Here is a 53,565-nt window from a genome sequence, read left to right as displayed (position 1 = left end):
GCAGCCGCCGGTCGCGGGAGACCAATTACTGGCCGGGCTTCGTCGATGCCCTGTCGTCGCTGCTGCTGGTCATCATCTTCCTGTTGTCGCTGTTCATGCTGACGCAGTTCTTCCTGGGCCAGGAAATCCAGGGCAAGGACACGGCGATGAGCAAGCTCAACTCGCAGATCGCCGAGCTGACCGAGATGCTGCAGATGGAGCGCACCAGCAACACCGACCTCACGGGCAACCTGGCGGCGCTGCAGGCGACGCTGGCGACAACCACGGCGCAGCGCGACAAGCTGCAGACGCAGGTCAGCGGCTTCGGCGCCGGGCTCGACGACAAGGACGCCAAGATCGCCGGGCTCAGCAGCGACCTCGCCAAGCAGAAGGATCTGAGCGACGAGGCGGCGGCGCAGGTGGCGCTGCTCAACCAGCAATTGGCCGCGCTCAGGACGCAGATCGGCGCGCTGGAGCAGGCGCTCAACGCCTCCGAGGCCACCGCCGCCGAGAGCAAGACGCAGGTGGCCGATCTCGGGCGCCGGCTCAACGTGGCGCTGGCGCAGCGCGTGCAGGATCTGTCGCAATACCGCTCGGATTTCTTCGGCCGGCTGCGCAAGATCCTCGAGGGACGCGCCGACGTGCAGGTGGTGGGCGACCGCTTCGTGTTCCAGTCGGAAGTGCTGTTCCCACCCGGCGACGCCTCGGTGTCGGAGGCCGGCAAGCCGACGCTCGACAAGCTCGCCGACGCCATCAAGCAGTTGCAGAGCGAGATCCCGAGCGACATCAACTGGGTGCTGCGCATCGACGGGCACACCGACAAGCGGCCGATCAATACGCCGGAATTCCCCTCGAACTGGGAGCTGAGCGCCGCCCGCGCCATCGCCGTGCTCAAATATCTCGCGGCCGACGGCGTGCAGGCGCAGCACCTCGTCGCCGCCGGCTTCGGCGACAGCCGCCCGATCGACCCGGCCGACACCGACGAAGCCTATGCCAGGAACCGCCGCATCGAGTTCAAGCTGACGGACGGATAGGTGAGCATGACGAAGCTGCCGCCAATTCCTCCCGGCGAGATCCTGCTCGAGGAATTCCTCGTGCCGATGGGGATCAGCCAGACGCGGCTTGCAGGCGATATCGACGTGCCGGTGAGCCGCATCGCCGACATCGTCAACGGGCGGCGGGCCATCACTGCCGATACGGCCCTTCGCTTTGGCGCATATTTCGGAACCGAACCCCAGATGTGGCTCAATCTGCAGGCCAGCTATGATTTGCGCATCGCCGAGCAGAGCTATTGGCCGGAGGCGCGGGAGCGTATCCGCGCCCGCGCCTGATCATTCCGCCGCCTTCGGGTCCTCGAGGCGGAACTGCAGTTTGGCGAGCTCGGCGTAGCGGCCGCCCTTCAGCACCAGCTCGTCATGCGTGCCCTGGTCGATCAGGCGGCCGTGGTCGAGCACGAGGATGCGGTCGGCGTCGCGGATGGTGGCGAGGCGGTGGGCGATGACCAGCGTGGTGCGGCCCCGCATCAGGTGCTCGAGCGCGAGCTGCACCAGCCGTTCGCTCTCGGCATCGAGGGCGGAGGTCGCTTCGTCGAGCAGCAGGATCGGCGCGTCCTTGAGCAGCGCGCGGGCGATGGCGAGCCGCTGCTTCTGGCCGCCCGACAGCATGACGCCGCGCTCGCCGACGATCGAATCGTAGCCGTTCTCGAGCTGGATGACGAAGTCATGCACGAGCGCGGCGCGGGCGGCCGCCTCGACTTCCGCGTCGGTGGCATCGGGCTTGCCGAAGCGGATGTTCTCGGTGACGGTGCCGGCAAAGATCGTCGGCTCCTGCTCGACATAGGCGAAGCGGCGGCGCAGCTCGGCTGGAGCGGCGTTCCGGACGTCGACGCCGTCGACCAGGATGCGTCCGGCGGTGACGTCGTAGAAGCGCTGCGCCAGGGCGAACACGGTGCTCTTGCCGGCGCCCGAGGCGCCCACCAGCGCCACGGTCTCGCCGCGGCCGACGGCAAAGCTCAGATCGCTCAGCACCTGCTCGTTGTCGCGCGTCTCGTAGGCGAAGCTCACATGCTCGAAGGCGATGGTGCCGAGCGGCGGCACGGGCAGGGCGACCGGGTGCGCGGGCGCGACGATGCCGGGCTTGGTGTCGAGGATTTCGATCAGCCGCTCGGTCGCGCCCGAGACGGTCTGCAGCGAGCCCATGACCTCGGAGATCGAGCTCAGCGCATTGGTCGCCATCAGCGCGTAGATCATGAACTGGGTGAGCTGGCCGGTGGTGACGGCGCCGTCGAACACCGATTTGGCGCCCCACCAGACGAGCAGCACCAGCCCGACCACGACGCCGAACATGATGCCGCCGATCATGGCGGCGCGGCCGCCCAGCCGGGTCACCTCGGCGTGGTAGGATTCCTCGGCGCGGCGGGCGTAGTCCTCGGACTGGTACGGCTCCTGCACGAAGCTCTTGATGGTCTTGCTGGCGCCCAGCGCCTCGGTGGCCATCGCCGACATCTCGGCCAGCGCGTCCTGGGTGCGGCGCGACATGCGGCGCAGGCGCCGGGCGAGGATGATCACCGGAATGATCACCGCCGGGGCGATGACGACCACGGCGAGCGCCAGCCACCAGCTCGTCAGGAACATCAGCGCCACGGCGCCGATGATGGTGACGGCGCCGCGCAGCGTCATCGACAGGCTGGAGCCGATGGCGCCGCGGATGGTGGCCACGTCGCCATTGAGGCGCGACGTCAGCTCGCCGACGCGGTGCAGGTCGTAGAAGGTCGCGTCGAGCGTCAGCAGATGGTCGAACACAGCGCGGCGCAGGTCGGTGAGCACGCGCTCGCCCAGCACCGAGACGAAATAGAAGCGCGCGGCGCTGGCGGCGGCGACGATGGCGGCGACGCCGACGATCAGCCAGCCATAGCGCGTCATCATGTCGAGGTTCTTCTCGACGAAGCCGAGGTCGACGATCTTGCCGGCCAGCGCCGGGATCACCAGGGTCGAGACGGCGGCGATCACCAGGAACACCAGCGTCAGCAGCACGCGGGTCTTGTAGCGCAGGATGAAGGGGACCAGCCGGCGCAGCGGCCGCAGCGATTTGGGGTCGACGCGCTGCTGCGCCTCGCCCTTGCGGCCAAGCCGCGGCGTGACGGAGGCGGGCATGGTGCGCGTGTCGGTGGCCAAAGTGCCCCCGATATAGGCGGCGGCCCCCGATGCCGCAACCCGGGGGTTTGGGGGCGGGCAAGTGCGGCCTCTTGCCGGGGGCGGGTTTTTTCTGTAGAGACGCGCCAAATTCCCGTTCAGTTCGCCGGGCGCAGCGTTTGCGCCCGTTTGATTTGAGGCACCGCCATGAAAAAAGACATCCACCCCGACTATCACATGATCACCGTGGCGATGACCGACGGGACGACCTACCAGACGCGTTCGACCTACGGCAAAGAGGGCGACACGCTGCAGCTCGACATCGATCCCAAGACGCATCCGGCCTGGACCGGCGTGCAGGGCAATCTGCTCGACCGCGGCGGCCGCGTCACCCGCTTCAAGGAGCGGTTCAAGGGCCTGGGGATCTAAGCGTCCCCGCCTTCGACGGTTTCGGAAAGCCCCGCTTCGGCGGGGTTTTTTGTTGATTGAGGGTCAGCCCTGCAATTTGCCGAAGGCGGCGCGCAGCCGGGACAACTGGTCGCCGATCGAGCCCTCGGCCGCGGCCGGCGCGGTTTCGGCGACTGTGCCGCGCTCCAGCCGGTCGAATTGCTGCACCCGCTCGAACAGCCGGTCGCCCTGGGCGATGTAATCGCGCAGCCGCTCTGGCAGATCGGCGAAGCCGGGGCCGCCGCGCTCGGTCGGCGTCGCCGAGAATTTCACCTTTTCCTTTTCCAGCCGGGCGTTTTCGGGGGTGAGCTCGCCCTCGTTGACGGCCCGCTGCAGCAGCAGCCACGAGGCGAGCTGCATCAGCCGGGTGGTCAGGCGCATGGATTCGGTGGCGTAGACGAAGGAGGCCTCGCGCGCGAGGCCGCGGCTCTGCGCCCGGCCGTCGCCGTCGAGATAGGCGGCCACGTCCTCGATCAGGGCCATGCCCTCGCGGTAAAGCGTGGTGAACCCGCCGGAGGCGACGATGCGCGGCCCCAGGGCTACCGCCGATTTGTCGTTGCTGTCCGTCATCCCCAAAGCCACCGGCAGCGCTGCGCGCGCTCCCTAGGTGCCATGCTCGTCCTTGAGGGAGGCTTAATGTTGGCGCCCCGGAAAAAGAAAAGAGCCGTCGGATGGGCGGCTCTCGGGAGTTAACAGGGAGGCGTCAAACAGAGGGAGAACCGCTCTGCAAAGTCCAGAAACTGGACAAGGCCGAAATTAACCGGGAGAAGTTAATTGCACGTTAATGCATAGCGATTTCGTAACCTTGCCGATTGGTGACCGGCGGGCCGCCCCGGTCCGGCGCCGCACAGCTTTCCGGGAGGCGCCCCGCACTTCGGCTTCACAAGCCGGGCGCGCCTCTCTATATAGCGCCACCGCATTTTCAAAAAATCCGTCGAGGGAAGTCGTCTGATGGCCGGCCATTCGCATGCCAAGAATATCATGCATCGCAAGGGCAAGAGCGATGCGGCGCGAAGCAAGGTGTTCTCCAAGCTTGCCCGCGAAATCACCGTTGCCGCCAAGCTCGGGGCGCCCGATCCGGCCTTCAATGCCCGCCTGCGCCTCGCGGTCGCCACCGCCCGCGGCCAGTCGATGCCGAAGGACAACATCGACCGCGCCATCAAGAAGGCGATGGGCAATGACGGCGAGAGCTACGAGGAAATCCGCTACGAGGGATACGGCCCGGGCGGCGTCGCCATCATCGTCGAGGCGCTGACCGACAACCGCAACCGCACCGCCTCCAACGTGCGCTCGACCTTCTCCAAGAACGGCGGGGCGCTGGGCGAAACCAACTCCGTCGGCTTCATGTTCGACCGCGTCGGCGAGATCTACTACCCGGCTTCGATCGGCGACGCCGACAAGGTGATGGAAGCGGCGATCGAGGCGGGAGCCGAGGACGTCGAGTCCGACGAGGAAGGGCATTCGATCACCACCACCTTCGAAAGCATGTCGGAGGTGGCGGCGGCGCTCGAAAAGAGCCTCGGCGAGCCGGAATCGGCGAAGTTCGTGTTCAAGCCGCAGAACTACGTGCCGGTCGACGCCGAAAAGGGCGCGACGCTGCTCAAGCTGATCGGCATCCTCGAAGACGATGACGACGTGCAGAACGTCTATTCGAACTTCGACATGAGCGACGAGGATCTGGCCAAGGCGCAAGGTTGAGCCGATGGACAAGGGGCGGCTCGAGGCGTTCAGCGACGGGGTGATGGCGGTGGCCATCACCATAATGGTGCTCGAACTGCATGCGCCGCACGAGGCGAGCCTTGCGGCGCTGCTCGAGCTCGTCCATCCGTTCTTCGCTTATGTGCTGAGCTTCGTCTACGTCGCCATCTACTGGAACAATCACCACCACATGTTCCAGACGGTCGAGCACGTGAACGGCCGTGTGCTGTGGGCCAACAATTTCCTGTTGTTCTGCCTGTCGCTGGTGCCGTTCTCCACCAACTGGATGGGCGAGACCGATTTCGCCCTGGTGCCGACCATCGTCTACGGCATCTCGCTGGTGCTGCCGGCGGTCGCGTACCTGCTGCTGGCCAACACGCTGGTCGCGGTCAACGGGCAGCATTCGACATTGGCGCGGGCCATGGGGCGCGGCATCAAGGAGTGGGCGTCGCCGCTGATCTACGCGCTCGGCATCGCCGGCGCCTTCATCCACCCCTACATCGCCTTCGGGCTCTACATGGTGGTTGCGGTGATCTGGTTCGTGCCCGACCGCCGCATGGAAGCGCAATTGCAGCGGCGCGGCGACTGAGTCTCAGTCGCTGGCCGGCGCGATACGCCGCAGCCGGCGGATCAGCTCCGGCGCCATGTGGCGGATTTCCTCGATATGGGCCCGGCTCAGCCGGGCGAGCAGGGTGTCGGCCCGCCGCGTCAGCTTCAGGCTCTGGCGCCGCCGGTCGCGCGTGTCGGCGAGGCGCTCCACCAGGCCGCTGTCGACCAGCCGCCCAACCATCTCGGCGGCGCTGTGCGGGGCGACGAGCAGATGGCCGGCCAGCGCGCCGATGGTCAGCGGCTCGCCCTCCGGCCAGCCGCGGATGGCGAGCAGCGCCTGGTGCTGCTGCGGCGGCAGGCCCTGCGCCCGGGCGGCGCTGGCGCTGAACGCCGCAAAGCGCCGCAGCGTATGGCGGAAGCTCGCCAGCGCTTCGTACTCCGCCTGCGTGAGCGGCGCGACGTCGTCCTGCGTGTGGGTCATGGCTCTCATCTCAGCGGGATAGCTGCCTTGAATTATGTCGTATTGCGATATATTGCCAGCGTCGCCGCAACCGCCCGCGGCGTTCCCGGGATTTGCGAACCAGTACATGACTTCTCCGTCTTCGTCGTCTCCCGCCGCCCCGGCTGCGACACCCGCTGCCGCAGCCGGCGCGCTGGGCGATTTCACCACCGACCGGCGCGTGCTGGTGCTGCTGGCGATGGCCATCGTCGTCGGCCTCGGCGGGCTCTGCAGCGCCTGGGTGCTGGTCAAGCTCATCGCGCTCATCACCAATGCGCTGTGGTTTGGCCGCATCGATGTGACGACGATCCCGATGGCCGAGGCGGTGCGCGGGCCGCTGATGGTGGCGATCCCGGCGCTGGGCGGGCTGGCGATCGGGCTGATGGCGCGGTTCGGCTCGGAGAAGATCCGCGGCCACGGCATCCCGGAGGCGATTGAGGCGATCCTGATCGGCGGCAGCCGCATGTCGCCCAAGGTGGCGATCCTGAAGCCGATCTCGTCGGCGATCTCGATCGGCAGCGGCGGACCGTTCGGCGCCGAAGGGCCGATCATCATGACCGGCGGGGCGCTGGGCTCGCTGTTCGCGCAGTTCTTCCATCTGAGCGCGGCGGAGCGCAAGACGCTGCTGGTCGCGGGCGCCTCGGCCGGCATGACGGCGATCTTCGGCACGCCGCTGGCGGCGGTGATGCTGGCGATCGAACTGCTGCTGTTCGAGTGGAAACCGCGCAGCTTCATTCCGGTGGCCGCGGCGGCGACGGTGTCGATGGCGCTCCGGCCGTTCCTGTTCGGCAGCGTGCCGCTGTTTCCGGCCGCGCTGCAGTTCGACCTGCCGTGGTGGGGGCTGCTGCTCTGCGCCGGCATGGGGGCGGTCTCGGGCCTGCAGTCGGGCCTGTTCACGCTGGTGCTCTATGCGCTGGAGGACGGCTTCGAGCGCCTGCGCATCCACTGGATGTGGTGGCCGGCGATCGGCGGGCTGGTGGTCGGCCTCGGCGGACTGGTCGAGCCGCGGGCGCTGGGTGTCGGTTACGACATGATCGCCGACCTGATCAGCGGGCACCTGGTGGTGACGACGGTGCTGGTGTTCCTCGCGGTCAAGGCGGTGATCTGGCTGGTGGCGCTGTCGTCGGGGACGTCGGGCGGCGTGCTGGCGCCGCTGCTGCTGCTCGGCGGCGCGCTGGGCTGGATCGTCGGGCTGGTGCTGCCGGGCGGCTCGAGCCTCTGGGCGCTGATCGGCATGGCCGGCATGATGGGCGGCACCATGCGCGCGCCGCTCACCGGCTGCCTGTTCGCCGCCGAGCTGACCGGCGATTTCAACCTGCTGCTGCCGCTGTTCGTGGCGGCGGTCAGCGCCTATGCGGTCACCGTGCTGCTGTTGCGCCGCTCGATCCTCACCGAGAAGGTGGCGCGGCGCGGCCAGCACGTGACGCGCGAATACGGCATCGATCCGTTCGAGCTGATGCGTGCGTCCGAGATCATGGTGCGCGACGTCGCGACGCTGCCCGCCGAAATGCCGATCGCGGCGGCGACGGCGTTCTTCGCCGATCCGGCGCACAGTCACCGCGCCTATCCGGTGGTCGACCGGAACGGCATTCTCGTCGGGCTGGTGGAGCGTGCCGACGCGCTGACCTGGCGCGGCTCGGCCGACCTCGCCGACCAGACGCTGTTCGACATCGTGTCGGACGCCTCGGTGCCGGTGGCGCAGCCGGGGAGCACCGCCGGGCAGGTGATCGACCTGATGATCGCGCACGACACCGGCCGCGTGCCGGTGGTCGACAGCTCGGGCCGGCTGGTCGGGCTGATCGCCCGCAAGGACCTGCTGCGCCTGCGCGCCGCGGGCACCACCAGCGAGCGGCAGCGGCAGGTGTTCTTCCCGCGGCCGCGGCGGTCGTAGCGGCCCCGGCGTCAGGCGGCCTCGAGCAGGCCGTCGGGCAGCGCCGGGCCGATCGAGACGCGGTCGCGGCCGGCTTCCTTGGCGCGGTAGAGCTGGCGGTCGGCGATGCGCAGGATGTCGCGCAGCGGCAGCGGCCGGTCGAACACCGCGCCGCCGACGCTGACCGACAGGCGATGCTCCGCGCCGGCCGGCCGGAATTCCAGCTCGCGGATGGTCTTGCGGATGCGCTCGGCGACGTGCTCGGCCTGGCCTGGGTCGACGCCGGGCAGGAACACGCCGAACTCTTCCCCGCCGAGCCGGCCGACGAGATCGGGCGAGCGCAGCACCGATTTGATGGCCTGGGCGATGCGGACCAGGGCTTCGTCGCCACGCTCGTGGCCGTAGCGGTCGTTGACGCTCTTGAAGTGGTCGGCGTCGATGATCAGCAGGGCGCCGCGCACCTGCCGCGCCTCGATCTCGCCGAGATAGGCATCGACCAGCGTCGAGAAGGCGCCGCGGTTCATCACCTGCGTCAGGCTGTCGGTCGAAGCGTAGACGGTGAGCTTTTCATGGGCGATGGCGAGCTCGCGCAGCTTGCCCGAAAAGAACAGCAGGAACGGCACCGCCAGCACCGTGGGCAGCAGCACGTCGGCGAGCAGGGCACGCAGGCGTGTTGGCCCGTCGAAACTGGCGAAATTGAACGAGTCCACATAAATCGCCGCGGCGACGCAGATCGCGGTGCCGACGACGGTGGTGAAAATGACGCGGCCCCAGCTCACGGGCGACAGGTCGAGCTTCATCGCTGCTGCGAATCCTTCAGCTTTCGACGCTCGCGGCACCTTGCCGCGGAAGGATTGAAGGACCCTCTAGTGCGAACTTCGCAGTTTTATCTATCGGCGCCGCTAGCAGGAAGCGGGGATTGTTGCCGGTTTGTTCACATTCCGCTTGGTAGCCTCCGGGGAAGCGCCTAAGCACGGAGACATGGGCAGCATGGTGCGAATCATCGGCATCGATCCGGGCCTCAGGCGTTGCGGCTGGGGCGTCATCGAGAGCGAGGGCAACCGCCTGCGCTTTGTCGCCTGCGGCACCATCATGCCGGCGGTCGACGCCGGGCTGGCCGACCGACTGGCGGAATTGCACCGCGGCCTGCGCGCGCTGATCGAGCTGCATCGGCCCGACGAGGCGGCGGTGGAGGAGACGTTCGTCAATGCCGGGGCCCGCTCGGCGCTGCAACTCGGGCAGGCGCGCGGCGTGGCGCTGATGACGCCGGCGGCGATGGGGCTGAGCGTCGGCGAATACGCCGCCAATCTGGTGAAAAAATCCGTGGTCGGCACCGGCCACGCCGAAAAGACCCAGGTCCAGCTCATGGTGAAAACGCTGCTGCCGGCCGCCGATTTCAAGGGCGCCGACGCCGCCGACGCGCTGGCCATCGCCATCTGCCATGCGCATCACCGCGGCATCATGGCGCTCAGGGCCAGCGCATGATCGGCAAGCTCAAGGGGCTGATCGACGGGTTCGGCGACGACTACGTGCATATCGACGTGGGCGGGGTGGTGTACGAGGCGTTCTGCTCGTCCAAGACCATGCAGGCGCTGCCCGCCGTCGGCCATGCGGCGGTGGTGCATGTCGAAATGATCGTGCGCGAAGACATGATCCGCCTCTACGGCTTCGCGACGCCCGAGGAGAAGGCGTGGTTCACCACGCTGATGACGGTGCAGGGGGTCGGCGCGCGCGTCGCCCTGTCGATCCTGTCGACGCTGAGCACGGGCGAGCTGCAAAGCGCCATCGCGCTGCAGGACAAGGCGATGATCGGGCGCGCCAACGGGGTGGGTCCCAAGCTCGCGGTGCGCGTGGTCACCGAGCTCAAGGGCAAGGTGCCCACCGGCCTCGGCATCGATGCGGGCACGCTTGGCCTGCAGCAGGCGCTGGGCGAGGGCGTGGCGCGCTCCAACGTCGCCGACGCGGTATCGGCGCTCAGCAACCTCGGCTACTCCAGCGCCCAGGCCAGCGCGGCGCTGGCCAAGGTGGTGGCGCGCGAGGGCGAGGACATCGCGACGGAAAAGCTGATCCGGCTGGGGCTCAGGGAGCTGAGCAGCTGATCCTTGCGGGCGCGAGGATTTCTTACTATTTTTGCTTGTAAGGATATCGCGCTGGGGTAGGAAATGAACAAGCATGTAAAGCTTTCCGGCACGAGTACGGCGACCAGCAAGGGCCAGGTGACGATCCCCAAGCCGATCCGCGATGCGCTGGGAATCAAGGACGGAACGCCGGTCGATTGGGAACTCGATGGCGATCAGCTTCGGGTGCGGGCGCGGACAAGACGGCTCGTCGACTTTGCCGGCATCTTCGGCAATCCCCTGGGACGCGCGGTGACAGTGGAGGAAATGCACGACGCGGTGCTCGACGAAGCCGACGAGCGGCAGCGGCGTATCAGCCGGTGATCGGGGTCGACACAAATGTGCTGGTTCGATTGTTTGTCGATGACGATCATCGGCAGCACAAGCTCGCCGTGCGCTTCTTCGATGAGCGGAGCGCGGACGATGCGGTGTTCATCAGTGTCGTAACCGTTGTCGAGTTCTTCTGGGTGATGAAGCGAACGTACAAGCGTAAGCCCGCCGCGATCCTCGACCTCCTGACTGGCATGCTCGAAAGCGAAGACGCGATCTTCGAGAAAGCAGACGAAATCCGGCAGGTGATTGCGCTGGCCCGGCAGACGGGGGCCGACCTCGCCGATCTGCTGATCGCGCGTAGCGGGCAGATGGCAGGCTGCAGGACCAGCGTGACCTTCGACCAGCCTGCCGCAAAACTCGCCTCTGGCATGGAGCTGCTGAAGTGACCGCGCTCACCTCCGCCGCCGCGGGGCGCGACGATTCGCTCGATGTGTCGCTGCGTCCCAGCGGCTTTGCCGAGTTCGTCGGGCAGGCGCAGGCGCGGGAAAATCTCGAAGTGTTCATCGCCGCGGCGAAGGCGCGCAAGGCGGCGCTGGACCACGTGCTGTTCGTCGGCCCGCCCGGGCTCGGCAAGACCACGCTGGCGCAGATCGTGGCGCGCGAGCTGGGCGTCGGCTTTCGCGCCACCTCGGGGCCGGTGATCGCCAAGGCGGGCGACCTCGCGGCGCTGCTCACCAACCTCGAGGACCGTGACGTCCTGTTCATCGACGAGATTCACCGGCTCAATCCGGCGGTCGAGGAAATCCTCTATCCGGCGATGGAGGACTACCAGCTCGATCTGATCATCGGCGAGGGGCCGGCGGCGCGCTCGGTGCGAATCGATCTCGCCAAATTCACGCTGGTGGGGGCGACCACCCGAGCCGGGCTGCTGACGACGCCGCTGCGCGATCGTTTCGGCATCCCGGTGCGGCTCAATTTCTATACGCCCGAGGAGCTGGTGCAGATCGTCGAGCGTGGGGCGCGGCTGCTCGGCGTCGGCATGAGTTCGGATGGCGCCATGGAGATCGCGCGGCGCTCGCGCGGCACGCCGCGCATCGCCGGGCGGCTGTTGCGCCGTGTCACCGATTTCGCGCTGGTCGATGGCGCCAAGGCGATCACCCGCCAGATTGCCGACAAGGCGCTGCTGCGGCTCGACGTCGACGCGCGCGGGCTCGACCAGCTCGATCGCCGCTATCTCACCGTCATAGCGGAGTTCTACAATGGCGGCCCCGTCGGCATCGAAACCATCGCGGCGGCGCTGAGCGAGCCGCGCGACGCGCTGGAAGAGATCGTCGAGCCGTACCTGATCCAGCAGGGCTTCATCCAGCGCACGCCGCGCGGCCGCATGCTCACGGCGCTGGCGTTCCAGCATCTGAACAAGGCCGTGCCGCAGGGCTTCGTCGGCGTGCAGGCGAGCCTGTTCGAGGGAACGGAGGAAGAGTGACGAAACGCATCCCCTGGCTGACGCTTTCGGTATTCGTCGCGACCCTGGCGGTGACGGCGGCGATGTGGCGCTGGCCCGAGATCGGCACGACGCTCGAGCGCGATCCGAAGATGCTGGCCGGCGAGTGGTGGCGGTTCGTCACCACCTGGTTCGTCCTGGTCGACGGCTGGACGCAAATTCTCGTCAACAGCATCGGCCTTCTCGTCTATGGCGTGCTGGTTGAGCGGATGATCGGGCGGCGCTGGTGGATCGTGGCCTATGTCGTCGCGGGGCTCACCGGCGAGGTGGCCGGCATCTTCTGGCAGCCGGTGGGCGGCGGCAATTCGGTGGCTATCTGCGGGCTGATCGGGCTGTTCTCGGTGTGGCAGGCGGTGCGGCCGCCGCGCGGCGGTCCGCCGCCGGTGCTGGGTGCCGTGATCTGGGGCGGGCTCGGGCTGTGGCTGGTCACGCACTCCGACATCCACGGCGCGGCGCTGGTGGCGGGCTTTCTCGTGGGGCTTGCCGCGGTGCTGCTCGATCGCCGACACTCGCCGGCATGAGCGCGTCGCATCGCTTCGAGGTTCGCGTCTATTACGAGGACACCGATTTTTCGGGGGCGGTGTATCACGCCGCTTATCTGCATTTTTTCGAGCGCGGCCGGACCGAGTTCCTGCGCGCCGAGGGCATCCATCATTCCGAGTTGGCGGTGCAGGGCATCGCCTTTGCGGTGCGCTCGATGGAGATCGAGTTTCTGCGCGCTGCCCATATCGACGATCTGCTGGTGGTCGATACGGCGGTGGCCGAGATCAGCGGCGTCCGGCTGACGCTCGACCAGAGCATCGAACGCGGCGACGAGCTGATCGCCCGGGCGCGGGTGGTGGTGGTCGCGGTGCGCGACGGCAAGGCGACGCGGTTGCCGCGGGCCGTGGTTGCGGCGTTCGGCCGCTCGCCGGTGCCGCCAGACTCGGATTGTTAACCTTTGGTTGACCATAAGTAAGGCAGCGGCGCACACGACCCGCAAAGCGCCGGATTTCCGGGGTTTCTCTTAAATTTGACAAATTCTGACCGCATCGGGACCCGCGTATCGTCGCGCCGTGTTTCCTCCCATGGCGTAACGGGGGCCGGTCCGGCGGGGACCGAGACGAAGGGACCTTTCATGACATCTACGGACACTCTCCCGGAAGGGCCACGCCGGGCGATTTGGCAGGGCGCCGCCGTGCTCGCCGCGTTCGTTGTGGTCGCGCTCGGCCTGTCGGCGCCGTCGCTGGCGCAGGATGTGGCCTCGAGCGCGGTGGCGGTCACGCCGGTGCCGGCCGAGCCGGCGGCGAATTTCTCGCTGCTCGGGCTGTTCCTCAGCGCCGACTGGATCGTCAAGATCGTGATGATCGGGCTGCTCGCCGCCTCCATCTGGTGCTGGGCCATCATCATCGACAAGTCGATGCTGTACGGCCGCGCCAACCGGCAGATGAACCAGTTCGAGCGGGTGTTCTGGTCCGGCCAGTCGCTGGAGGACCTCTACCAGCAGATGCAGGAGCGGCCGTCGATGGGGCTGGGCGCGATCTTCGTCGCCGCCATGAAGGAATGGAAGCGCAGCCACGAGCAGAACGCGGCGAGCTTCATCGGCATGCAGGCGCGGCTCGACAAGGTGCTGGACGTCGCCATCGCGCGCGAAAGCGACGGGCTCGAGAAGCGGCTGCAGTTTCTGGCCACGGTGGCGGCGGCTTCGCCCTTCATCGGCCTTTTTGGCACGGTATGGGGCATCATGAACTCGTTCACGTCCATTGCCGCCAGCAAATCGACCAATCTCGCCGTGGTGGCGCCCGGCATCGCCGAGGCGCTGTTCGCGACGGCGCTCGGCCTGCTCGCCGCCATCCCGGCGACGATCGCCTACAACAAGCTCAGCGCCGATTCCAACAAGCTCATCGGCCGGCTCGAATCGTTCGCCGACGAGTTCGCGACGATCCTGTCGCGGCAGCTCGAAGCGCGGGGCCACTGAGCCATGGCGATGGCAGTCGCACAGGGCGGGAGCGGGCGGCGGCGCGGGCGGCGGCGCGGCGGCAAGCGCCCGATGGCCGACATCAACGTCACCCCGATGGTCGACGTGATGCTGGTGCTGCTCATCGTGTTCATGGTGGCGGCGCCGCTGCTCACCGTGGGCGTGCCGATCGACCTGCCGCAGACCAAGGCCAAGGAGCTCAACACCGACAGCAAGCCGATCACCGTGTCGATCACGCCGGCCGGCGACATCTATCTGGGCGACAAGGCGAGCTCGATCGATACGCTGGTGGCCGATATCACGGCGCAGGCGCCGAACGGCACTGACGAGCGTATCTATGTGCGCGGCGACCAGACCGCCAATTACGGCGCGGTGATGAAGGTGATGGGCGTGCTCAGCGCCGGCGGCTTCTCCAAGATCGGCCTGATCACAGCCCAGGATCAGGTGAAATAGGCCATGAAGGCCGGTGTCACCACTTCGGCCCTCGCCCACGCTGCCCTGCTGATCATCGCGATCGTCGGGCTGGGGTCGGCCAAGCCGCTCGAGCCCGAAGTGGTGGAATCGATCGCCGTCGACCTGGTGCCGATTTCCGACATCACCAACATCCGGCAGGGGTCGCTCGACAGCAAGGTGGTGGAGACCGAGACGCCGGCGGTCACGCAGAGCGACAAGCCGGCCGAGGTGGCGCAGAAGACCGGCAACACCGACCAGGACCAGCCGACGCCCGAGGAAACGGCCAAGGCCACGCCGGCGCCGGTGACCAACACCGCGCCCAAGCCGGTCGAGGCGCCGCAGCCCAAGCCCGAGCCGGAGCCCGATCCGACGCCCACGCCGGTACCGCAGCCGGTCGCCGCGCCGACGCCCGAGCCGGCGCCGCAGGAGGCGCAGCCGCAGCAGGAGGTGGCCGCCGCCACCGCGTCCGCGGCGCCGGCGACGCAGGTGGCGCCGATGCCGGCGCTGCGCCCGGCGCAGTTGCAGAAGGCGCCGGAGAAGCCGCAGCCGGTGCAGAAGACGGCCGAGGTGACGCCCAAGAAGGCCGACACCCCCAAGAAGCAGACCGAGCAGGCCAAGACGCAGCCCAAGGAGAGCGCCAAGATCGCCGACCAGGTCGCCGAGCTGATCAACAACGAGAAATCGCGCGGCGCCACCACCGGCTCCGGCGGCGCACCGACGCTGGGCAAGACCACCGGCCGCTCGGCCACGTTGACGCAGAGCCAGCTCGACGGGCTGGTGGCGCAGATCAAAGGCTGCATGAACGTGCCGGCGGGCGCCGCCGAGGCGGGCATCACGGCGCAACTGCATTTCAGCCTCGATGCCGCCGGCAACGTGATCGGCACGCCCGACATCGTCGGCGGCGGCGGGACGACGCTCGAGCGGGCGCTGGCCTCGGCGGCGCAGCGCGCGGTCATGCGCTGCGGGCCCTATGCCATGGCCCCGAGCCAGGAAGTTCAGGCTACATTCGACCCGCGCGAGCTGACGTGACGCGTGGACGGACCAACAAGGAGACGACGATGCATCCCATCACCCGGCGCCATCTGCTGAAGCTCGGCCTTGCTTCGGGCGCCCTGCTCGCCGCCGCGAATTCGCCGGCCGAGGCACTGGTCAACATCGTGGTGTCGGGCGGCAATTTCACGCCGCTGCCGATCGCCATCCCCGATTTCGGCGGCTCCGATCCGAGCTTCGGCCAGCAGATCGCGCAGATCGTGCGCGACAATCTCTCGCGCTCGGGGCTGTTCGCGCCGCTGTCGCCCGACCAGATGGCGGGAATTGTCGGCGATGTGAACACCACGCCGGCCTTTGCCGACTGGCGCGGCAAGAATGTCGACGCCCTGGTGATGGGCACGGTGGAACGCGGCGGCCAGATCCAGTCGAGCGTGCGCGTCTGGGACACCGCGGCGGCGCAGCAGGTGGTCGGCAATTCCTATAACGCCGATCCACAAAGCGAGCGACGCATCGCCCATATCGTCTCGGACGCGATCTACGCGTCGCTCGCCGGCGACAGCGGCTATTTCGACTCGCAGGTGGTGTTCATCGCCGAGAGCGGCCCCAAGGCCAATCGTCGCAAGCAATTGGCGATCATGGACCAGGACGGCGCCAACGTGCAGATCCTGAGCTCGGGCAGCTCGCTGACCATCGGGCCGGCGGTGACCCGCAACTATTCGATGGTCGCCTATACCAGCTACGACGCCGACAATCCGCAGGTCTTCGTGGCGCAGGTGGGCGGCAAGGCCAAAAAGCTCATCAACAACGCGCCGATGTCGTTCGCGCCGGAGTTCTCGCCGGATGGCGGGACGGTTGCGTTCTCGGTGAGCAACGGCGGCGTCACCAACATCTATGCTGCCGGCGTCAACGGCAGCAAGCCGGTGCAGCTCACCTCGGGGGCGGAGATCGACACGGCTCCGTCGTATTCGCCCGACGGGTCCAGAATCGTGTTCGAATCCGACCGGGGCGGACAGCCGCAGCTCTACGTGATGAGCGCCAGCGGCGGCGGTGCGCAGCGCATCTCGTACGGGCAGGGCATCTACTCGACGCCGGTGTGGTCGCCCAAGGGCGACCTCATCGCCTATACGCGGCAGTCGGGCGGCAATTTCCAGATCGGCACGATGAAGCCCGACGGCTCGGGCGAGCGCATCCTGGTCGACAGCTTCCATGCCGAGGGGCCGAGCTTCTGCCCGAACGGCCGCGTCATCATGTTCTTCCGCGATCCGGGCGGCGATTCCGGCCCGGGCCTGTGGACCGTGGACATCTGGGGCCGTAACGAGCAGCAGATCAAGATGAACACCTACGCCTCCGATCCCAATTGGGGGGCGCTCCGGACCTCCTGATGCCGTTCGCCAGCCGGCGGCCGGGCGTCGCCGACCTTCTCTATGTGATGGCGACCGAGCTCGAATACGGGCCGGAGCTGCGCGGCCGCATCGATCCCTTGATCACCGGTGTCGGCCCCGTCGAGGCGGCCGTGGCGCTGACCGAACATCTGACGCGGCTGGCGGTGGACGACCGGCTGCCGCTGCTGGTGGTGTCGCTTGGCTCCGCCGGCTCGGCGCAGCTTGAGCAATGCGGGCTCTACCAGGCGAGCGAGGTGAGCTGGCGCGACATGGACGCCAGCGCCATCGGCTTTGCGCCGGGCGTGGTGCCGTTCCTCGACCTGCCGGCGACGCTGCCGCTCGGCCCGTTCGTGCCGGGCGTGCCGATGGCGACGCTGTCGACCGGCGCGAACGTCGTTTCAGGGCACGGCTACGACGCCATCGTCGAGCATATGGTCGACATGGAGACCTATGCCGTGCTGCGCGCCTGCCAGCGCTTCGGGCTGCCGCTGATCGCGCTGCGCGGCATCTCCGACGGCGACAAGGAGCTGGGCGAGCTCGCCGACTGGACGCAGTATCTGGGCATCATCGACGTCAAGCTCGCCGACGCCGTCGACCGCCTGGAAGCCGCCGTGAACGACGGCACGCTGGACTGGAACGTCGCTTGACTATTCTGCCGCCTGCTTGGGCGGCTTGTCCCCGGAGCGCGGCTCGACGGAGAGCTTGAGGCTCAGCACCTTGGCGACGTTGAGGAGAACGGCAAGGTCGGGATCGGTGTCGTCGCTAAGGGCCTCGTAGAGTGCCTGGCGTGTGATCCCCGCCTCTTCGGCGATGGATGTCATGCCACGCGCCCGGGCAATGACGCTAAGCGCATGAGCGATATATTTGGCATCGCCGGTCTCGAGCGCATCGACCATGAGCTCGGCCTGTGACTCTGCGTCGTCGAGGAATTCCGAACCATCGAAGGGAATTGTCTTCAGCGGCATTCTAGTCCTCCGTCGCTAGCATTGTCGCCCGCGCAATGTCGGCATCCTGAGATGACTTGTCGCCACCGCACAGCAGCACCACCAGGACGTCGCCCTTGCGGGCAAAATACAGCCGATATCCGGGGCCGTAGTTGATCCGCAGTTCGCCAATCTTACCGAAATATTTGGCATCGCCGAAATTCCCCGCTTCCAGGCGAAGGATGCGCTGGTTGACCTTCTTGGCGGCACGACGATCCTTGAGGTCGATCAGCCAACGCCTGAATTCGATCGTTTGTTCGACCTTCATCGTCCGTAAACTCTAATGGGCAGCTTCCTGTGCTGCAACGGACTGCATGTTGTCGCATTGCAACACGGCGAAAAAGGCCGGAATTCCGCCACATTTGGGCCGCGTTGAGCGACAATTAACCATCCCCGCCAACCCGGCCTTAAGATAACGCCGAGTAAAAAGCGGCTTCCAATTTTCCGTGCAGGAGACCAACCCGGATGCGTTCTATGACGCCCATTCAAGGACTTTGGCGCGCAGCGGCGCTGGTCATTCTCGTCGTCGCCCTGGCCGCGTGCGGCCGCAACGGCACCGGCGTCGGCAATCTCGGGCCGGGCGGCGGCGCCCCCGGCAGCCAGCAGGAATTCCTCGTCACCGTCGGCGACCGCGTGTTCTTCGACACCGATTCGTCCTCGCTGACGCCGACGGCCACTGCCACGCTCGACAAGCAGGCGCAGTGGCTCAACCACTACAGCAACTACAAGATCCTCATCGAGGGCCACGCCGACGAGCGCGGCACGCGCGAGTACAACATCGCGCTCGGCGCCCGCCGCGCCTCGGTGGTGGTCAACTACCTGGTGAGCAAGGGCGTCAACGCCGGCCGCATCACCTCCAAATCGTTCGGCAAGGAACGGCCGGTGGCGATTTGCGACGACATTTCGTGCTGGTCACAAAACCGCCGTGCTGTGACGGTCATTCAGTAGCTGTGAGGGCGCGTCAGCGCCATCACGGAGGCATAAGCGCCGGGCGCCCGCGTAACTGGGTCCCGGCGCTTTCTTTTTGTCGAATTTGGCCGCTATTGAGACGGGCCTGGTTTCTGGCTCGTGTCGTTCGAAAACCATCCACGGAGATGATCGTGCGTCTATCCCTACAACGGGGAGCAAGGCGGGGGCTGATGGCCTTCGCGCTTGTTCTCGCAACGGGCGTGTTCGCCCCCGAATTCGTGTTCGCGCAAAGCACGCAGGAAGCGCAGCTCGCGGTGCGCGTGCAGCAGCTCGAGGACCAGGTGCGCACGCTCAACGGGCAGATCGACGGCCTGCAGTTCACGCTGACGCAGATGCAGACGCAGCTGCAGAAGATGCAGGACGACAACGAATACCGCTTCCAGCAGCTGGAAGGCGGGAAGGCGGGTGCCGGAAAAAAAACTGATGCGGCAACCCCCTCCGGCGGCGCGACGCCGTCCGGTGCGTTGCCGCAGGCCCCCACGGGCGAGCAGACCAATACCGCCCCGCAGCAGCAGACGAGCGGCGACGCCGGTGCGGCTGCGGCGCCGTCCAGCAGCGGGGATGCGGCCGCGGCCGACCCCAATGCGGCGATGGACAGCGACGGGCTGGGCGAATCGGGCGATCCGCTGGTCGGCAAGGGCGGCGGCGAGGCCGATCTCGGCACGCTGCCCGAAGGCAGTGTCAGCCAGCCGCTGAACCTCAGCCTCGACGGCAACCAGGATCTGTCGAACGGCGACGCCGAGGCGCAGTACAAGGCCGGGTACGACGCCATCATGCGCGGCGACTACGCCTTCGCCGAAGAGCAGTTCCGGCAGTTCATCGCGCTCTATCCCAAGGATCCGCAGGCGCCCGACGCCACCAACTGGCTGGGCGAGGCGCTGCTGCAGCGCCAGGCCTATGACGATGCGGCCGACGTGCTGCTCACCGGCTTCCAGAACTACGAGACCTCGCCGCGGGCCCCGGATCTGCTGATGAAGCTCGGCGTGGCGCTGGCCGGGGCAGGCGAGGGCGACACCGCGTGCCGGACCTTCGCCGAAGTGGTGAAGCGCTATCCCAAGCAGCCGGCCGCGTTCATGCAGCGGCTGAAGCAGGAGGAAAGCAAGGCGCGATGCCCGGCGTAAGCGAAGCCGAGATCGAGCTGCTCCTTGCGCCCGTGGCGCGGGCCGGCAAGCTGGCGCTCGCCGTCAGCGGCGGGCCGGACTCGCTGGCGCTGCTGCTGCTGGCGGCGCAATGGGCGCGCAGTCCCGGGCGGCCGGCGCTGGTGGTCTATTCCGTCGACCATGGCCTCCGGCCCGAGGCGGCGGAGGAAGTGGCGATGGTGCGGCGCGAGGCGGCAGCCCTCGGCCTGGAGTCGCGGGCCTTGCGCTGGGACGGCGACAAGCCGGAAACCGGGGTGCAGGCGGCGGCGCGCAAGGCGCGCTACGGCCTGATGGCCGCGGCGATGCAGCACGATCATGCCGAATACCTGCTGACGGCGCACCATCTGGGGGACCAGGCCGAGACGGTGCTGATGCGGCTCGCCCATGGCAGCGGCATCGAGGGGCTGCGCGGCATGGACCGCTTCGCCACGATCGAAGGCTGTCAGGTGTTCCGGCCGCTGCTCGCGGTCGAGCCGGCGCTGCTGGCGGACATCGTCGCCGCGGCCGGGCTGACGCCGGCGCACGATCCGAGCAACGGCAACCGGCATTACGAGCGGGTGCGCTGGCGGCAGCTGATGCCGGTGCTCGAGGAGCTGGGCCTCGATCTGAGGCGGGTGGGTGATTTTGCCGCGCGCATGGCCGATGCCGACGCGCTGCTCGCCGGCGAGGCCGGGCGCGCCTTCGCCGTGCTGGTGCATCTGGGGCCCGATGGCGACGCGCAGCTGCCGCATGCGGGGGTGGCCGCGCTCAACCGGGCGGTGGCGGTGCGGCTGCTCGGGCGCGTGCTGCGCACGGTCGGCGGCGAGCGCAAGCCCCACGCGCTCGGGGCGCTCGAAACGCTGCACGGCAAGCTGATGGGGCGGGTGCCGCTCAAGCCGACGACGCTGCATGGCTGCGTGGTCGCGAGCGACGGGGTGACTATCTCGGTCGTGCCCGAGGCGGCCCGGCGGACGCCGGCGCTCATGACGGCCGGTTAACTTCACCCTGCCACAATGTTGGACTTAATGGACCGGCTGGCGCACCCTGGCGCACTTGTAACGCTGTAGCGCGGGGCCTACATTTGCCCGAAATCCCGGCCCTCTCCCCCTTGGCCGGTCATCCAGGACAGGATTGATGAACGTCAATTTCCGCAACTTTGCCATCTGGCTCGTCATACTCTTCATGTTGATGGGCCTGTTCCAGGTGTTCCAGTCCACCACCCGGAACGTTTCGGTCTCCGACAAGAGCTACAGCCAGTTCATCACCGACGTGGATGCCGGGTCGGTCACTTCGGTGACCATCGTCGACAACATCGTGCAGGGCTCGCTGAAGGACGGCACCCGTTTCGAGACGGTGATCCCGCCCAATACCGACATCGTTTCGCGCCTCGAGGACCGCGGCGTGAACATCACCGCCAAGGAGCCGGATTCGTCGCCGTTCTGGTCGATCCTGCTGAGCTCGTGGCTGCCGTTCCTCGTGATCATCGGCGTGTGGTTCTTCTTCATCCGGCAGATGCAGGGAGGCGGCCGCGGCGGCGCGATGGGCTTCGGCAAGTCGCGCGCCAAGCTGCTCACCGAAACGCATGGCAAGGTGACGTTCGAGGACGTCGCCGGCGTCGACGAGGCCAAGCAGGATCTCGAGGAGATCGTCGAGTTCCTCAAGGACCCCGGCAAGTTCCAGCGCCTCGGCGGCCGCATTCCGCGCGGCGTGCTGCTGGTCGGCCCGCCGGGCACCGGCAAGACGCTGATCGCGCGCGCCGTCGCCGGCGAGGCCAACGTGCCGTTCTTCACCATCTCGGGCTCCGATTTCGTCGAAATGTTCGTGGGCGTCGGCGCCAGCCGCGTGCGCGACATGTTCGAGCAGGCCAAGAAGAACGCGCCGTGCATCATCTTCATCGACGAGATCGACGCGGTCGGCCGCCATCGCGGCGCCGGCCTCGGCGGTGGCAATGACGAGCGCGAGCAGACCCTCAACCAGCTGCTGGTCGAGATGGACGGCTTCGAGGCGAACGAGGGCATCATCCTCATCGCCGCCACCAACCGTCCCGACGTGCTCGATCCGGCGCTGCTGCGTCCCGGCCGCTTCGACCGGCAGGTCGTGGTGCCGAACCCGGACGTGCAGGGCCGCGAGAAGATCCTCAAGGTGCACGTGCGCAAGGTGCCGCTGGCGCCGGACGTCGACCTCAAGGTGCTGGCGCGCGGCACGCCCGGCTTTTCGGGCGCCGATCTCATGAACCTCGTCAACGAGGGCGCGCTGCTGGCGGCGCGGCGCAACAAGCGCTTCGTCACCATGGCCGAGTTCGAGGACGCCAAGGACAAGCTGATGATGGGCGCCGAGCGCCGCACCCTCAGTCTGACCGAGGAAGACAAGAAGCTCACCGCCTATCACGAGGCCGGGCACGCGCTGCTCGCCATCAAGATGGACGCGTCCGACCCGATCCATAAGGCGACGATCATCCCGCGCGGCCGGGCGCTGGGCATGGTGATGCGCCTGCCCGAGCGCGACCAGGTGTCGCTGACCCGCCGCAAGGCCTATGCCGACCTCGCCGTCGCCATGGGTGGCCGCGTCGCCGAGGAGGAAATCTTCGGCTACGAGAAGGTGACCTCGGGCGCCTCCGCCGACATCAAGATGGCCACGGGCCTCGCCCGCGCCATGGCGACGGAATGGGGCATGTCCGACAAGCTCGGGCCGCTGCTCTACGGCGACAACCAGGACGAGGTGTTCCTCGGCCGGTCGATGATGCAGCGTTCGACGCATATGTCGGACGAGACGCAGCAGATGGTCGACGCCGAGGTGAAGCGCTTCGTCGAGGAAGGCTACCAGACGGCGCAGACGGTGATCCGCGAGAACATCGACCAGCTCCACGCCATCGCGCAGGCGCTGATCGAGTACGAGACGCTCACCGGCGACGAAATCCGCAATCTGCTCAACGGCCAGCCGCCGGTGCGCGACGACGGTGCGGAGCTGGCGCCCAAGACCACGGGCGTGCCCACGGCCGGCCGGCCGGTGCGCAAGCGCCCCGACGCCGAGCCTGGCGACGCCGCGCCCGAGCCCAGCCCGGGCGGCTGAGTCTTGCTGCAACTCATGCCGAAAGGCCGCCGCGAGGCGGCCTTTTGCATGACTGCGGGCACCGGCGCACCCGCCGCAATCCTGCCGGACTGTCGGGGGATGTGCCGTGCCGCGATCAATTAACCGCGCGGCGGCTGGGGATTCCGTCTCTTGGGCAAATCGCGCTAACATGCGCCAATATTTGAGGGAGCTTGCACCATGGCACGGAAATATTTCGGCACCGACGGCATCCGTGGCCTCGCCAATGGCGACAAGCTCACGCCGGATCTGGCGCTCAAGGTCGGCATGGCGGCCGGCCTCAAATTCGTGCGCGGCGACCATCGCAACCGCGTCGTCATCGGCAAGGACACGCGCCGCTCCGGCTATCTGATCGAGAACGCGCTGGCGGCCGGCTTCACCGCGGTGGGGATGGACGTCTACTTCCTCGGCCCGATGCCGACGCCGGCCGTCGCCATGCTGACGCGTTCGCTGCGCGCCGATCTGGGGGTGATGATCTCGGCCTCGCACAACCCGTACGACGACAACGGCATCAAGCTGTTCCGGCCCGACGGCTACAAGCTCAGCGACGAGGTCGAGGCCGACATCGAGGATCTGATGCAGCAGGACCTGTCGAGCCGGCTGGCGCGCGGCCGCGACATCGGCCGGGCGCATCGCGACGAGGCGGCGCAGACGCGCTACATCGAATACGCCAAGCGCACGCTGCCCAAGAACATCGATCTCAGCGGCCTGCGCGTGGTGATCGACTGCGCCAACGGCGCGGCCTACAAGGTGGCGCCGATCGCGTTGTGGGAGCTGGGGGCCGAGGTGTTCACCATCGGCGTCGAGCCCGACGGCTTCAACATCAACGACAAGGTCGGCTCCACCGCGCCCGACGCGCTGCGCGCCAAGGTCAAGGAAATGCGAGCCGATATCGGCATCGCCCTCGACGGCGACGCCGACCGCGTCATCATCGTCGACGAATATGGCGAGGTGGTCGACGGCGACCAGCTGATGGCGGTGATCGCCGAATCCTGGCACGTGCGCGGCAATCTGCGCGGCAACGGGCTGGTCGCCACGGTGATGAGCAACCTCGGACTGGAACGCTATCTTACTTCGCTCGGCCTCGGGCTCGAGCGCACCGCGGTGGGCGACCGCTATGTGCTCGAGGCGATGCGGGCCAAGGGCTTCAATGTCGGCGGCGAGCAGTCGGGCCACATCATCCTGTCCGACTACACCACCACCGGCGACGGCCTCGTGGCGGCGCTGCAATTGCTCGCGGTGGTCAAGGAGGCCGGCATGAAGGTGTCCGAGGTCTGCCGCCGCTTCGACAAGGTGCCGCAGAAGCTCACCAGCGTGCGCTACAAGGCGGGCAAGCCGCTCGACCACAAGCTGGTGGTGCAGGTGATCGCCGAAAGCCGCGATCGTCTGGGCAAGGAGGGGCGCCTCGTCATCCGCGAATCGGGCACCGAGCCGGTGATCCGGGTGATGGCCGAGAGCGACGACGCCGGGCTGGTGGACGCCGTGGTCGACCAGATCGCGGCGACGATCAAGCAGGTGGCGTGAACCGGGCAGTCGGCGATCGGCAATCGACAGTCGAAGAACAGTCGTTCGTGCCGCTTTATTGCCGACCGGTCCAGTAGTTCTTCTGCCCGACAGCAATTCGATTGCCGACTGCCGAATACCGACTGCGCTCGCACGTTAACCTGCTGTTAGGGTTACGAATTAGGGTTAAGTGAGCTTTAAGAAAGCAGGTCTAGTCTTGGTATCGATCGACGGGTGTCGTCGTGATGAACCAAGGATTTTGTGACATGCGTATTCTGCTCGCTGCGCTGATGGTGGCCTTCGCCGCCCTGATCGGCGCCCCGGCCCGCGCGGCCGACCTCCCCGACTATCCCGACGTCCAGGTCCCCGAGGTCGACTACGGCCTGCAGGGCGGCTTCTACCTGCGCGGCAGCGTGGGCGGCAATCTGATGTGGGCGCAGGAGCATATCAGCACCTGCGGGTGCTTCGGCGTCGCCACCGGCGCCGGCTATGGCTACTCCGTCGGTGCCGGTTTCGGCTACGAGGCCGGCAACGGCCTGCGCGTCGACGGTACGCTCGACTATCTGCAGAACGACAATCTGACCGACGGCAACTATTCGTTGCACCTCAAGGGCGCCGTGGCCCTCGCCAACGTCTATTACGATTTCCCGCTGTCGGGCTCCGGTTCGGCCGGTGGCGGCTTCGGTGCCTATGTGGGCGCCGGTGCCGGTGCGACCTTCTACAATGCCAGCGTGACCGGTCCCGCACCGACCCCGGCCGACGGCAAGGGCTGGACGCCGACGATGGCGGCCATGGCGGGCGTCACCTACGACGCCGGCAGCTGGGTTGCCGATCTGGGCTACCGCATGCTGTACCTGCCGAAGATCAGCAACTACTCGACGCTGCCGAACGACACCTACTACGTCAACGACAGCACCATCCACGAAGTCCGCGGCACGCTCCGCTACCGCTTCCACTAAGCGCGAAGACGACACCCTTCATCGCAGCGGCGCCCTCGGGCGCCGCTGTTGCTTTGGCTCAGTCGCCGAGCTGGAACGCCTCGAAGCGGTGCAGCTCCTCCTCGATGCGCGCCCGCAGCGGCCGGCTGGCCCTGCCGGTCCAGTGCCAGCTCTGCAGCAGCATCCTGCCGGCGGTGCGGTCGGTCTTCAGATCCAGCATCGCCTCGATCCGGTCGCCGACCAGCACCGGCAGCGTGAAGTAGCCGTATTTCCGTTTCGCCTTGGGCACGTAGGCCTCGAACAGATGATCGTAGCCGAAGAACAGGCGGGTGCGCTTGCGGAAGATGATCAGCGGGTCGAAGGGGCTGAGGATGTGCACCAGCGGCTCCGGCGCGGGCAGGGGCGTTTCAAGGATGGCAGCCGTCGTCCAGTGCGGCACGCCCTCCACCTCGACCGGCAGCAGCTCCTTGCGCCGCACCCGCGCGTCGATCCGGGCCTTGATGGCGGGGCGGATGTATTTGCGCGCATGCACGATCGAGTCGACGTTGACCACGCCCTGGCTCCGCAGCGCCGTGTCGATCAGATAGTCGAGCCCCTGCCTGTCGCTCGCCGGCCTGGGAACGGCCTCCCAGCCAAAATGCCGTTCCAGCAGCTCATAGGTCTTGAGCATGCCCAGCCGCTCGGAAATGGCGACGACGCCGTTCCAGAAGGCGAGCTGCAGGGCGCCCTTGCTCGGCTTGCGGCTCGCCCACAGATGCTCCTTTTCCACCAGCACGTCGTCCTCGATGTCGCGGATGGTGATGGGGCCGCCGTCGCGGATCAGGCGGAGGACGCGACGGTAGTCCGCCGGCGCCACCGTCTGGCCCCAATAGTGCGGCTCGCGGCGATGCTGCAGCATGGTGCGGCGGAAGATCGGGAAGTCGCGGACGGGGACATAGGCCAGCGCGTGCGTCCAGTACTCGAACACGGTCTTGTCGACGCTTTGCAGGCGGTGCAGATCGGCGCGGCGGTAGGCCGGGATGCGGCTGTAGAGGATGTGGTGGTGGCAGCGCTCTATGACGTTGATGGTGTCGATCTGCACATAGCCGAGCTGTTCGATCGCCGCCAGCGCCGCGGCCGGGCCCTTGCCGAACGGCGCCCGGGCGTCCAGCCGCTGCGCGTGCAGCCACAGCGCGCGGGCCTGCGCCAGGGGCAAATCTGCCGGTTTTACGGGCATTTCGGCCCCGGATTCGGGTCAGCTTTATGCATATTGGAAGAAATCCGGCATCAGTCTATAGTGAAGGTGTGTTCTAGTACCGCGGCGTACCGCAAGGATCGCGTTCCATGTCTACGACGGCTATTTTCATCGTCATCTATGCCCGCAGCAAATGGTGGATCGACCTCAATGGCAAGGCCAAGGGTCCCTTCCTCAGCCGGGAGAGCGCCGAGCTCGAAGCCATCACCCTCGCCAGCAACTTCGCCAAGGACGGCCGCCGGGCCGAGGTGCAGGTGGCCGAGCCGGGCCAGAAGAACCACATCGTCTGGCAGAGCGCCGATCCGGGCATGCTCGGCCGCGCCGCCGCGCTGGTGAACCACTAGCCTACTTCGCCCACATGTTCCGCATCTCGGCCTTGAGGTCGAGGCGCGGCGCGGCGTTCACCGGTGTCAGCGCCAGCGGCTTCAGCGGCGGCCACAGGATGTCGTCATAGAGCGGCAGCATGGCGCGGCTGATGAAGCGGGTGCGCTGCGCGTAGAGGTGGCGGTCGCCGTGCCGGGCCTGCTGCGTCACGAAGAAGCGCTGCGGCATCACCAGATGCAACTGGTCGCGGGCGCGCGTCATGGCCACATAGAGCAGCCGGCGTTCCTCCTCGAGCTCGTGTGTCGAGCCGGTGCCCAGGTCGGACGGAATGCAGCCGTCCACCGTGTTGAGCACGTGCACCGAGCGCCATTCCTGCCCCTTGGCCGAATGGATGGTCGACAGGATCAGATAGTCCTCGTCCTTGCTGCCGGCGCCGGAGAGATCCGAGCTCGCGTCCGGCGGGTCGAGCGTCAGCTCGGTGAGGAAACGCTCGCGGCTCGGATAGCCGGCGGCGATCTGCTCGAGTTGCAGCAGGTCGAGCAGCCGCACCGCGGCATCCTCGTGCGCCGCCTCCAGCACCGGCTCGTACCAGCTCCGCGCCCGGCCGAAGGCGGCGGGCCAGTCGCGTGCGCCGGCAAGATCGGCCAGCACCGCGACCAGCGCGTCCCAGCCCTCGGCGCGGGCAGGGGCGGGCATGCCGCCCAGCGTCGCCAGCGGGTGCGGCGTCTCGTCCATGGCGTCGAGCACCTTGCCGGCGATGCCGGGGCCGACGCCAGGCAGCAATTGCAGCACGCGGAAGCCGGCGACGCGGTCGCGCGGATTTTCGGCCCAGCGCAGCAGCGCCAGCATGTCCTTGACGTGCGTGGCATCGAGGAATTTCAGCCCGCCGAACTTGACGAACGGGATGTTGCGCCGCGTCAGTTCGATCTCGAGCGGCCCCGAATGCGACGAGGTGCGGAACAGCACCGCCTGGTCCTTGAGCGCGAGGCCGCCCTCGCGCGCCACCAGCACCTGCTCGACCACGTAGAGCGCCTGCGCCGGCTCGTCGCGCACCGTCACCAATTGCGGCTTCAGGTTCGACTGCCGCTCGGTCCACAAATTCTTGGTGAAGCGCTCCTCGGCCTCGGCGATCACCGCATTGGCGGCGGCGAGGATCGGCGCGGTCGAGCGATAATTGCGGTCGAGCGTGACGATGTCGGCGGCCGGCGCAAAACTGGAGGGGAATTCCAGAATGTTGCGCACCGTCGCGGCGCGGAACGAATAGATCGACTGCGCGTCGTCGCCGACCACGGTCAGGCCCGCGCCATCCGGCTTCAGTGCCAACAGGATCGAGGCCTGCAGCCGGTTGGTGTCCTGGTACTCGTCGACCAGCACGTGGTCGAAGCGGCTGGAAAGGTCGGTGGCGATCGCCGGCTCCTTCACCATCATCGCCCAGTAGAGCAGCAGGTCGTCGTAATCGAGCACGTTCTGCCGCTGCTTGGACGCGACATAACCTGCGAATAGGTCACGGAGCTGCGGCTCCCACATCGCCGCCCAGGGGAAGGCCTCCTTCAGCACCTCGGCCAGCTCGGCCTCGGCGTTGACGGCGCGCGAATAGATGGCGAGGCAGGTGCCCTTGGTCGGAAAGCGCGACTTGGCCTCGTGCAGGCCGAGCTCGTGCCGCACGAGGTTGAGCAGGTCGGCGGAATCCTCGCGGTCGTGGATGGTGAATTGCGGGTCGAGCCCGACATTGGGCGCGTAGTCGCGCAACAGCCGTGCGCCGATGCCGTGGAAGGTGCCGGCCCAGCTCAGCGCATCGGTGACGGCGCCCGACGAGGTGCCCATCACCTGGCCGGCGATGCGCTCGACCCGGCGCGCCATCTCGCCGGCGGCGCGGCGCGAAAACGTCATCAGCAGAATGCGGCGCGGATCGGCGCCGTTGACGATCAAATGCGCGACGCGATGCGCCAGCGTGTTGGTCTTGCCCGAGCCGGCGCCGGCGATCACCAGCAGCGGCCCGCCGATCGTGCCGCTGCCGGCGCCATGTTCCACGGCGCGGCGCTGCTCGGGGTTGAGGCGGCTGAGATAGTCGATCTGGGCGAGCACGGTCGAATCAGGCGGTTGGCAGGAGGGACAGACTGACCTTATTCCCGTTTTGTTCGCAATCTGGTTAAGGCGGGGCTTGCCAGCGCCGCCCGCCGGCCGCTAGCCAAAGGCATGCCGGCCTACCAGCCAGATCCCGAAAGCTCGCGCGACCGCCATCTGTTCGGGCCGGGTCCCAAGCGCATCCTGGCGCTCAGCGGCGGCGGCGTGCGCGGCGCCGTCACCGTGGCCTTCCTCAAGCGCATCGAGCAGATCCTCGACGAGAAGGCCGGCGTGCCGGTGCGGCTCGGCGACTATTTCGACCTCATCGGCGGCACCTCCACCGGGGCGCTGATCGCCGGCGCGCTGGCGGTGGGCTACCGGGTCGACCAGATCACCAGCTTCTACACCGAGCATGCCGGGCTGGTGTTCCAGCCGCGCGGCGGGCTGCAATTGCCGTTCCTGCAATCGAAATTCGACGTGCGCGGGCTGCGCGAGCAGCTCGAAACCGTCATCGGCGACCGCCGGCTCGGCACGCCCGACCTGATCACCGGCTTTGCCTGCGTCACCAAGCGCATCGACACCGGCTCGGTATGGGTGATCTCCAACAATCCGCGCTCGCCCTATTGGGACGACGGCGACGACTACATCGGCAACAAGCACTATTCGCTGGCCAATCTGGTGCGCGCCAGCACCGCGGCGCCGCAATATTTCGACCCCGAGCTGTTGCCGATCAGCGCCGCCGATCTGCCGGCCGGGCTCGAGGGCGAGGCCGGGGTCGCCGCGGCGCTGACGGCGCTCGGCGCCGAGCCGATGCAGACCGGGTGGGGCGAGGGCGGCGTCGACTGGAGCCAGTATGGCCTGTTCGTCGATGGCGGCGTGTCGCCCTACAACAATCCCAGCCTGGCGCTGCTGCAGCTCGTGTCGCTCAAGGCGTATGGCCTCGACTGGCCGCTGTCGCCGGGCCAGCTCAGCATCATTTCGATCGGCACCGGCCGCTTCCGGCCACGGCTCGCACCCGACAGCCTCGGTTTCGGCCGCGTCCCCAAGCTCGCCGTGCATGCGCTGATCTCGATGATGGCCGACGCCGAAAAGCAGGCGATGACGCTGCTGCAATGGCTGGGCGAGACGGCGCGGCCGCGCCTCATCGACAGCGAGATCGGCACGCTGGCGGGCGATGCGCCGCCGGGCGGCAAGCTGTTCCGCTTCGCCGGCTACGACGTGCAGCTCGAGCCCGACTGGCTGAAGCAGGAGCTCGGCTACGACGCCGATGCCGAAGCCATCCTCGGCCTGCGGCGCATCGACAATGCCGGCGCCGCCAAGGACCTCTACGAGATCGGCCGGCGCGCCGCCGAACGGCAGGTCCTCCCCGAAGACTGGGACTGATGCCGGGCGACGGGGGATTGATTGACGGCGGGCCGATGTCGGCCTAGAGGCTCCGGCACCTGCGCAAAGTCTTCGAGGTCGCGCCGCAGCGCCGGCGGATGCCGGCATTTCATTTTCCCGCGCGTCGCAGCATCGCCCCGGATCGGCCGGAGGCAGCTCGCGCGCTGCCCCGACGGACATATGCCCATGGACCAGGTCGCCGCCCCGACCCAACTGACCGATCGCGATCGCACCATCACGATGATCGGCATCCTGACCGCCATGCTGCTGGCGGCGCTCGATCAATCCATCGTGACCCCGGCGATGCCGACCATCGGCGGCGATCTCGGCGATCCGCAATATCTGCCGTGGATCGTCACCTCCTATCTGCTGACGGCCACGGCGGTGGCGCCGCTCTATGGCAAGGTGTCCGACATCTACGGCCGGCGCGGCACGCTCTATGCGGCGCTCGGGCTGTTCCTCGTCGGTTCGGTGATCTCGGCGCTGTCGCCCAACATCTTCGTTTTGATCGGCGGGCGCGCCGTGCAGGGCATCGGTGGCGGCGGGCTGTTCGCGCTGTCGCAGATCCTCATCGGCGACATGCTGCCGCCCAAGGAGCGCGGCCGCTATGCCGCCTGGATCTCCGGCATGTGGGCGGTGGCCGGCATCGCCGGGCCGCTGCTCGGCGGCACGCTGGCCGAATGGCACTGGTCGCTGATCTTCTGGCTCAATCTGCCGCTCGGCGTGGTGGCGATGATCGTCATCAACAATCCGCTGAAAAAGCTCCACACCGCGGCGCGGGCGCACAAGCTCGACTATCCGGGCGCCGTGCTGCTGGTGGTGGCGACGGCGTTGCTGCTGCTGATGCTGAACTGGGGCGGCGCCACCTATCCCTGGGCGTCGCCGGTGATCATCGGGCTCGCGGTGGTGTCGGTGCTGCTGTTCGTCGCCTTCGGCTTCCGGCTGGCGCGGGCGCCCGAGCCGCTGGTGTCGCTCGAAGTGTTGTCCAACAAGATCGTGCTCGCCGGCTCGTTCGGCATGTTCATGGTGGCCGCCGCCAATGTCGGGCTCGCCGTCTATCTGCCGGTCTATGCGCAGGCCTGGCTCGGGCTGTCGCCGGCCGGCTCGGGCTATGCGCTGCTCGGCTTCTTGCTCGGCACCACGGTGGGCGCCACCTTCAGCGGCCGGCTGACGCTGCATGTGGTGCACGTCAAGCGCATCGCCGTCATCGGCGCCATCGTTTCCGGCCTCGGCCTCATCGCGCTCGGCCTCATGGCGTCGCAGACCTCGGTGGTGGTGCTGGAAGCGCTGCTGACGGTGATTGGGCTCGGCCTCGGCGCCACCTTCCCGGTGACCACGGTGTCGGTGCAGAACGGCGTCGACCAGAAGCATCTGGGCGTCGCCACCGGCATGCTGACGTTCCTGCGCTCGCTCGGCAGTGCGCTGGGCGTCGCCGTGCTGGGCGCCATCGCGCTCGGCTATTCCATTCCGTTGGGCGCCGAAGCCGGCGGCCTCAAGGCGAGCCGGATCGCCGACGCGTTCCCGTTCTCGGTGCTGTTCTACACGCTGGCGGCGATGATGCTGGCGGGCTCGGCGATCAACGCGCTGATGCCGCACAAGCCGCTGCGCGGCCGGGCCGAAACGCCCGCGCCGGCACTGGCGGAGTAAGCATTCGCGTCAGGCCCGCATCAGCCGCACGGCCAGCGAATCTTCGCCGCGGAACTGGGCGATGCGGATGCGGAAGCTGTAGCCGATGCGCTCGGCGCGATCGACGAAGATCGCCGCGATGTGCGGCGGGCACAGCTCGTCGGCGGTCTGCTTGAACAGCGTCAGCCAGCGCTGGAAATGGCTATCGTCGAGCTCGGGGATGGCGAGATGCTTGGGCATCGGCCGGCCGGTGTATCGGCGGGTGCCGAGCAGCATCGACGACCAGAAATCGGTGATGGTCTGGATGTGCTCGGGCCAGTGGTCGGCGGCGATGACGCGGTTGAACACCGGGCCGAGCACGTCGTCATGGCGGGCCTTGCCGTAAAAGGCCGACACCACGGCGCTGACCATCGCCTCGTCCAGGCCCTCGGGGATCATCTGGCCGGCGGGAGTCATGCGTTGCAGCGGCGTATCCGTCATGGCGCCTATGTAGACGCAGGTTCAACCAGGTGCCAGCGCCGCGCTGCCGCACCCCTCTTGCGCGCCGGCCCGGAGCGGAGTATCAGCCGCGTCAGGACATCTTGCCCTAACGCAAGACTTTCGACCTGGGAGGGTCGCCATGGCTGATATGCCCCTGACCGCGCCGGCGGTGAAACCGGCCAATCCAAACTTTTCTTCGGGTCCGTGTGCAAAGCGTCCAGGCTGGACGACCGATGCGCTCAAATCCGCACTGGTCGGGCGCTCGCATCGCGCCAAGCCGGCCAAGGCGCGGATCGAAAAGGCCATCGCGCTGACCCGCGAGCTGCTCGAGGTGCCGGCGGATTACCGCATCGGCATCGTGCCGGCGTCCGACACGGGCGCGGTCGAGATGTTCCTGTGGTCGGCGCTGGGCGCCCGCGGCGTCGACATGCTGGCCTGGGAATCGTTCGGCGAAGGCTGGGTCACCGACGTGCAGAAGCAGCTCAAGCTCGACAATGTGCGCGTGCTCAAGGCCGATTACGGCTATCTGCCCGATCTCAAGCAGGTGAATTTCGACAACGACGTGGTGTTCACCTGGAACGGCACCACCTCGGGCGTGCGCGTGCCCAATGCCGACTGGATTCCGGCCGACCGCAAGGGCCTCACCATCTGCGATGCCACCTCGGCGGCCTTCGCGCAGAACCTCGATTTCAAGAAGCTCGACGTCGTCACCTTCTCCTGGCAGAAGGCGCTGGGCGGCGAGGCGGCACATGGCGTGCTGATCCTCAGCCCGCGCGCGGTGGAGCGGCTCGAGACCTACAAGCCCGACCGGCCGCTGCCGAAACTCTTCCGCCTCACCAAAGGCGGCAAGCTGATGGAAGACATCTTCGAGGGCGCCACCATCAACACCGTGTCGATGCTGTGCATCGAGGACGCGGTGGATGCGATGGAGTGGGGCAGGTCGGTCGGCGGCCTCAAGGGCATGCAGGCGCGTGCCGATGCCAATTTCAAGGTGCTGGCCGACTGGGTGGCAAAGACCGACTGGATCGACTTCCTGGCGCAGATTCCGGAAACCCGTTCCAATACCTCGGTATGCTTTACCATCGTCGATCCGGCGGTGAAGCTGCTCGATGCCGACGGCCAGGCCGCCTTCGCCAAGGCCATCGTGTCCCGCCTCGACAAGGCCGGCGCCGCCTACGACATCGGCGGCTATCGCGACGCCCCGACCGGCCTCCGGATCTGGGCCGGCTCCACCGTCGAGGCCGCCAATCTCAAGGCGCTCACCGAGTGGCTCGACTGGGCCTTCGCCACCGAGAAGGCCGCGCTCAAGGCCACCGCCTGACTTTACGTGAATGGTGAATGGTCAATGGTGAATGGGCAACGCAGCCCGACACCAAGCGCGCCTCACCATTCATTATTCACCATTCACGACTTGGAGGCTCCCATGCCCAAGGTTCTCGTTTCGGACAAACTCTCGAAGACCGCCGTTCAGATCTTCAAGGACAATGGCGTCGAGGTCGACTACCTGCCGGATCTCGGCAAGGACAAGGACAAGCTGCTCGAGGTGATCGGCCAGTATGACGGCCTCGCCATCCGCTCGGCGACCAAGGTTACCGACAAGGTCATCGCGGCGGCCAAGAAGCTGAAGGTCATCGGCCGCGCCGGCATCGGTGTCGACAATGTCGACATCCCGGCGGCGACCAAGAAGGGCATCATCGTGATGAACACGCCCTTCGGCAATTCGATCACCACCGCCGAGCATGCCATCGCCATGATGTTCGCGCTGGCCCGGCAATTGCCCGAGGCGGACGCCTCGACCAAGGCGTCGAAGTGGGAGAAGAACCGCTTCATGGGCGTCGAGGTCACCAACAAGATCCTCGGCCTCATCGGCGCCGGCAATATCGGCTCGATCGTCGCCGACCGGGCGCAGGGCCTCAAGATGAAGGTCATCGCCTACGATCCGTTCCTCACCGCCGAGCGGGCGCAGGCGCTGGGCGTCGAGAAGGTCGAGCTCGACGAGCTCTTGAAGCGCGCCGACTTCATCACGCTGCACACGCCGCTGATCGAGGCCACGCGCAACATCATCAATGCCGAGGCCATCGCCAGGATGAAGGACGGGGTGCGCATCATCAATTGCGCGCGCGGCGGCCTCGTCGACGAAAAGGCGCTCTACGACGCGCTGAAATCGGGCAAGGTGGCGGGCGCGGCGTTCGACGTGTTCGTCGAGGAGCCGGCGCAGAACAATCCGCTGTTCGAGCTGCCGAATTTCGTCGCGACGCCGCACCTCGGCGCTTCGACCACCGAGGCGCAGGAGAATGTGGCGCTGCAGGTGGCCGAGCAGATCTCGGCCTATCTGATGACCGGCGAGATCACCAACGCCCTCAACTTCCCCTCGATCACCGCCGAAGAGGCGCCGCGGCTGACCCCGTGGGTGAGGCTCGCCGAGGCGCTCGGCTCGTTCGCGGGCCAGCTGACGCAGGATGCGATCAAGGGCATCCGCATCGAGTACGAGGGCAACGTCGCCCAGCTCAACACCAAGCCGATGACCGCCGCGGCGCTCAACGGCGTGCTGAAGCCGCAGATGCAGGAGGTCAACATGGTCTCGGCGCCGCAGATCGCCAAGGATCGCGGCATCAATGTCGAGATCGTGACGCGCGACCAGCAGGGCGCCTATGAGGGCTATGTCCGGCTCACCGTGCTCACCGACAAGCAGGAGCGGGCGGTGGCTGGAACGGTGTTCGCCAGCGGCAGGCCGCGCATCATCCAGGTCAAGGACATCAACATGGAGGCGGAGCTGACGCCGTCGATGCTGTATGTCACCAACGAGGACAAGCCGGGCCACATCGGCCGGCTGGGCACGCTGCTCGGCAGTCTCGGCATCAACATCGCCAACTTCAACCTCGGCCGCGCCGATGTCGGGGGCGACGCCATCGCGCTGCTGTCGATCGACGGCACCGTGACCGACGCCCAGCTCAAGCAGATCGCCGCCCTCCCCGGTGTCACCCACGCCAACGTGCTGGCCTTCGCCTAGAATGAGCGACCGCCTCGACCGCATGCGCGCCAATCCCAGGGCGGATTGGAAGATCGCAGACGTCGAGGCGGTCTGCCGCGAATATGGCATCGAGTGCTCACCCTCACGCTCCGGCAGTTCGCACTACAAGGTAAAGCATCGGGCGGTCGCTGAGGTGCTGACCGTACCTTTCAAACGCCCGATCAAACCCGTATATATTCGCAAGCTCGTCGAGATGGTCGACAAGGTCAGGAGTGGTCCATGACTGAACTTCGATATCCCGTGCTGATCGAGCCGTTGTCCGAGGAGGATGGCGGCGGGTTTCTGGCGACGGTTCCCGACCTGCCGGGCTGCATGAGCGACGGCGAGACTCCGGAAGAGGCACTCTTCAACGTGCAGGACGCGATCGCCACCTGGATCGAGGGGGCGCACGACCTCGGACGCCCCATTCCCGAACCGTCGCGCAAGGTCGCCTGATCCCGAGCCGCCCCGGCGGCCCTTCCCATTTCCTCCGCCGCGGGCGACACTGCCGTGGGGAGACATCATGACCTACAGTTTTGCCTTCGCCGTCCTGTGGTCGGCGTGGATGCTTTCTTGGCTGCTCGCGGCAGTGTGGGCCAGCCGGCCGGCGGCGCGGCCGCCGCGCAGTGCGGAGCGCTTCTACTGGCTGCTGACGGTGGCGGGCGCCGCGCTGCTCATCTTCAATTTCCGCAATGGCCGGCTGGAGATGGTATGGACCGAGCCGGGCTGGGCCGATTGGGTGCTGTTCGCGCTCGCCGCGCTCGGGCTCGGCTTCACCTGGTGGGCCCGCCTCCACCTCGGCACGCTGTGGTCGGGGCGGGTGACGCGCAAGGCCGGCCACCGCATCGTCGACACCGGCCCCTACGGGCTGGTGCGGCATCCGATCTACACCGGCATCATCCTGGCGGTGATCGCCACGGCGCTGCTGAGGCCCGGGCCGGTGGGGCTTGCGGGCGTGGTGCTGCTGATCGTCAGCTTCGTCATCAAGGCGCGGCTCGAGGAACGCTTCCTGTCGGAAGAGCTGGGCCCCGATTACGCGGCGTATCGGCGCCGGGTGCCGATGCTGGTGCCGTTCTGGCCGGCCGGGCAGGGGTGAGCGGAAACGATCCGTCTTGAGCCGAGACCGGCACTAGGCGCGGCGCGCGCTCCATTCGGCAAGGCCGATGCCGATGATGATCAGCAGGCCGGCGAGCACATGAAAGGGCTGCATGTCCTCGCCCAGGATCAGCACCGAGCCCAGGGCGCCGAACAGCGGGATCAGGTTGATGAACAGGCTGGCGCGGTTGGCGCCGATCAGCTCGACACCGCGCACGTAGAACATCTGGCTGATCAGCGACGGAAATACGACCGTGTAGGCGACGATGAGCCAGCCCAGGGGGGAAATTGCCGGGACCGCGGCGACGAAGCTGCCGGCGCCGCCGCCGAGGACGAGCTGGAAGACGATCGAGGCGAGCACCGCGCCGGCGAAGCTCGCGACGAGAAAGCTCATCCAGCTGGTCTTCGGGCGCCAGCGCAGGCCGATCGAATAGATGGCGTATGCCAGGCTTGCCAGCAGCACCAGCAGGTCGCCGAAATTGATGTCGAGATCCAGCACGCGCCGCAAATTGCCATGCGTCGCCGTCAGCGCCACGCCGACGATGGTGACGGCGACGCCCACGAGCTGCAGCGGCCGGACGCGGGTGCGGAACAGGATGAAATTGAACAGCATCACGAGGATGTTGATCGTGACCTGGTCGATGGCGTTGTTGATGCCCGAGGTGAAGTGCGCAGCGACGTAGACGAGGACATTGAAGGTCGCGTAGCCCACGAGGCCGTAGAACAGGTACAGCCACCATTTCTGCCGCAGGGTCGGCCAGTCGCGGCGGAGCGGTTCCGCGGCGAAGGGCAGCAGCACCAGCAGCGCGCCGGCCCAGCGCAGCAGCATCAGGGCGTAGGGATCGATGTTGCCGACGGCCGCCTTGCCGGCGACGACATTGCCGCCCCAGAACAGATTGCACAGAACCAGCAGCACGTAGGGCCGGGACATCAGCCGGCTGGCGAGGGGCTCGGGTCGGGGCTGGGACATCGGAAGGGGTTGCGGGGTCGGTGCAAGGGCCTTATCAGCATTCGCCCAATGGTCAAACCCGGCCGTGCGGGCGGGGAGCGACAAGTCCGGACATGGCAAATGTGATCGTCGTCGGCAGCCAGTGGGGTGACGAGGGCAAGGGCAAGATCGTCGACTGGCTGAGCGAGCGCGCCGACGTGGTGGTGCGCTACCAGGGCGGGCACAATGCCGGCCACACCCTCGTCATCGATGGGGTGAGCTACAAGATCGCGCTGGTCCCCTCGGGCGTCGTGCGCGGCAAGTTCTCGGTCATCGGCAACGGCGTGGTGTTCGATCCGCATTTCTTCCTGAGCGAGATCGAAAAGCTGGCCGGGCAGGGCGTCACGATCACCCCGGACATCCTGCGCGTCGCCGACAATGCGCCGCTGATTCTCAGCCTGCATCGCGACCTCGACGCGATGCGCGAAAACTCCAATTCCGGCCTCAAGATCGGCACCACCAAGCGCGGCATCGGCCCGGCCTATGAGGACAAGGTCGGCCGCCGCGCCATCCGTGTCTGCGACCTGGCCGAGCCGGAGACGCTGCCGGCCAAGGTCGAGCGGCTGCTGGCGCACCACAATGCGCTGCGCCGCGGCATGGGCCTCGAGGAGCTCAGCGTCGATTCCCTGGTCAAGGAACTGACCGAGGTGGCCGACAAGATCCTGCCCTATGTCGGCCAGGTCTGGCGGGTGCTCGACGAAAAGCGGCGCGCCGGCGCCCGCATCCTGTTCGAGGGGGCGCAGGGCGCGCTGCTCGACAACGACCACGGCACCTATCCGTTCGTCACCTCGTCCAACACCGTGGCCGGGCAGGCGGCGGCCGGCTCGGGCCTCGGGCCCACCGCCATCGGCTACGTGCTGGGCATCACCAAGGCCTACACCACCCGCGTCGGCGAGGGGCCGTTCCCGTGCGAGCTCGACGACGAGATCGGCCGGCACCTGGCGAGCGTCGGGCGCGAGGTCGGGGTCAACACCGGCCGGCCGCGCCGCTGCGGCTGGTTCGACGCCGTGCTGGTGCGGCAAACCGTCCGCACCTCTGGCATCACCGGCATCGCCTTGACCAAGCTCGACGTGCTCGACGGTCTCAAGGAGATCAAAGTTTGTGTCGGCTATGAGCTGGACGGACAAAAAATTGACTACTTGCCGGCCTCTATGAGGGCCCAGGCGGCCGTGAAGCCGATCTATGAGTCGCTCGAGGGGTGGCAAGAAACGACAGCAGGGGCGAGGAGCTGGGCCGAACTGCCCGCGCAAGCCGTCAAGTACGTGAGATATATCGAGGAACTGATCGGGGCGCCGGTGGCGATGTTATCCACCAGTCCTGAGCGTCTGGATACCATTCTCGTGCAAGACCCGTTCCAAGACTGAGGTTTTTTGGCTACAACTCAGCCAAAATTGAGTGAACGTAGCGAATGGCGGACTACAAAGAGCTTTTGCGCAGGGCTGTAGAGGCCCTGCCAGAGAATAACGGGGCTGCACGCCGCGCCGTGTACGAGAAGGCGCGTGCGGCTCTTGTGGGCCAGCTCCGTGCCATCAACCCGCCGCTGCCGGCGCGCGACATCACCACCCATCGCCTGCAGCTCGAAGACTGCATCCGCCAGGTCGAGCAGGAGGCCAGCGAGGCCAATATCGCCGGCATGGGCGCCGACGCGGTGCCGCCGACGCTGCCGCCGGTGTTCGCCGCCGAGGCCAAGGCCCGGCCGGCCCCCGCCAAGCCCGTGCCGGTCGAAACGCCGAAGGCCGAAGCCCCGAAAAAGCCCGAAAGCAAGCCGTCGCGCGCCGCCCGGCCGAACGGCACCGCCGGCGCTTCGATCGAAGACATCATCGCCGCCGCCGAACGCGACAGCGGCGCCGACGAGCCGGAGGCGCCGCCGCCCGCGCCCAAGGCGCCCGAGATCAAGTCGCGGCCGCCGAAATCGCAACCGGTGCTGGTCGCCAAATCCGAGCCGCCGGCCAAGGAGCCGGCAAAGCCCGAAAGCAAACGCCCCCCCGCCAAGCCCGAAGCGCGGCCGCTGCCGTCGATCGTCGCCCGGGCCGAGGCGGCCAAGGGCCGTCCGGTGGCGCCCAGCTTCGCCGCCGCCAATGACAGTCCGCGCCGCGCCGGCGGCATCGATTCGCGCCGCGGCGTCGCCGCCACCGCGCGGCAGATGCAGCCGATGGAATTCGACGTGCCCGAGGATGTCGCGGCGATGGCCGCGGTCCGCGAGGTCGAGGTCGAACAGCCGCCGGCCGATCCGCAGGGCGCCATCGACCGCGCCATCGCCACCCTCGATCGCGAGGCGCGTGGCGACACCCGTCCCGCCAATTATGCCGACACCGAGGTCGAGCTCGACGACGAGCCGATGCAGGCGCCGGCCAGGAAGAACGGCTTCTTCAACGGCCGCGCCGCCGACATGCCGGTGCTCAAGGGCGAGCAGCGCGATCTCAAGACGCCGCGCCCGGCCAAGGAATTCGCCACGCCGCGGCGGCAGTCGAGCCGCGCCTTCCCCGACGGCGTCCCCGCCGCCCGGCAGGAACGCGGCGGCCTGGGCGCCGTCACCATCTTCCTCATCATCTTCGTGGCGCTGCTGCTGGGCGCCGGCGGCGCCGGCTTCTGGGCCTGGCAGGAAGGCTTCATCAATCTCGACGCCATGTTCGGCAAGGGCACGACCGCCGTGGCCACCGCCGCGACGCCGGCGCCCGTGGTGACGCCGGATTCGTCCGGTCCGGGCAACACCGAGACCCCGGCGGCGACCACCGAGCCGTCGACGCAGTTGCAGGCCGATCAGCAGCGGCTGCCCGCCGCGCAGGTCGCCGCCATTCCGGCGCCGTCCGCCGAAGCCGTGGCGCCGCTGGCGCTGCAATCGGACAGCAATGCCGGCAAGACCGAGGCGCGGCTCGGCTCCGACAGCGGCCAGCCGCAATCGGCGCAGGACGCGACGGTCGCCGCCATCGATCCGGCCAGCGTCGCCGGCAGCCAGTCGCTGCTGCTCGAGGCGCAGGACAACGGCACCACCGGCGCCGTGCCGTTCTCGGGCACGGTCGACTGGAGCAAGGGGGTCGACGAGAACGGCCAGCCGACGTTGGTCGGCAAGGCCAACATCCCGGCGCGCAACCTCACGGTCGACGTGCTGATCCGCAAGAATTCCGATCCGCAGCTTCCCGCCAGCCATCTGATGGAGATCAACTTCACCGTCTCCGACAGCTTCATCGGCGGCTCCATCGCCGGCCTGCCGGGCGTGCTGCTCAAGGACGAGGAACTGACGCAGGGCACGCCCTTGGTCGGCGCCTCGGCCCGCGTCGTCGGCAATTCCTTCCTGTTCGCGCTGAGCGCGGCGCCGGAGGACACGGCGGCCAACACCAAGCTGCTCACCGACCGCAAATGGATGGATCTGGCGCTGATCTACGCCTCGGGCAAGCGCGCCATCATCACGCTCGAAAAGGATGACAAGGCGCAGCAATTGTTCAGCGACGTCTTCGCCGCCTGGAGCAAGACCGCCAAGGGCTGACGGGAGCGGCCTCTACGGCTGCGCCCGCAACGTCCCGCCCTGCAGCACATAGACGCGATCGGCGATCGCCGCGATGTCGTCGGCGTGGTGGGTCACCAGCACGGTGGCCCAGCGGTGCTTGAGGGTCAGGTCGCGGACCAGCGTGCGGGTCGTGGCGCGGGTGTCGTCGTCGAGCGCCGAGAACGGTTCATCGAGCAGCAGCACCGGCCGGTCGCGCAGCAGGGTGCGGGCCAGCGCCACGCGCTGCTTCTGGCCGCCGCTGAGGGTCGCGGCGCGCTGCGGGCCGAGATCGGCGAGCCCGACTTCGGCCAGCGCCGCCTCGACCCGCGCGGCATCGGGCCGCGGCAGGCCGAGCGCCACGTTGCGCGCCGCGCTCAGATGCTCGAACAGCGTTTCGGACTGGAACAGGATCGACACCGGCCGCCGTTCGGGCGGCAGCGCCGTCACGTCTTGCCCACCGATGCGGACCACACCCGACGCCGGCGCGAGGAAGCCGGCGACGAGGTCGAGCAGCGTCGATTTGCCGGCGCCGCTCGCGCCGCGGATGGCGGTGACCGTGCCGGCCTCGGCGGTCATGCTGAAGCAATACGGGTTGCTGCCGGCATAGGCGAAGGTCACATCTTCAAGTGCGAGCATCGGCCAGCCTCCCGATCAGCCGCGGCAGCAGCACGAAGGCCGCGATGGTCAGCACCAGCATCAGCGCCGCGATGCTGGCGGCGTCGTGCGTGCGATAGGCGCCGAGCGCCCGCACCATCAGCAGCGGCAGGGTGGTGAAGTCCTGCGTGCCGAACAGCGCGATCACCCCGAGATCGCCCAGCGAAAAGCAGAAGCCGAGCGCCACCACCAGCCCGGCGTCGCGAGCCAGCAGCGGCCATTCGATCTCGGCGAATTGCCGCCAGCCGCCCAGATTCAGCGAGCGGATCAGCCGGCCGCGGCTGCGGGCGATGGCCTCGACCGGCGGCGCCAGCGTCGCCATGGCGAAAGGCAGCGACAACAGCGCATTGGCGATCACCACCACCGCCGGCGCCGCCACCACGGGGCCGATGCCGAGATCTCGCACCAGGATGAAGGCGCCCAGCGACAGCGTCACGGCCGGCACCGCGAGATAGGCGTAGGCCGGGGCGCCGAGCAGGACGCGGGCCAGGCGCGACGAGGCCGCGGCGCGGCCGGTGGCGATCAGCAGCGCCAGCGCCAGCGTCAGCAGGGCCGAAACCGCGCCGATCCAGAGGCTGGTCCAAACGGCGTTCCAGAAGGCCGGCTGCGCCAGCACGCTGTCCAGCCCGGCGATGCCGTCGAGCAGCGTCGCCAGGAGCGGCGAGGCGAAGCCGAACAGCGCCAGCGCCAGCACCAGCCATTGCGCCGCCCGGGCCCAGCCGGCGTCGCGCCAGCGCGGCTCGGCCGGTCGGTCGAGGCTGGCCGAAATCGGCGCCAGCGCGGCGCTTGCGAGGATGATCACGGCGCACAGCGCGATCTGGATCAGCGCCAGTTGCACCGCGAGGCCGAGATTGAAATCGAGGCGCACCGCCGAATAGATGGCGATCTCCAGCGTCTGCACCGCCGGCCCGCCGCCGAGCAGCAGCACGATGGGAAAGCTGGTGAAGGCCAGAAGGAAGATGATCGCCGCGAGCCCGGGCAGGGTGCCGCGCAGCGCCGGCCAGTCGATCACGGCAAAGCGCGTCCACGGGGTGAGCCCGAGGCTCTGGCCGGTCTTCAGCCGGGCCGCGGGAATGGCGTCCAGCCGGGCCAGCAGGATGCGGGCGGCGAAGGCGCCGTCGAGGAGCACATGCGCCGCCACCACGCCGCCGAGCCCGAAGATCGGCACACCGGCAAAGCCCAGCCAGCCGGCGCGTCCCCACACCGACAGCAGCCCGAACGCCACCACCAGCCCCGGCGTCACGATGGCCGAGGCGAACAGCCCGATCAGCAGGCCGCGGCCATGAAAGCGCAGCCGGTTCAGCGCCCAGGCCAGGGCCACGCCGGCCAGCAGCGACAGCCCGGTCGACAGCACCGCCTGCAGCGTGGTGATGTAGATCAGGTCGCCGAGGTCGACGCCCGGACCCGTCGCCGCCTGCCCCGCGGCGGCATGCAGGATCGCCCAGAACAGCGTTCCGATCAGCGCCGCGATGGCGAGCGCGATGGCCGCCCCGCCGGCGAGGCGGAGCGGCCGATGCGGCAGGGTCGCGTCAGCGGATCGCGGCAAGGGCTTCCTCGATCCAGGCCGCCTTGTTGGCGGTGATGGCGTTTTCGTCGAGCGACAGTACCTTGGCGGGGGCGGCCGGGAAGGCGGCGGGCAGCTTGTCGCCCAGCGCCGTCACCGGATACATCCAGTTGGTGGTCGGGATCACCGCCTGCGCCTCGGGCGTCACCAGCCAGCCGAGGAACTGCTTCGCCAGCTCCTGGTGCGCCGACGATTTCAGCACCCCGGCGATCTCGATCTGCGGGTAGAAGCCCTCGGTGAACTCGGCATAGGCGTAGTTCGGATTGTTCTCGGCGATGGCGTGGTAGGCCGGCGAGGTGGTGTAGCTCAGCGCCATGTCGGCCTCGCCCTTGAGGAACAGGCCATAGGCGTCCGACCAGCTGCGCGCCATGGTGGCGATGTGCGGCTTGAGCCCGGCCCAGATCTCGGGCGCCCGGTCGCCATAGGCGGCCTTGATCCACAGCACGAGGCCGAGGCCGGGGGTGTCCGAGCGCGGATCCTCCAACACCACCTTGAAGCTCGCCGGCTCCTTGATCAGCGCCTCGAACGAGGTGGGCGGGACCTTCACCTTGGTCTTGTCGTAGACGAAGGCGAAATAGCCGAAATCGACCGGCACGAAGTCGGGGTCGGTCCATCTGGCCGGCAGGCTGAGCCCGGTGAGCGTCAGCCCGTGCGGGGCGAACAGGCCCGTGGCGCGGGCCTCGCCGGCCACCGAGGTGTCGAGCCCCAGCACGATGTCGGCCGGCGTCGTGGCGCCCTCGAGCTGCACCTTGCGCAGCGCGCCGATGGAGCTGTCGGCGGCGACGATATCGACCGTGCAGCCGCACATCTTTTCGAAGCCCGCCTTGAGGCCGGGACCGGGGCCGTAATCGGCGGCGAAGGCGTCGTAGGTGTAGATGGTGAGCGTGGGCTTGTCCGCGGCGACGGCGGCAGCCGTCAGCGCGAGAAAAGCCGCAAGCGCGAGAGAGGCAGAGCGAAGCATGCCCGTATCCTTCAAGGTTGCGGCCATGCGTCGAGGGTTAACGTAAATGGTGCGGGACGGCGCCGCCGCCCTTGCCATCTCGAACTTCCTCCGCCAGCATGACCTGGTTCAGGTTCAATGGGTGTTTCTCAGCTCCGTCTCCGGAGCACCCCAGCGAGACGTCCCTGATCTAGATCGAGTTCGCCGGCCGTGCAAGAGCGCGCTTCCAACCTTTCCTCCGTGCTGCGCTTCGAAGGCCTCCTGGTCATCGTCGGCGGCGGCACCGTCGATTTCCAGCTCATCCGCGACCTCGCGGCCGCCGGGGCGCATCTGGTGGGGGCCGATGGCGGCGCCGACCGCATCGTCCAGGCGGGACATTTCCCCGAGGCGATCATCGGCGATTTCGACTCCCTCGCCACGCCCGAGGAATGGCTGGGCCGCACCCGGCTGCTGCGCATTTCCGAGCAGGACACCACCGATTTTGAAAAGGCGCTCTATTCGACGCAGGCGCCCGTCACCCTGGCGTTGGGCATGACCGGGCGGCGCTTCGACCATACGCTCGCCGCGCTCGATGCGGTGACGCGCTACGCCCGCGAGCGCACCATCATCCTCGTCGACGAGGAGGATCTGGCGATGGCGCTCACCGGCGCGTTCAGCTTCAAGGTCGACGCGGGCGAGCGGGTGTCGGTGCATCCGCTGGCGCCGATCCGCTTCCGCCGCTCGCTCGGGCTCAGATATCCGCTTGACGGCCTGCGCCTTGCCCCGGGCGAGCGCACCGGCACCTCCAACCAGGCGACCGACGGCGTGTTCCGCATCGAGCCCGAGCCGCGGGCGAAGGCGCCATGGCTGCTCATCGTCGACCGCAAATATCTGTTCGGCATCGCCGCCGCCGCCACCGCGCGGAGCTGACGCCTCCGGCCGCCTGAACCGCATCTGAACGGCCGCCTCAGCATCGCTTCAACCGCAGGGGCGCAGTGTGCAGCCAACGTCAGCGATCGTGCGGCGTCAGCGGAAGGCACCCCACATGCGTAGCAAATTCCCCCTCGTTCTTGCCGTTCTCGCGGTTGCCGGCCTCGGCTTCAGCGCCAGCCAGGCGATGGCCGACAGCCTCAACCTGTCGTTTTCGGGCAATGGCGTGTCGATCAACGTCAATGTCGGCGACATCTATGCGCGCCAGCCGCTGCCGCCCAGGGGCAAGTTCCCGCCCAAGCTCTATGGCTACGGGCCGGGCAAGCCGTTCCCGCCGAAATATGTCGAGGCCAATTACTACGACGATTACGACGGCTATGACGACGTGCCGCCGCAGTGGCGGCACCGCAAGCACTCCCGCTTCTGGAGCCAGCAGGGCGGCGGCTACGGCGATCCGGTGATGCTCAATCCGCAGCCGCTGCCACCCAAATACAAGTTCCATTACGTGAACTGAGTGCACAAAAAAGCCGGGAGGTCTCTCCCGGCTTCGCTGTTTCAGCCAAGGCTGAATTTCGGCGGAACGCCCTATGCCTGCTCGCGCGCCCGGGCCTTTTCCCGGGCGGCGTGCTGCACGGCCTCCTGCACCTTCTCGAAGGCGCGCACCTCGATCTGGCGGATGCGCTCGCGGCTGACATTGTATTCCTGCGCCAGCTCTTCGAGCGTTGCCGGATTGTCTTTCAGCCGGCGCGCCTGGAAGATCGCCTTTTCGCGGTCGTTGAGCTCGCCCATGGCGCCCTTGAGGAACGACATGCGCTCGTCGAACTCCTCGGAATTGCCCAGCATGGTTTCCTGGTCCGGCGTGTCGTCGACCAGCCAGTCCTGCCATTCGGACGAGCCTTCGTCGGCGCGCATCGGCGCGTTCAGCGAGGCGTCGCCGCTCAGGCGCTGGTTCATCGACACCACATCCGCTTCCGAGACGTGCAGCGTGGTGGCGATCTGCTTGACCTGGTCGGGGTGCAGATTGCCGTCGTCGAGCGCGGCGATCTGGCCCTTCACCTTGCGCAGATTGAAGAACAGCCGCTTCTGCGCGGCGGTGGTGCCGATCTTCACGAGGCTCCACGAGCGCAGCACATATTCCTGGATGGCGGCACGGATCCACCACATGGCGTAGGTCGCAAGCCGGAAGCCCTTGTCGGGCTCGAAGCGCTTGACGGCGTGCATCAGGCCGACATTGCCCTCCGAGATGACTTCGGAAATGGGCAGGCCATAGCCGCGATAGCCCATGGCGATCTTGGCCACGAGCCGCAAATGCGAGGTGATCAGTTTCTGGGCGGCGGCGGGATCTTCATGCTCCTTGTAGCGCTTGGCCAGCATGAACTCCTCGTCCGGCTCCAGCATCGGAAATTTCCGGATTTCCTGGAGATAGCGGGACAGTCCGCCCTCGGTGGACAGGACCGGCAGATTCGATTGGGCCACTCAAGCACCCCCTTCCTTCTCCCCCGCGCGTCCGCGGCGGGACTTTCCTCTGGCGTCCACAACGGGCACACCAAGGGACGTGTTGCTTATATAGGTCGGAATCCGGGCATGATAAGGGCCGGACTCGATCATTGTTAGAGACGCAAAACACGCCGGGGGACAAGGGTTCCGGCGGCCAGGCCGCCGGAATTTGCGGTGCTAGTGCAGGTCCTTGTGCTCCGGCATGTCCTTGAGCTGGTCCTTGGTCCAGCTGGTGACGGCGTGCACGTCGCCGTTTTCGTCGCGCATGAAGTCGAGGTCGCGCGCCGAAACGGCCACCGGCTTGGCGCCGATGCCGAGAAAACCGCCGACATCGACGACGATTTCGCTGGCCTCGCCCATGCCGTGGACGTGCGACACGGTGCCGATCTTGTGGTCTTCGGCATCGTAGAGGGTGGCGCCTTTGAGCACCGCCGGCGTTAGGTCGGCCTGCTTCAGGTGGATGTGATTGCTGTGGTCCATGATCGGCTCCTCAATTGCGTACTGAGGACCAAACCCTGCGGACGGGCGGTGGTTCCGGCGGCGAGATTTTCAGGTCCGGTGAAACGCCTTGTCATATCCGTCCAGCGCCTCGGCCAGCGCCGTCAGATCGTCGGGCAGCGGGGCTTCGAAGAACATCTCCTCGCCGGTCACCGGGTGCTCGAACCCCAACTCCGCCGCGTGCAGCGCCTGCCGGCCGAGCCCGTCGACGATCGTCCGCAGTTCCTCGGGCAGGCGCCGCGATTTGGTGGCGTAGCCGGGGGCGTAGAGCGGGTCGGCCACCAGCGGGTGGCCGATATGGGCCATGTGCACGCGGATTTGATGCGTGCGGCCGGTCTCGAGCTCGCAGGCGATGCGGGTGATGTCCCAACCCTCGCCGCCATAGCGCGCCTCCACCGCATAATGGGTGATGGCCTCGCGGCCGTCCTTGCGCACCGCCTGCTTGAAGCGGTTGTTGGGGTCGCGGCCGAGCGGGGCATCCACGGTGCCGCGTCCCTGCTGCGTCTGGCCCCAGGCGAAGGCGGTGTAGAGCCGGCGCAGCGGCCCGGTGCGGCCGTGGTCGGCGAATTGCGCCGCGAGGTGCGCCATCGCCCGGTCGGTCTTGGCGGCGACCATGACGCCCGACGTGTCCTTGTCGAGCCGGTGCACGATGCCCGGCCGCTTGACGCCGTTGATCCCGGGCAGGCTGCCGCGGCAGTGGAACAGCAGGGCGTTGACCAGGGTGCCGTGCTGGCTGCCGGGGGCAGGGTGCACCACCATGCCCGCGGGCTTGTCGATCACGATCAGCTCGTCGTCCTCGTAGAGGATGGCGAGCGGGATGTCCTCGGGCTCGGGGTCGGGGTCCTCGGGCGGCGGCGCGCTGAGCGCCAGGCGGTCCCCCAGCTTCACCTTGAGCTTGGGTTCGGTGGCGGTTTGCCCATTGATCGCGGCCGAGCCGGCCAGTATCAGGTCCTTGATGCGGTTGCGCGAGAAGGCCGGGAGCGCCTTGGCGAGCACGGCGTCGAGCCGGCCGCCCGCCAGTTCGGCGTCGACCGCGACGGCATACTCCTCGTCCTCAGCCCCGGTGTCCTGCATGAGCGATCCCAATTCCGGCGAAGCCCAACTCTCTCCCGAAACCCGGGCGCTGCTCGGCCGGGCCCGCCGGAGCTTCCTGTTCTCGATCGGGCTTCTGATCCTGGGCCTTCTGGCAGTCGGCGGCGTGATTGTCTACAAGTCCACGCAGAGCCCGGCGACGCCGGCGCCGAGCGGCGCCGACTATGCGCTGGCGGCGGTCAAGCTGCCGAGCGGCGCCGAGATCGTCTCGGCCGTGGCCGCCGATGGCCGCGTCAGCGTCACCTACCGCAACGGGGCGACCACCAGCATCCGCATCTTCGACGGCCGCACCGGCGAGATCCTGCGAGAAATCCCGGTGATCAGCGAATAAAACCGGCCCGTCAGGTCTGGTCCTGGATGTCGCGCAGCGCCGCGAGGCGGTCCGACACGGCGCTGCCGCTCACCGGCTCGGGAGCCCGCGGCGTGGCGCGCGGCTCGCCCGCCAGCGTTGCATCGTCGGCATATTTCTGCACCCGCTCGAGCAGCGTCTCGTCGCTGTCGGGCGGGGCTTCGCCCTCCACCGCATAGACCAGCCGGCTCACTTCGCTGGCGATATCGTTGAGCTTTTCGCGCAGATGCGACTGCTCGATGCGGTCGGTCTCCCAATCGGCCATGATGGTGCCCTCGACCGTCAGCACCTTGGTGCGCAGCCGCTCGAGCTCGTCGTCGATGGCGAGCTTTTCGGCCAGCAATTGCTCGCGCTGGCCGTCCACCTGCTCGACCACGCGGGCGGTGTCGGCGAGGGCGATGTTGACGCGGTTCTCGGCGTCGGCGATGCGCGCCTCGGCATCGATCAATTCGTCCTGCGCGGCGGTCGCGGCATCGTCCTTCCGCGCCAGCGAGGCGCGCAGCTCCGCCGCCGCGGCGGCGGTGTCGGCGTGGCGCTTGTCGGCGCTTTCGAGCTGCGTGATCAGCGAGCGGTTCTGGGTTTCGACGAACTGGCCGCGCTTGCGCTCGGCCTCGAGCTTTTGCAGCAGCAGGTCGACGTCGGCATTGTAGTCGCCGCTCAGCGCCTTGCCGTCGACGTCGATGGAGCGCGGCGTCTTGGCGCGCAGCGCCTCGCGCGCGGTTTCGAGCTGCGTCACCTTGTCGGCATATTCGCGGTCGCGCATGCGCAGCCGCTGCGTCAGGTCGGCGCTCTCCTTCTCGAGGTCGAGGATGCGGCGGCGCAGTTCGGCCTCGCGCTCCTCCAGCTCGCGCATCTGCTGCAGATGGGTGTCGCGCTCGCCCTTGATGGCGCCGACTTCGCTGCGCTTGCGGTTGATATCGCGCAACTGCTCGCTGAGGCGGCGGCGCAGCGCCTCGACATTCATCTCCAGCCGGCGCGTCGAGAGCGCGAATTCGGCGCGTAACTGGTCCTTGTCGGCGCGGAATTCGGCCATGGTGATGGGGGTCGCGGCCTCGATGCGCTTTTTGGTGAGGCGCACGGCGCGGCGCCACACCGCCGGCATGACGGCAAGCGCCAGGAGGCTCGCTGCCAGAGCCCCCAAGGCGAAATACATGATGTTCTCAATGCCCATTGAGTGGCCCCGACACTAGCCGATCATGGCAACATGGCCGCAACCGGACGATGACAAAGACGGCGACGCCACGCCATCTTAGCCGGGCATTAACCTTACCGGGAAGCGGAAAGGGAGGATGGCGATGGTTCCTGGCGTAGAACAGGTTCGCTGGCGGCCTGCTGACAGGTTCTGGCAGCGAGGTCAGGTAGCCTCTCCACCATGGAAACCGGAGACCAGCCCATGCCCCTCATTGCGTCGTGCCATTGCGGCAGCACCCGTATCGCCCTTCCAGGACAGCCGAGCACTGCCAAGCGGTGCAACTGCAGCTATTGCGCCCGCACGGGGGCCGTTTGGGCCTACTACAGGCTTGCCGAGCTCGATTTCCTTTCGACCGACGGCGAGGCCATCTATTCTCCGCGGGGCATGAACCATCACCACTTCTGCGCGAAATGCGGCATGCAGACCTGGGGTGACAGCCCCGACTGGGCGTCGCTCTACAACAGTGACGGCACGCCCAAGGACGGCAAGCCCGGGGCCATGCCGACCGAGCGCGTCTACGCCATCAATCTCAATCTGGTCGATGATCTCGACTGGAGCGCGGTGCGCATCGAAGAAGTAGACGGTCGCAACGCGTGGTAGATTAGTCTGCCTGGGCCGGCAGCGACGCTCTGCCCGATCAGAACGGGTTCCACGTCGCCTGCTGGGTGAAGCGCAGATAGCCGACATTGATGCCGGCGCGCAGGCCGACGCCGGAGCGGATGGGCACCACCACCACATTGCCGGCCTTCATCACCGTCATGCCCAGCCCGCCCACCATATAGGCCGAGCCGTCGACGCCGGGGAAGCGGTTGAAGATGTCGTTGGTGGAGCTGAGGTTGTAGACCAGCATCATCACCTTGGAGCCGTCGCCGCCGGCATCGAAGCCGATCGAGGGGCCCTGCCAGAACAGCGGATAGTCGCCCTGGTTGCGGGTGTAGAGCGTGCCCTCGCCGTAGCGCGCGCCCAGGATGAAGGCGCCCGAGCCTTCCTCGCCCAGGATGTAGCCATTGGGCAGGCCGAACTGGCTGACGGCCTTTTCCACCACCGAGGCCAGGCCCTGCGACACCGAGCCGAAGAACTGCCCGCCGGTGTCGACGATCTCGTTGACCGAAAACGTATCCGACACCGAGCCGGCCGCGACAGCGGGGGCGGCGAGGCCGAAGGCCAGGGCAAGGGCGAGGAACAGGCGTTTCAGCATCGGGCACTCCAGCTCGCCGCAGCCGCGGCCTTTACCAAGCGCTCACCCAAACCGGGGTAGCCTCGTCATGGTTTCCAACGCCTGATGGGCGCCTATCGCGGCAATGATGCGGCAAATCGGTAAACAAATCTTAACCATCCTCGCCTGGCTGCTGCTCGCGGTGGCGGCGCCGGCCGACGGTCTGCTCAGCACCGTCGTCACCGACCCGCTGACCGGGGTCGCCATCGACGGCTACGACCCGGTGACCTATTTCACCGACAGCGAGCCGCGGCTGGGCAAGCCGGATTTCGAGTACGACTGGGCCGGCGTGCCCTGGTACTTCGTCAGCGCCGCCAATCGCGACGTGTTCATGCGCAATCCCGCGATCTATGCCCCGCAATTCGGCGGCCACTGCCTGATGTCGCTGGCGCGCGGCTATCTCAGCGACGGCAAGCCGCGGCTCTACGCGATCGAGGGCATGAAGCTGTATTTCTTCTATTCGAGCGCCAACCGCGACGCCTTCCTGCTCTCCCGCTCGCAGGCGGTGGCCGACGCCGGCCGCGCCTGGCCGGCGCTCAGCAAGGGGTTGATCGGGCCGGACGGCGAAACCCCGGTGTCGGCCGGCCTTGCCGTCGCCAATGCCGAGCCGCAGGCCTCGGTTGCCGCCGGGCAAACAGGCGCTAAAGTTCACACCAACTGATTCTCGCGGAGACTCCCCGGATGGCCGACTTCATCGAGCTCAAGGCGACCGACCTCGCGGCGATGCTCTGCTCGCGCGTCTGCCACGACCTCATCAACCCGGTCGGGGCCATCGGCAACGGCCTCGAAGTGCTCGCCGATCCCAACCAGGCGGCGATGGCCGAGGGCGCGCACGAGCTGATCGCCAACTCCGCCAAGCATGCGCGGGCCAAGCTCGAATTCGCCCGGCTCGCCTATGGCGCGTCGTCGACCGCCGGCACCGATTTCGACACGCGCGAATGCGAGCGCGTGGCGCGGCTGCTGTTCGAGATCGAAAAGGCCGACCTCGACTGGCAGGTGCCGCTGATCCTGCTGCCCAAGCACAAGGCCAAGCTGCTGATGAACATGCTGCTCATCGCCTCGATGGCGGTGCCGCGCGGCGGCGTGGTCAAGGTCGAGGTGGTCGGCGCGCCGGGCGAGGAGGTGTTCCGCCTCACCTCGACCTCCGATCCCGAGAAACGGCAGAAGACGCTGATGCCGTCGGGCGCCGAGGGCCTGCTCAGCGGCAGCCCGGAAGAGGGAGTCGATGCGCGCGGCATCCAGCCGTTCTATACCGGCATTCTAGCTCGGATGACCGACATGGAGCTCAAGATCGGCATCGACAACGACGTGTTCAGCTTCACCGCCACGCCCAAGGCCAAGGTGATGGGCGACGCGCCGGAAAAGGCCGAGGCGGCTTAGGCCGCGGGCCGCCGCGCAGCCATGACGCGCCTCCTTCGCATTTCGGCCACGTGCCTGTCGCTGCTTCTCGCCGGCTGCTCGGCGGCGGGCATCGACACCGCCACGCCGGCGCCCGCCGCGGCCGGCGCCCCCATCGTCGACAGCGTCCCGGCGGGCGGCCGGGTGATCTCCGACATCAATATCGAGCTCTGCCAGGCAACGCCCGCCGACAAGCCGCACACGGTCGACGAGGCTCTGCGCGCCCTGCGCATCTCGGCGGAGCAGAAGGGCGCGACCGGCGTCGCCAACGTCACCTCCGGCCTCGTCACCACCCCGACCCCCAAATGCAACAGCATGGCCCAGGCCATGGGCATCGCCTTCGTTCAGGGGTGAGGTCGCACGGGCTTTGTTCCGCCTCCCACTCGCAACGCTTCTTAGCGTTTCGCTAACCAAATCGTAGGGAGATTGCGGCGATACTCTCGTCAGCTTCTGCTTTGCGCATTTGGATCGCTGCCATGAAGTCCTGTCTCATCGTCGATGACTCGAGCGTCGTGCGCAAGGTTGCCCGCCGCATCCTCGAAGACATCGACTATATCGTCGACGAAGCCGAGGACGGGCAGGAGGCCTTCGACAAGTGCCGCCAGGAAATGCCCGACGCCATCCTGCTCGACTGGCAGATGCCGGTGATGGGCGGCCTCGAATTCCTCAAGCTGCTGCGCGCCTATATCGGCGGCACCACGCCCTATGTGGTGTTCTGCGTCACCGAAAACGACATCGGCCAGATCGCCCTCGCCATGAAGGCCGGCGCCTCCGACTACATGATGAAGCCCTTCGACCGCGACATCCTCGAAGCCAAATTCCTGCCGCAAGCCGAAGACCTCGCCGAAGCCGGCTGACAAGACCGTCGTTCTAGCACAAAAGCCTGCAGTCGGCGCTCCTCTCCCGCGTGCGGGGGAGGGGGACCACGCGTAGCGTGGTGGAGGGGGCGGCCGCTTGCGCCGACGCGTGGGGCCGCCCCCTTCCGTCGGCTGCGCCGCCACCTTCCCCCGCACGCGGGAGAAGGGACCCGACTGTCCCATCGCTGCCGACCCTGCCCACCACATGCCTCCCCGACACCTCTATCCCCCACCGCAGCGTCGATTTCCCCTTCCCTCACAAGCCCC

Annotated in this window: 60 protein-coding genes and 1 riboswitch (1 of these 61 only partly in view); of the genes, 42 read left to right on the top strand and 18 right to left on the bottom strand. The window is 67.6% G+C overall.

What is annotated here, in order from left to right; genetic code table 11:
* On the top strand, window positions 1-1,013 hold the 3' portion of the coding sequence (locus tag BGO82_RS13460; RefSeq protein ID WP_291306121.1) for a peptidoglycan -binding protein. It extends 16 nt beyond the left edge of the window; the window shows 1,013 of its 1,029 coding nt (coding positions 17-1,029); its start codon lies beyond the left edge, outside the window; its stop codon occupies window positions 1,011-1,013.
* Between the two features lie 6 nt (window positions 1,014-1,019).
* Window positions 1,020-1,310, top strand: a complete 291-nt coding sequence (locus tag BGO82_RS13455) for a HigA family addiction module antitoxin (protein ID WP_291306120.1) — start codon at window positions 1,020-1,022, stop codon at window positions 1,308-1,310.
* Here the strand turns inward: BGO82_RS13455 and BGO82_RS13450 are convergent, their stop codons facing one another.
* Complete coding sequence (locus BGO82_RS13450; RefSeq protein WP_291306119.1) at window positions 1,311-3,131, bottom strand: ABC transporter transmembrane domain-containing protein; 1,821 nt, start codon at window positions 3,129-3,131, stop codon at window positions 1,311-1,313.
* A 186-nt stretch (window positions 3,132-3,317) separates the two neighbouring features.
* On the opposite strand from BGO82_RS13450, the gene rpmE reads away from it, so the two are divergent.
* Window positions 3,318-3,539, top strand: a complete 222-nt coding sequence (gene rpmE / locus BGO82_RS13445) for a 50S ribosomal protein L31 (RefSeq protein WP_291306118.1) — start codon at window positions 3,318-3,320, stop codon at window positions 3,537-3,539.
* Between the two features lie 63 nt (window positions 3,540-3,602).
* Here rpmE and BGO82_RS13440 read toward each other — a convergent pair whose 3' ends face one another.
* Window positions 3,603-4,127: a DUF1465 family protein gene (locus BGO82_RS13440; RefSeq protein ID WP_291306117.1), complete on the bottom strand. Its 525-nt coding sequence runs from the start codon at window positions 4,125-4,127 to the stop codon at window positions 3,603-3,605.
* A 381-nt stretch (window positions 4,128-4,508) separates the two neighbouring features.
* Between BGO82_RS13440 and BGO82_RS13435 the strand changes: the two genes are divergently transcribed.
* Together BGO82_RS13435 and BGO82_RS13430 are read left to right on the top strand one after the other, a co-directional pair.
* Complete coding sequence (locus tag BGO82_RS13435) at window positions 4,509-5,255, top strand: YebC/PmpR family DNA-binding transcriptional regulator (RefSeq protein WP_291306116.1); 747 nt, start codon at window positions 4,509-4,511, stop codon at window positions 5,253-5,255.
* Between the two features lie 4 nt (window positions 5,256-5,259).
* A complete protein-coding gene (locus BGO82_RS13430; RefSeq protein ID WP_291306115.1) occupies window positions 5,260-5,844 on the top strand; it encodes a TMEM175 family protein in 585 nt (194 codons plus the stop codon).
* A gap of 3 nt (window positions 5,845-5,847) precedes the next feature.
* Here BGO82_RS13430 and BGO82_RS13425 read toward each other — a convergent pair whose 3' ends face one another.
* The gene (locus BGO82_RS13425; RefSeq protein WP_291306114.1) at window positions 5,848-6,285 is read right to left on the bottom strand and encodes a helix-turn-helix domain-containing protein; all 438 of its coding nucleotides are present in this window, start codon (window positions 6,283-6,285) and stop codon (window positions 5,848-5,850) included.
* A 106-nt stretch (window positions 6,286-6,391) separates the two neighbouring features.
* Between BGO82_RS13425 and BGO82_RS13420 the strand changes: the two genes are divergently transcribed.
* Window positions 6,392-8,194 carry a chloride channel protein gene (locus tag BGO82_RS13420; protein WP_291306113.1) on the top strand — a complete coding sequence of 601 codons (1,803 nt, stop codon included), beginning with the start codon at window positions 6,392-6,394 and terminating at the stop codon, window positions 8,192-8,194.
* An 11-nt stretch (window positions 8,195-8,205) separates the two neighbouring features.
* Here the strand turns inward: BGO82_RS13420 and BGO82_RS13415 are convergent, their stop codons facing one another.
* Entirely contained in the window at window positions 8,206-8,973 is a 768-nt protein-coding gene (locus BGO82_RS13415; protein WP_291306112.1) for a GGDEF domain-containing protein, read from the bottom strand.
* 181 nt (window positions 8,974-9,154) lie between these two features.
* Here BGO82_RS13415 and ruvC point away from each other — a divergent pair, with 181 nt between their 5' ends.
* The 12 genes from ruvC to BGO82_RS13355 all read left to right on the top strand — a co-directional run bounded on the left by ruvC (window position 9,155) and on the right by BGO82_RS13355 (window position 17,493).
* Window positions 9,155-9,658, top strand: a complete 504-nt coding sequence (gene ruvC / locus BGO82_RS13410) for a crossover junction endodeoxyribonuclease RuvC (RefSeq protein WP_291306111.1) — start codon at window positions 9,155-9,157, stop codon at window positions 9,656-9,658.
* Window positions 9,655-10,272 (top strand): Holliday junction branch migration protein RuvA, encoded by a 618-nt coding sequence (ruvA, locus tag BGO82_RS13405; protein ID WP_291306110.1) that lies wholly within the window; start codon window positions 9,655-9,657, stop codon window positions 10,270-10,272. Before ruvC ends, ruvA begins: the two co-directional genes overlap by 4 nt.
* Window positions 10,273-10,335: 63 nt before the next feature.
* Complete coding sequence (locus tag BGO82_RS13400) at window positions 10,336-10,614, top strand: AbrB/MazE/SpoVT family DNA-binding domain-containing protein (protein WP_291306109.1); 279 nt, start codon at window positions 10,336-10,338, stop codon at window positions 10,612-10,614.
* Entirely contained in the window at window positions 10,611-11,009 is a 399-nt protein-coding gene (locus tag BGO82_RS13395; RefSeq protein ID WP_291306108.1) for a type II toxin-antitoxin system VapC family toxin, read from the top strand. Before BGO82_RS13400 ends, BGO82_RS13395 begins: the two co-directional genes overlap by 4 nt.
* Window positions 11,006-12,046, top strand: coding sequence for a Holliday junction branch migration DNA helicase RuvB (gene ruvB / locus BGO82_RS13390; RefSeq protein ID WP_291306107.1), 1,041 nt, complete (start codon window positions 11,006-11,008; stop codon window positions 12,044-12,046). The genes BGO82_RS13395 and ruvB overlap by 4 nt, the downstream gene beginning before the upstream one ends.
* Window positions 12,043-12,585 carry a rhomboid family intramembrane serine protease gene (locus BGO82_RS13385; protein ID WP_291306106.1) on the top strand — a complete coding sequence of 181 codons (543 nt, stop codon included), beginning with the start codon at window positions 12,043-12,045 and terminating at the stop codon, window positions 12,583-12,585. Before ruvB ends, BGO82_RS13385 begins: the two co-directional genes overlap by 4 nt.
* A complete protein-coding gene (gene ybgC, locus BGO82_RS13380; RefSeq protein ID WP_291306105.1) occupies window positions 12,582-13,001 on the top strand; it encodes a tol-pal system-associated acyl-CoA thioesterase in 420 nt (139 codons plus the stop codon). The genes BGO82_RS13385 and ybgC overlap by 4 nt, the downstream gene beginning before the upstream one ends.
* Before the next feature lie 180 nt (window positions 13,002-13,181).
* Window positions 13,182-14,021: a protein TolQ gene (gene tolQ, locus BGO82_RS13375; protein WP_291306104.1), complete on the top strand. Its 840-nt coding sequence runs from the start codon at window positions 13,182-13,184 to the stop codon at window positions 14,019-14,021.
* Between the two features lie 9 nt (window positions 14,022-14,030).
* Window positions 14,031-14,474, top strand: a complete 444-nt coding sequence (gene tolR, locus BGO82_RS13370) for a protein TolR (RefSeq protein ID WP_366246954.1) — start codon at window positions 14,031-14,033, stop codon at window positions 14,472-14,474.
* 3 nt (window positions 14,475-14,477) lie between these two features.
* Entirely contained in the window at window positions 14,478-15,503 is a 1,026-nt protein-coding gene (locus BGO82_RS13365) for a hypothetical protein (RefSeq protein ID WP_291306102.1), read from the top strand.
* Window positions 15,504-15,532: 29 nt separating this feature from the next.
* Window positions 15,533-16,846 (top strand): Tol-Pal system beta propeller repeat protein TolB, encoded by a 1,314-nt coding sequence (tolB, locus tag BGO82_RS13360; RefSeq protein ID WP_291306101.1) that lies wholly within the window; start codon window positions 15,533-15,535, stop codon window positions 16,844-16,846.
* Window positions 16,846-17,493, top strand: coding sequence for a 5'-methylthioadenosine/S-adenosylhomocysteine nucleosidase (locus BGO82_RS13355; protein WP_291306100.1), 648 nt, complete (start codon window positions 16,846-16,848; stop codon window positions 17,491-17,493). The genes tolB and BGO82_RS13355 overlap by 1 nt, the downstream gene beginning before the upstream one ends.
* On the opposite strand, the gene BGO82_RS13350 is transcribed toward BGO82_RS13355, so the two are convergent.
* Window positions 17,494-17,811, bottom strand: coding sequence for an addiction module antidote protein (locus BGO82_RS13350; protein WP_291306099.1), 318 nt, complete (start codon window positions 17,809-17,811; stop codon window positions 17,494-17,496).
* Between the two features lies 1 nt (window position 17,812).
* Window positions 17,813-18,097 (bottom strand): type II toxin-antitoxin system RelE/ParE family toxin, encoded by a 285-nt coding sequence (locus tag BGO82_RS13345; protein WP_291306098.1) that lies wholly within the window; start codon window positions 18,095-18,097, stop codon window positions 17,813-17,815.
* Between the two features lie 197 nt (window positions 18,098-18,294).
* Between BGO82_RS13345 and pal the strand changes: the two genes are divergently transcribed.
* The 6 genes from pal (at window position 18,295) to BGO82_RS13315 (ending at window position 25,465) form a co-directional block, all read left to right on the top strand.
* Window positions 18,295-18,777: a peptidoglycan-associated lipoprotein Pal gene (gene pal, locus BGO82_RS13340; protein WP_291306097.1), complete on the top strand. Its 483-nt coding sequence runs from the start codon at window positions 18,295-18,297 to the stop codon at window positions 18,775-18,777.
* 191 nt (window positions 18,778-18,968) lie between these two features.
* On the top strand, window positions 18,969-19,919 hold the full coding sequence (gene ybgF, locus BGO82_RS13335) for a tol-pal system protein YbgF (RefSeq protein ID WP_291306096.1): 951 nt from the start codon (window positions 18,969-18,971) through the stop codon (window positions 19,917-19,919).
* Window positions 19,907-20,914 (top strand): tRNA lysidine(34) synthetase TilS, encoded by a 1,008-nt coding sequence (tilS, locus tag BGO82_RS13330; RefSeq protein WP_291306095.1) that lies wholly within the window; start codon window positions 19,907-19,909, stop codon window positions 20,912-20,914. Before ybgF ends, tilS begins: the two co-directional genes overlap by 13 nt.
* A 136-nt stretch (window positions 20,915-21,050) precedes the next feature.
* Entirely contained in the window at window positions 21,051-22,985 is a 1,935-nt protein-coding gene (gene ftsH, locus BGO82_RS13325; RefSeq protein ID WP_291306094.1) for an ATP-dependent zinc metalloprotease FtsH, read from the top strand.
* 198 nt (window positions 22,986-23,183) lie between these two features.
* Entirely contained in the window at window positions 23,184-24,527 is a 1,344-nt protein-coding gene (glmM, locus tag BGO82_RS13320) for a phosphoglucosamine mutase (protein WP_291306093.1), read from the top strand.
* Window positions 24,528-24,772: 245 nt separating this feature from the next.
* Window positions 24,773-25,465 carry an outer membrane beta-barrel protein gene (locus BGO82_RS13315; RefSeq protein ID WP_291306092.1) on the top strand — a complete coding sequence of 231 codons (693 nt, stop codon included), beginning with the start codon at window positions 24,773-24,775 and terminating at the stop codon, window positions 25,463-25,465.
* 58 nt (window positions 25,466-25,523) lie between these two features.
* On the opposite strand, the gene BGO82_RS13310 is transcribed toward BGO82_RS13315, so the two are convergent.
* Window positions 25,524-26,660, bottom strand: coding sequence for a crosslink repair DNA glycosylase YcaQ family protein (locus tag BGO82_RS13310; protein WP_291306091.1), 1,137 nt, complete (start codon window positions 26,658-26,660; stop codon window positions 25,524-25,526).
* A 107-nt stretch (window positions 26,661-26,767) separates the two neighbouring features.
* Here BGO82_RS13310 and BGO82_RS13305 point away from each other — a divergent pair, with 107 nt between their 5' ends.
* On the top strand, window positions 26,768-27,022 hold the full coding sequence (locus BGO82_RS13305) for a hypothetical protein (RefSeq protein ID WP_291306090.1): 255 nt from the start codon (window positions 26,768-26,770) through the stop codon (window positions 27,020-27,022).
* A gap of 1 nt (window position 27,023) precedes the next feature.
* Here the strand turns inward: BGO82_RS13305 and BGO82_RS13300 are convergent, their stop codons facing one another.
* On the bottom strand, window positions 27,024-29,087 hold the full coding sequence (locus tag BGO82_RS13300) for an ATP-dependent helicase (protein ID WP_291306089.1): 2,064 nt from the start codon (window positions 29,085-29,087) through the stop codon (window positions 27,024-27,026).
* A gap of 111 nt (window positions 29,088-29,198) precedes the next feature.
* Between BGO82_RS13300 and BGO82_RS13295 the strand changes: the two genes are divergently transcribed.
* Together BGO82_RS13295 and BGO82_RS13290 are read left to right on the top strand one after the other, a co-directional pair.
* Window positions 29,199-30,449 carry a patatin-like phospholipase family protein gene (locus BGO82_RS13295; protein ID WP_291306088.1) on the top strand — a complete coding sequence of 417 codons (1,251 nt, stop codon included), beginning with the start codon at window positions 29,199-29,201 and terminating at the stop codon, window positions 30,447-30,449.
* A gap of 186 nt (window positions 30,450-30,635) precedes the next feature.
* Window positions 30,636-32,096, top strand: coding sequence for an MDR family MFS transporter (locus tag BGO82_RS13290; RefSeq protein ID WP_291306087.1), 1,461 nt, complete (start codon window positions 30,636-30,638; stop codon window positions 32,094-32,096).
* Between the two features lie 9 nt (window positions 32,097-32,105).
* Here BGO82_RS13290 and BGO82_RS13285 read toward each other — a convergent pair whose 3' ends face one another.
* Complete coding sequence (locus tag BGO82_RS13285; RefSeq protein WP_291306086.1) at window positions 32,106-32,555, bottom strand: group III truncated hemoglobin; 450 nt, start codon at window positions 32,553-32,555, stop codon at window positions 32,106-32,108.
* A gap of 148 nt (window positions 32,556-32,703) precedes the next feature.
* Here BGO82_RS13285 and BGO82_RS13280 point away from each other — a divergent pair, with 148 nt between their 5' ends.
* The 5 genes from BGO82_RS13280 to BGO82_RS13260 all read left to right on the top strand — a co-directional run bounded on the left by BGO82_RS13280 (window position 32,704) and on the right by BGO82_RS13260 (window position 36,661).
* The gene (locus tag BGO82_RS13280) at window positions 32,704-33,876 is read left to right on the top strand and encodes a phosphoserine transaminase (RefSeq protein WP_291306481.1); all 1,173 of its coding nucleotides are present in this window, start codon (window positions 32,704-32,706) and stop codon (window positions 33,874-33,876) included.
* Between the two features lie 102 nt (window positions 33,877-33,978).
* Entirely contained in the window at window positions 33,979-35,565 is a 1,587-nt protein-coding gene (serA, locus tag BGO82_RS13275; protein WP_291306085.1) for a phosphoglycerate dehydrogenase, read from the top strand.
* A 1-nt stretch (window position 35,566) separates the two neighbouring features.
* Entirely contained in the window at window positions 35,567-35,809 is a 243-nt protein-coding gene (locus BGO82_RS13270; protein WP_291306084.1) for a type II toxin-antitoxin system HicA family toxin, read from the top strand.
* Entirely contained in the window at window positions 35,806-36,021 is a 216-nt protein-coding gene (locus BGO82_RS13265; protein WP_291306083.1) for a type II toxin-antitoxin system HicB family antitoxin, read from the top strand. The genes BGO82_RS13270 and BGO82_RS13265 overlap by 4 nt, the downstream gene beginning before the upstream one ends.
* Window positions 36,022-36,088: 67 nt before the next feature.
* On the top strand, window positions 36,089-36,661 hold the full coding sequence (locus BGO82_RS13260) for an isoprenylcysteine carboxylmethyltransferase family protein (protein WP_291306082.1): 573 nt from the start codon (window positions 36,089-36,091) through the stop codon (window positions 36,659-36,661).
* A gap of 33 nt (window positions 36,662-36,694) precedes the next feature.
* On the opposite strand, the gene BGO82_RS13255 is transcribed toward BGO82_RS13260, so the two are convergent.
* Entirely contained in the window at window positions 36,695-37,630 is a 936-nt protein-coding gene (locus tag BGO82_RS13255; RefSeq protein WP_291306081.1) for a DMT family transporter, read from the bottom strand.
* A 92-nt stretch (window positions 37,631-37,722) separates the two neighbouring features.
* Between BGO82_RS13255 and BGO82_RS13250 the strand changes: the two genes are divergently transcribed.
* Both BGO82_RS13250 and BGO82_RS13245 read left to right on the top strand, forming a co-directional pair.
* Entirely contained in the window at window positions 37,723-39,012 is a 1,290-nt protein-coding gene (locus tag BGO82_RS13250) for an adenylosuccinate synthase (protein ID WP_291306080.1), read from the top strand.
* Between the two features lie 146 nt (window positions 39,013-39,158).
* On the top strand, window positions 39,159-41,132 hold the full coding sequence (locus BGO82_RS13245) for a hypothetical protein (RefSeq protein ID WP_291306079.1): 1,974 nt from the start codon (window positions 39,159-39,161) through the stop codon (window positions 41,130-41,132).
* Window positions 41,133-41,144: 12 nt separating this feature from the next.
* Here the strand turns inward: BGO82_RS13245 and BGO82_RS13240 are convergent, their stop codons facing one another.
* From BGO82_RS13240 to thiB, 3 genes are read right to left on the bottom strand one after another with little or no spacing between them, the layout of a single operon-like run.
* Entirely contained in the window at window positions 41,145-41,768 is a 624-nt protein-coding gene (locus tag BGO82_RS13240; RefSeq protein ID WP_291306078.1) for an ATP-binding cassette domain-containing protein, read from the bottom strand.
* Complete coding sequence (locus tag BGO82_RS13235; protein ID WP_291306077.1) at window positions 41,755-43,332, bottom strand: hypothetical protein; 1,578 nt, start codon at window positions 43,330-43,332, stop codon at window positions 41,755-41,757. The genes BGO82_RS13240 and BGO82_RS13235 overlap by 14 nt, the downstream gene beginning before the upstream one ends.
* Window positions 43,316-44,311: a thiamine ABC transporter substrate binding subunit gene (gene thiB / locus BGO82_RS13230; protein WP_291306076.1), complete on the bottom strand. Its 996-nt coding sequence runs from the start codon at window positions 44,309-44,311 to the stop codon at window positions 43,316-43,318. Before thiB ends, BGO82_RS13235 begins: the two co-directional genes overlap by 17 nt.
* Window positions 44,312-44,379: 68 nt before the next feature.
* Window positions 44,380-44,474: riboswitch (TPP riboswitch) on the bottom strand.
* 26 nt (window positions 44,475-44,500) lie between these two features.
* Between thiB and BGO82_RS13225 the strand changes: the two genes are divergently transcribed.
* Together BGO82_RS13225 and BGO82_RS13220 are read left to right on the top strand one after the other, a co-directional pair.
* On the top strand, window positions 44,501-45,199 hold the full coding sequence (locus BGO82_RS13225; RefSeq protein ID WP_291306075.1) for a thiamine diphosphokinase: 699 nt from the start codon (window positions 44,501-44,503) through the stop codon (window positions 45,197-45,199).
* Window positions 45,200-45,314: 115 nt separating this feature from the next.
* Window positions 45,315-45,713 carry a hypothetical protein gene (locus tag BGO82_RS13220; protein ID WP_291306074.1) on the top strand — a complete coding sequence of 133 codons (399 nt, stop codon included), beginning with the start codon at window positions 45,315-45,317 and terminating at the stop codon, window positions 45,711-45,713.
* A 71-nt stretch (window positions 45,714-45,784) separates the two neighbouring features.
* On the opposite strand, the gene rpoH is transcribed toward BGO82_RS13220, so the two are convergent.
* From rpoH to BGO82_RS13205, 3 genes are all read right to left on the bottom strand, one after another.
* Entirely contained in the window at window positions 45,785-46,675 is an 891-nt protein-coding gene (gene rpoH / locus BGO82_RS13215; protein WP_291306073.1) for an RNA polymerase sigma factor RpoH, read from the bottom strand.
* Between the two features lie 198 nt (window positions 46,676-46,873).
* Window positions 46,874-47,176, bottom strand: coding sequence for a PRC-barrel domain-containing protein (locus tag BGO82_RS13210; RefSeq protein WP_291306072.1), 303 nt, complete (start codon window positions 47,174-47,176; stop codon window positions 46,874-46,876).
* Window positions 47,177-47,245: 69 nt separating this feature from the next.
* Complete coding sequence (locus BGO82_RS13205) at window positions 47,246-48,268, bottom strand: RluA family pseudouridine synthase (protein ID WP_291306071.1); 1,023 nt, start codon at window positions 48,266-48,268, stop codon at window positions 47,246-47,248.
* Between BGO82_RS13205 and BGO82_RS13200 the strand changes: the two genes are divergently transcribed.
* Window positions 48,267-48,617, top strand: a complete 351-nt coding sequence (locus BGO82_RS13200) for a hypothetical protein (RefSeq protein ID WP_291306070.1) — start codon at window positions 48,267-48,269, stop codon at window positions 48,615-48,617. The genes BGO82_RS13205 and BGO82_RS13200 overlap by 2 nt on opposite strands.
* Window positions 48,618-48,627: 10 nt before the next feature.
* Here the strand turns inward: BGO82_RS13200 and BGO82_RS13195 are convergent, their stop codons facing one another.
* Window positions 48,628-49,806: a hypothetical protein gene (locus tag BGO82_RS13195; RefSeq protein ID WP_291306069.1), complete on the bottom strand. Its 1,179-nt coding sequence runs from the start codon at window positions 49,804-49,806 to the stop codon at window positions 48,628-48,630.
* 222 nt (window positions 49,807-50,028) lie between these two features.
* Between BGO82_RS13195 and BGO82_RS13190 the strand changes: the two genes are divergently transcribed.
* A complete protein-coding gene (locus BGO82_RS13190) occupies window positions 50,029-50,427 on the top strand; it encodes a GFA family protein (protein WP_291306068.1) in 399 nt (132 codons plus the stop codon).
* Window positions 50,428-50,464: 37 nt separating this feature from the next.
* Here the strand turns inward: BGO82_RS13190 and BGO82_RS13185 are convergent, their stop codons facing one another.
* Window positions 50,465-51,025: a DUF1134 domain-containing protein gene (locus BGO82_RS13185; RefSeq protein WP_291306067.1), complete on the bottom strand. Its 561-nt coding sequence runs from the start codon at window positions 51,023-51,025 to the stop codon at window positions 50,465-50,467.
* Window positions 51,026-51,131: 106 nt separating this feature from the next.
* On the opposite strand from BGO82_RS13185, the gene BGO82_RS13180 reads away from it, so the two are divergent.
* The 4 genes from BGO82_RS13180 (at window position 51,132) to BGO82_RS13165 (ending at window position 53,298) form a co-directional block, all read left to right on the top strand.
* On the top strand, window positions 51,132-51,704 hold the full coding sequence (locus BGO82_RS13180; RefSeq protein ID WP_291306066.1) for a YHS domain-containing (seleno)protein: 573 nt from the start codon (window positions 51,132-51,134) through the stop codon (window positions 51,702-51,704).
* A gap of 20 nt (window positions 51,705-51,724) precedes the next feature.
* Window positions 51,725-52,423, top strand: coding sequence for a histidine phosphotransferase ChpT (gene chpT, locus BGO82_RS13175; RefSeq protein WP_291306065.1), 699 nt, complete (start codon window positions 51,725-51,727; stop codon window positions 52,421-52,423).
* A 21-nt stretch (window positions 52,424-52,444) separates the two neighbouring features.
* Window positions 52,445-52,795, top strand: a complete 351-nt coding sequence (locus BGO82_RS13170) for a hypothetical protein (RefSeq protein WP_291306064.1) — start codon at window positions 52,445-52,447, stop codon at window positions 52,793-52,795.
* 122 nt (window positions 52,796-52,917) lie between these two features.
* The gene (locus tag BGO82_RS13165; RefSeq protein ID WP_291306063.1) at window positions 52,918-53,298 is read left to right on the top strand and encodes a response regulator; all 381 of its coding nucleotides are present in this window, start codon (window positions 52,918-52,920) and stop codon (window positions 53,296-53,298) included.
* Window positions 53,299-53,565 lie beyond the last annotated feature (267 nt).

The organism is Devosia sp. 67-54, from assembly GCF_001899075.1.
Lineage (GTDB): Bacteria > Pseudomonadota > Alphaproteobacteria > Rhizobiales > Devosiaceae > Devosia_A.
This window is presented reverse-complemented; position numbering and strand designations above follow the sequence as displayed.

Bases quoted from the DNA above. Each gene is read 5' to 3' on its own strand.
- BGO82_RS13455 (WP_291306120.1), top strand. From the start codon at position 1,020: ATGACGAAGCTGCCGCCAATTCCTCCCGGCGAGATCCTGCTCGAGGAA.
- BGO82_RS13450 (WP_291306119.1), bottom strand. From the start codon at position 3,131: ATGCCCGCCTCCGTCACGCCGCGGCTTGGCCGCAAGGGCGAGGCGCAG.
- rpmE (WP_291306118.1), top strand. From the start codon at position 3,318: ATGAAAAAAGACATCCACCCCGACTATCACATGATCACCGTGGCGATG.
- BGO82_RS13440 (WP_291306117.1), bottom strand. From the start codon at position 4,127: ATGACGGACAGCAACGACAAATCGGCGGTAGCCCTGGGGCCGCGCATC.
- BGO82_RS13435 (WP_291306116.1), top strand. From the start codon at position 4,509: ATGGCCGGCCATTCGCATGCCAAGAATATCATGCATCGCAAGGGCAAG.
- BGO82_RS13430 (WP_291306115.1), top strand. From the start codon at position 5,260: ATGGACAAGGGGCGGCTCGAGGCGTTCAGCGACGGGGTGATGGCGGTG.
- BGO82_RS13425 (WP_291306114.1), bottom strand. From the start codon at position 6,285: ATGACCCACACGCAGGACGACGTCGCGCCGCTCACGCAGGCGGAGTAC.
- BGO82_RS13420 (WP_291306113.1), top strand. From the start codon at position 6,392: ATGACTTCTCCGTCTTCGTCGTCTCCCGCCGCCCCGGCTGCGACACCC.
- BGO82_RS13415 (WP_291306112.1), bottom strand. From the start codon at position 8,973: ATGAAGCTCGACCTGTCGCCCGTGAGCTGGGGCCGCGTCATTTTCACC.
- ruvC (WP_291306111.1), top strand. From the start codon at position 9,155: ATGGGCAGCATGGTGCGAATCATCGGCATCGATCCGGGCCTCAGGCGT.
- ruvA (WP_291306110.1), top strand. From the start codon at position 9,655: ATGATCGGCAAGCTCAAGGGGCTGATCGACGGGTTCGGCGACGACTAC.
- BGO82_RS13400 (WP_291306109.1), top strand. From the start codon at position 10,336: ATGAACAAGCATGTAAAGCTTTCCGGCACGAGTACGGCGACCAGCAAG.
- ybgC (WP_291306105.1), top strand. From the start codon at position 12,582: ATGAGCGCGTCGCATCGCTTCGAGGTTCGCGTCTATTACGAGGACACC.
- tolQ (WP_291306104.1), top strand. From the start codon at position 13,182: ATGACATCTACGGACACTCTCCCGGAAGGGCCACGCCGGGCGATTTGG.
- tolR (WP_366246954.1), top strand. From the start codon at position 14,031: ATGGCAGTCGCACAGGGCGGGAGCGGGCGGCGGCGCGGGCGGCGGCGC.
- BGO82_RS13365 (WP_291306102.1), top strand. From the start codon at position 14,478: ATGAAGGCCGGTGTCACCACTTCGGCCCTCGCCCACGCTGCCCTGCTG.
- tolB (WP_291306101.1), top strand. From the start codon at position 15,533: ATGCATCCCATCACCCGGCGCCATCTGCTGAAGCTCGGCCTTGCTTCG.
- BGO82_RS13355 (WP_291306100.1), top strand. From the start codon at position 16,846: ATGCCGTTCGCCAGCCGGCGGCCGGGCGTCGCCGACCTTCTCTATGTG.
- BGO82_RS13350 (WP_291306099.1), bottom strand. From the start codon at position 17,811: ATGCCGCTGAAGACAATTCCCTTCGATGGTTCGGAATTCCTCGACGAC.
- BGO82_RS13345 (WP_291306098.1), bottom strand. From the start codon at position 18,097: ATGAAGGTCGAACAAACGATCGAATTCAGGCGTTGGCTGATCGACCTC.
- pal (WP_291306097.1), top strand. From the start codon at position 18,295: ATGCGTTCTATGACGCCCATTCAAGGACTTTGGCGCGCAGCGGCGCTG.
- ybgF (WP_291306096.1), top strand. From the start codon at position 18,969: ATGGCCTTCGCGCTTGTTCTCGCAACGGGCGTGTTCGCCCCCGAATTC.
- tilS (WP_291306095.1), top strand. From the start codon at position 19,907: ATGCCCGGCGTAAGCGAAGCCGAGATCGAGCTGCTCCTTGCGCCCGTG.
- ftsH (WP_291306094.1), top strand. From the start codon at position 21,051: ATGAACGTCAATTTCCGCAACTTTGCCATCTGGCTCGTCATACTCTTC.
- glmM (WP_291306093.1), top strand. From the start codon at position 23,184: ATGGCACGGAAATATTTCGGCACCGACGGCATCCGTGGCCTCGCCAAT.
- BGO82_RS13315 (WP_291306092.1), top strand. From the start codon at position 24,773: ATGCGTATTCTGCTCGCTGCGCTGATGGTGGCCTTCGCCGCCCTGATC.
- BGO82_RS13310 (WP_291306091.1), bottom strand. From the start codon at position 26,660: ATGCCCGTAAAACCGGCAGATTTGCCCCTGGCGCAGGCCCGCGCGCTG.
- BGO82_RS13305 (WP_291306090.1), top strand. From the start codon at position 26,768: ATGTCTACGACGGCTATTTTCATCGTCATCTATGCCCGCAGCAAATGG.
- BGO82_RS13295 (WP_291306088.1), top strand. From the start codon at position 29,199: ATGCCGGCCTACCAGCCAGATCCCGAAAGCTCGCGCGACCGCCATCTG.
- BGO82_RS13290 (WP_291306087.1), top strand. From the start codon at position 30,636: ATGGACCAGGTCGCCGCCCCGACCCAACTGACCGATCGCGATCGCACC.
- BGO82_RS13285 (WP_291306086.1), bottom strand. From the start codon at position 32,555: ATGACGGATACGCCGCTGCAACGCATGACTCCCGCCGGCCAGATGATC.
- BGO82_RS13280 (WP_291306481.1), top strand. From the start codon at position 32,704: ATGCCCCTGACCGCGCCGGCGGTGAAACCGGCCAATCCAAACTTTTCT.
- serA (WP_291306085.1), top strand. From the start codon at position 33,979: ATGCCCAAGGTTCTCGTTTCGGACAAACTCTCGAAGACCGCCGTTCAG.
- BGO82_RS13270 (WP_291306084.1), top strand. From the start codon at position 35,567: ATGAGCGACCGCCTCGACCGCATGCGCGCCAATCCCAGGGCGGATTGG.
- BGO82_RS13265 (WP_291306083.1), top strand. From the start codon at position 35,806: ATGACTGAACTTCGATATCCCGTGCTGATCGAGCCGTTGTCCGAGGAG.
- BGO82_RS13260 (WP_291306082.1), top strand. From the start codon at position 36,089: ATGACCTACAGTTTTGCCTTCGCCGTCCTGTGGTCGGCGTGGATGCTT.
- BGO82_RS13255 (WP_291306081.1), bottom strand. From the start codon at position 37,630: ATGTCCCAGCCCCGACCCGAGCCCCTCGCCAGCCGGCTGATGTCCCGG.
- BGO82_RS13250 (WP_291306080.1), top strand. From the start codon at position 37,723: ATGGCAAATGTGATCGTCGTCGGCAGCCAGTGGGGTGACGAGGGCAAG.
- BGO82_RS13240 (WP_291306078.1), bottom strand. From the start codon at position 41,768: ATGCTCGCACTTGAAGATGTGACCTTCGCCTATGCCGGCAGCAACCCG.
- thiB (WP_291306076.1), bottom strand. From the start codon at position 44,311: ATGCTTCGCTCTGCCTCTCTCGCGCTTGCGGCTTTTCTCGCGCTGACG.
- BGO82_RS13220 (WP_291306074.1), top strand. From the start codon at position 45,315: ATGCGTAGCAAATTCCCCCTCGTTCTTGCCGTTCTCGCGGTTGCCGGC.
- BGO82_RS13210 (WP_291306072.1), bottom strand. From the start codon at position 47,176: ATGGACCACAGCAATCACATCCACCTGAAGCAGGCCGACCTAACGCCG.
- BGO82_RS13200 (WP_291306070.1), top strand. From the start codon at position 48,267: ATGAGCGATCCCAATTCCGGCGAAGCCCAACTCTCTCCCGAAACCCGG.
- BGO82_RS13205 (WP_291306071.1), bottom strand. From the start codon at position 48,268: ATGCAGGACACCGGGGCTGAGGACGAGGAGTATGCCGTCGCGGTCGAC.
- BGO82_RS13195 (WP_291306069.1), bottom strand. From the start codon at position 49,806: ATGGGCATTGAGAACATCATGTATTTCGCCTTGGGGGCTCTGGCAGCG.
- BGO82_RS13190 (WP_291306068.1), top strand. From the start codon at position 50,029: ATGCCCCTCATTGCGTCGTGCCATTGCGGCAGCACCCGTATCGCCCTT.
- BGO82_RS13185 (WP_291306067.1), bottom strand. From the start codon at position 51,025: ATGCTGAAACGCCTGTTCCTCGCCCTTGCCCTGGCCTTCGGCCTCGCC.
- BGO82_RS13180 (WP_291306066.1), top strand. From the start codon at position 51,132: ATGCGGCAAATCGGTAAACAAATCTTAACCATCCTCGCCTGGCTGCTG.
- chpT (WP_291306065.1), top strand. From the start codon at position 51,725: ATGGCCGACTTCATCGAGCTCAAGGCGACCGACCTCGCGGCGATGCTC.
- BGO82_RS13170 (WP_291306064.1), top strand. From the start codon at position 52,445: ATGACGCGCCTCCTTCGCATTTCGGCCACGTGCCTGTCGCTGCTTCTC.
- BGO82_RS13165 (WP_291306063.1), top strand. From the start codon at position 52,918: ATGAAGTCCTGTCTCATCGTCGATGACTCGAGCGTCGTGCGCAAGGTT.